The sequence below is a fragment of the Synechococcus sp. MIT S9509 genome, assembly GCF_047303035.1.
Lineage (GTDB): Bacteria > Cyanobacteriota > Cyanobacteriia > PCC-6307 > Cyanobiaceae > Synechococcus_C.
In genome coordinates this window covers 114660-170291 of sequence record NZ_CP138940.1, presented here as the reverse complement: position 1 = coordinate 170291, position 55632 = coordinate 114660, and the positions used below count along the sequence as shown (strand labels likewise).

Sequence of the window (55632 nt, the reverse complement as noted above, 5' to 3'; positions counted from 1 at the left end):
AGGACTGAGCCTGCCAGAATCGACAGGAATGAACGGACCTCCAGTGCGAGACATTCTGATCAGTTCCGCGGTCTGCGTGGCCTGCCTGATCGTGGCTCTTGTGAGTCAGATCGTGGCTCCCTCCACCGTGATCGCTGCAGCGCCGGCAGCGCAGCCGGCCATCGTCAAGACCGCCGGTCTGACCACCGCATCCAGTCCGATGGAACTGGATCCCGATGAGACCAATCCCACCCTTTTCGCCATGGCCCCAGATTCCAACCAAGCCGATGCCTCGGCTCTCGGAGGCCCCATGAGCGCCGACAAAACTCAGATTCTGGCCAGCGGACTTCGTATCACTGACCTTGAAGTCGGCTCCGGGCCTGAGGCCACCGCCGGTCAGACCGTTGTGGTGCATTACCGAGGAACACTGGAGAACGGAAAACAGTTCGATGCCAGCTATGACCGCGGCAAACCCTTCTCCTTCCCCCTGGGACGCGGCCAGGTGATCAAGGGTTGGGATGAAGGTGTCCAGGGCATGAAAGTGGGCGGCAAGCGCAAACTGGTCATCCCGCCTGAACTCGGTTACGGCACGCGCGGAGCCGGCGGCGTGATTCCGCCGAACGCCACTTTGATCTTTGAGGTCGAGTTGCTCGACATCAAGTCTTGAGTGCCAGTTAGGCTGAGAGAACGGTAGTTGACCATCCACCCACATGTTCCGCACGGCACTCTCAGCCATCTTTCGCGCACTACCAGCTGAAGCAGCACAAGCCCACTGCGACGGTCCTTGTGGGGTCTATGACCCGGCTTCAGCGCGAGTTGCAGCGGAAGCTGTTCTTTCGATGACCAAGAAGCTCAAGGCCATCGAGGCTCCAGCGGCAGGCGACGCGGCTGCCCTTGCCACCTACAATAACACGTTTTCCCGCTACGTGGCGATCAAGGAAGAGGAGGCCACCAAGGCCAAGAAAGAGCTGATGATCCTCTGGACGGATTATTTCAAGCCTGATCATCTGGCCACCTTCCCCGATCTGCATGACACATTCTGGAAAGCAGCCAAGCTCTGCAGTGCCTGCAAGGTCAACATCGATCAGGGCAAAGCGGAGGAGCTGATGGCTGCCGTTGAAAAAATCCATGGCATGTTCTGGAAGTCGAAAGGGCGTAACGACGCCTGGGTCACCGCATCCTGAGTGCCTCATCATTTGGGTGAACCCCTGTGAACACCCCACTGCCAGCGGCGGGTCTCAAGGACCTGCTGCTGTTTTTTTTGGGGAGACGAAGACTTTTCCAGGTGGAGGGGAACTCAATGCTGCCGAGTTTTCCCCCCGGACAACGCCTGCTTGTGAAGATGTTGCCGAAAAGCGGCAAATCTCCATCACCCGGAAGTGTGGTGATCTGCCGTCACCCCAATGACACCAATCTGGTGCTCACAAAACGTGTCTGGCAATCGAACGGTGACTGGCTTGAGCTCAGGGGCGATAACCCTGCAGCCAGCACTGACAGCCGACAGTTCGGAAAGGTACCGCTGAACAGTGTGATCGGAGTGGCGACCGCTGTGATTGCTTCGCCTGGGGGAAGATCAGAGCGGCAGTGACTCAGCCGGAGATCAGTGTGCGCAGACCTTGCTCAACATTCTCCTGACGCATCAGTGCTTCTCCCACCAACACCGCGGCAGCACCGGCAGTTTGCACACGATCGAGATCCGCTCGCAGGAACAGACCCGACTCACTCACGAGCAACGCGCCCTGGGCCTTCAAGTCGTTTTCAAACTGTTTGGCCAGTTGCTCTGTGGTGGAGAGGTCGGTCTCAAAACTGGTGAGATCCCTGTTGTTGACTCCAATCAATGGGAAACCACCAAGAGCGAGAACCCGCTGCAGTTCTTGCTCGTCGTGCACTTCCACCAGAACCGTGAGTCCGATCGCCGCGGCCACTTTCTGCAGATAGGTGAGATCCTGATCCGTGAGAATGCCGGCGATCAACAGTGCTGCATCAGCGCCGGCGGCACGTGCCTGATACAGCTGGTGGGGGCTGAGGATGAAGTCTTTGCAGAGCAACGGCACATCCACGGCTTCCCGCACGGCGACCAGCACATCAAAACCACCTTGGAAGAAGGTCTTGTCGGTCAACACAGACAGGCAGCTGGCACCACCGGCCACGTAGGAGCGTGCGATCGCCACGGGATCGAAATCCTCACGAATCACCCCTTTGCTGGGGCTTGCCTTTTTGACCTCAGCGATCACGGCTGGAAGAACCGGAGCCGAACGCAGAGCTCCCAAAAAATCTCTTGAGCCAGGCAGTTCAGCAACACGTGCTTTCAGCTGAGCAAGCGGCATGCGCTGACGCGCGACCTCGATTTCCCGATCCTTCTCCCAGACGATTTTCTCCAGGATGTTGCGAGGCTCACTCTCCTGATGAGGAATTGCATATTCGAGATGAGCGACCTGAACCTTGGGGTTGGGCGGACGACGACGGATCTCCATGTAAGGAATTGCGGGGTGGGATCAGGCAGCGGCAGTGAGGGAGGCGGCGGCTTGCTTGTAAGCCACTTCAACGACTTCGCTGAGGGTCGGGTGGGTATGCACTTCGGTGGCCAGCTGGCGCACACTCTGACGACGGGCCACCGCGTTGGAGACCTCCTGAATCAGATCGGCGGCATGAAGACCGTAAATATGAGCTCCGAGAACCTCACCGGTGAGCTTGTTGAAGAGCAGCTTCATCAGACCATCACTCTCCAGTTCGGCCAGAGCTTTGGAGTTGGCCTTGAAGTAGCTGCGAACCACTCCGAGCTCAAAACCCTGATCGGCTGATTGCTGCTTGGCATCAGCTTCACTGAGACCGACGGAACTGATTTCCGGGTGTGTGAACGTGGCTGCAGGAATACTGCGGTAGTCGATCTCACGGGTGTGGCCAAGGATGTTGTCCACCGCCACCGTGCCCTGAGCAGCGGCGGTGTGGGCCAGCATCAGCTTGCCGGTCACATCACCGACAGCCCACAGGTGAGACACCGGCTGGCCACCGGCAAGAACGCGCATGCCGTCGTCGATGGGGACGAATCCCCTGTTGGTTTCAACACCCAAGGCCTCGAGATTGAGCCCCTTGCTGCTGGGAACACGACCCGTGGCAACCAACACTGCATCGACCTCCAGGGTCTCAACGGGTTCACGGGTCTGCATATCCACCAACTCGATCACAGCGGGTGAGCCTGGCTTGATTGACTTGGCCAGCACGCCGGAGCGGGCATCGATGTCGCGGCTGTCAATCAGCTTGCGAGCGGCAAGCTTGGCGATGTCTGGATCGAAAGTGGGCATCACCCGGTCCAGGGCCTCGATCATGGTCACCTCGCATCCGAGCGCGGTGTACACGTCGGCGAACTCCAGACCGATGTACCCGCTGCCGATAATGGCGATCCAGCGTGGAAGCCATTCCAGGTTCACGGCCTCATCGCTGGTGAACACACTGCGTCCATCCGTTTCGATACCGGGCGGAACGAAAGGATCGGACCCGGTGGCGATAATCACATCACGAGCCGAGAGAGTCCTGTCGACACCACTGATCTCACGGACTCCGACCCTCTGTGAAGCATCCAGACGTCCCTGACCGCGGATGATGGTGACACCAGCCCTCTCAAGGGTCTTGGTGAGGTTGCTGCGGATCGCTGCCACCAGATCATTGGCGTGATCAGCGATTTTCTGACGTTCGAAACGCACGGGTGCGGCATGAATACCGAAACTGGACAGGTGCTTGGCATCGGCAAGTTCCCGCACCCGGCCTGAGGCGGCCAGCAGAGCTTTGGAGGGCACACAACCGCGATTGACGCAGGTTCCGCCCATGTCGCGTGACTCAACGATCGCCACCTTCAGGCCGTGATCAGCGGCATGCTTGGCCGCGTCGAAACCGCCATAACCGGCACCGATCACGATCACATCGAAGTCGAAACTGGCGTCGCTCACCCGGAAAGCTGCATGGAGACAGTCATTGTCGCCCGCCGGCGTTCCAAAAGGAGAGGAACTGCTGCAGAGGCCACGTTGAGGGACTCAACCTGGCTGCTGTGCGGAAGTGTGACCCCGTGGCTGCAGCAGGCCTGCAGCGATGGATGCAGCCCCGCCGCCTCATTGCCGAGCAGCAACACGGTGGGTCGGCACCAATCCAGCTGCCAATAGGGAATCACGGGCATTCCAGCCCCTGAATCAGGCACCAGCGCCGCCACCACCTGAATGCCACGATCACGGGCTGCGTTGAGCATGTCGGTCAACTGCTCAACGCCGACTGCATCGGTGGGACCCAGCCGCTTGAGCGGCAGGCGCAGCACTGCTCCGGCAGCGGATCGCACCACTTTTGGAGCAAGAGGATCAGCGCCGGCCGCAAGCCAGACCTCTTCGACATCGGCTGCCAATGCGGTGCGCAGCAATGTGCCCACATTGCCGGGGTCCTGCACGCGATCGAGCGCCAGCACAAACGAAGGGGCTTCAGCGGACACCGGCAGCCGGGCGATCGGCCACAAACAGGCAACACCGTCGGGGTTAACCGTTGACAGGGCTGCTCTGAGGGCTTCATAAGCCATCGGCTGAAGAGCGATCTGATCCGCCAGCCGATCAATCAGATGCTGATGCGAATTCAGCCAGGCGGGTGTGGCGATCACCTTGACAGGATCGGCGTTCCGTCTTGGCTGCGACAGCAGTTCCTGGACCTGATGGGTTCCTTCAAGCAGGAGATGACCGTCCTGCTGACGTCCCGAGGACGTCGCCAGAGAGCGAAGACGCCGAACAAGGGGATTTCGACGACTGGTGATCAGATCAACGCCCGATCCTTGAACCTCGTTCACCTCAGAAGCTGGTGTGCTTGCGCACTTTCAATCCATCGTGAAGGCTGAGTTCGCTGCCCTCAATATCAACACCGTTGACTGAGGCAATTTCTCCCTTGATTCCTTCGGCTGAGAGGTTCTCAACCAGTTTCTTGATGACCTGATCTTCGACTGCGGCCTGATCAACCTTGTCTGGAGTGAGAGCTTCCAGAAACTTTCCCACTTTTGATGCCACAACCTCTGATGAGTTGGAGATCTTCAGAACAATCATGGGCAACGGTTAAAGCCTTCTCTGCTCAAGATAGTCCTGCTCACTATTACTGTCTATACTCTTTCAGGGCTACAGCATATTTTCGAGGCAAATAAACATTTTACCAACATCTTGATAGCACTATAAAAACTAAAGCTTCACTTAGCTTCTGCCAATTTTTCTCTGCTTCGCAAGAAAAGCAGGAAATATCTGCTGGCAAAAGATTAACCCAAGCAGATGAAAAGCTTTATTTGTAATGAAAATGCTCTACAATCTTCCACTCACCACGCTTTCCGTCTGCATCTTCAAAAGTTTCATTCTGAATCTCTCCATTCTCAAAACCAATAATCTGGCTCGTATTATCTTCTTCCAAGCAATAGCGAGACGTGATGACGCTGTCTACATTAACCGCTGGCTTATTGACCCAATCCTCTTCTTCTCCCCACTCAATGTATTTAACCTCAAACAGCTTCTTTTCTTCACTTTCCCATTGACTGCAAGCGCTTTCCGCTTCCTGCTTTGTTCCGTAAGTCTGCAATGGGTTACTGCAACTGATTAGCCCCAGCACTAGAAGGAATACTGATAATTTCCGCATTGATTGAACGTGTTTTTTTCAATGTAGCTGTCGCATGGATTTTTACAAAAAACCGCTCAATCTGTGTGCAACAGCAATCCACGCAGCAGAGAGCCTGACGGGCAAGCCTGCACTTTCAGGACGAACCGGGCGGCAGTGTTGGATGTACACGCAAGCGGCCCATCAGTGGAATGCAGGCCAGACGTGGCTCACAACATATTTTCTGACTATCTTTGATTGAATCATCAAGTCCTAGCCATGACGATGTTTGGAGTAGAAGCAAGAATGGGGAACTACATACTTATTGGAACAGTCCTTTTCATCGGCAGTTACTTTTTAATCAGCTATATCTTCACAAGACTGGCCATTACCAATTCATTTCTGCAAATCCTGCTTTCAATAGCAATCGTGTCCGCCGCCACCAGCTTACTGGTATTCACAACCAAAAAGACATGGAAAAAGACTGATTGGGACAGATAACGATTGGCCCCAGCTCCCTTTTTCACAGACTGAATCTGATAATAAAGCCTCTGCAAGATAATTGCAATTTCAACCAAATACTAATCAACAAAGAGCACAGCCTGATCTCCTGCAGAGGCTGGGTGAACCCATAACGCAAAGGTTTCATCAAGGCAATCCTGGAAACGGCTTGACCAATAAAGATCGTATTTGGCAAAATATTAAGACGATGCTCTACGATTTCAATTCGCTTCTTATATCTTTCGAAGATTGCATTCCATTAGGAGATTCTTTGTTCTTTTGCTGATTAAAAATGACTACTGCAGCAGCAATCGCCAGGATGATGACATATCTAAGATACTGTTCTTTGTTCATTCACCCAGCCTGTTGATGATCACTCTTAGCCCTGGTCAATTGCCATCAATGTTCAACAAAACTATCTGAGGGCCTTTCCATTGGCCTTGGCCCAGCTCGAACCCCCGCGCCTTCTGCACAGCCCCAGAAATGCAGAAAGCGCTTCTAGAGAAGGATGATTACTGCTTACCAGTCAAGGCAATTAGCTGATCCGACCGGGCTGAGAGCTGGGCAGCAATAATAAATACTTACCAACAGCAGTCCTGACTTATTCTCAACAACAGATCCTTATTGAGAGCGGCCTCTCAATCTCACACGCGATCTGTTGGCTTTGAGGAACAACACAACCTGATCCCGATAGTGCAAAGGGTTGCAACCAATACATTTGATACAAGATTAGACAAGACTCGGCGAGACACCAGCCAAGGCAACGACTGATGAACTTTCAACTCTTCTCCACTGTCACAAGACTGTTCGTTAGCGTGCCTAGCTGATACGACTGGCCATCAATATTATTAAGGATAGGAAGTCTGATTAAGAGTAATAAATAGCATTGCACTTTATCTGGCAATCGCCAAAAGATACATACTGTGTACCGACAAGCTCGCCTTATTGAAGACCCCAGTTTTATCAACTGATTTGATGCGGATGGGGAGACTTGAACTCCCACGACATTGCTGCCACTAGTACCTGAAACTAGCGCGTCTACCAATTCCGCCACATCCGCTGGCGTGCGTCGCAAAGCGACCCGTGAAACATACGACATCGGCACTCGGACAACGTGAGATTCGCCAAGACAGTTTGGGGGCCGGCCGTCTAGACGGTCTCAGGCATAGTCGTCAAGATAAGCATTCGGCAAGAAATAACAGGGATGGCAGCCGCGGCGCCCGCGTCTCAAGACGTTCTCAAACCTCATCTTGAGATCCAGGGCGGAAACAAGCTGCATGGAGAATTGCGCGTCAGCGGCGCCAAGAATTCCGCCCTTGTTCTGATGACCGCGTCTCTGCTGACGGAGGACACACTCACTCTCAACAATGTCCCTCCTCTGACCGACATCGATGGCATGGAGAGCATCCTGGTCTCGATGGGCGTGAAAGTTCGGCGCAGTGGTGAGACAGTCCAGCTTCAGGCCTCCAAGCTCACCAGCGCTGAACCTCCCTACGAACTGGTCAACGGTCTCAGAGCAAGCTTTTTCGCGATCGGCTCGATCCTCGCTCGCATGGGTCATGCCAGGGTCCCCCTGCCCGGAGGATGTCGGATCGGCGCGCGTCCTGTTGTGGAACACATCCGCGGCCTAAAAGCTCTCGGCGCTGTGGTCAGCGTTGACCATGGCGTGGTGTCAGCCTCAGTCGCAGGAGGACGCAATCGCCTCACCAGTGCCTCGATCGTTCTCGACTGCCCCAGCGTCGGCGCCACTGAAACAATTCTGATGGCCGCAAGCCTGGCGGAAGGGACCAGTGTGATTGAAAACGCTGCTCAGGAGCCTGAAGTTCAGGACCTGGCCAACCTGCTGAATGCCATGGGGGCCCGCATCAGTGGTGCAGGTGGTCCATCCATCACCGTTGAAGGTGTAGAGCGGCTGCACGGTTGCGACTGGACGGTGATTCCGGACAGGATTGAAGCCGGTACCTTTTTGCTGGCTGCAGCAATCACTCGCTCGACATTACGCGTCGCCCCCCTGATTCCTGATCACCTCAGCTCCGTTCTTCAGAAACTGCGCGACTGCGGCTGCGATCTCGAGATCGATGGTGATGGCATCGTCATCACACCCGGCCTCATCAAAGGGACTGACATCACCACACAACCTTTCCCAGGATTCCCGACCGATCTTCAGGCACCGTTCATGTCCCTGCTGGCCACAGCCGAGGGCACAAGCGTGATCACCGAAAAGATTTATGAGAACCGCATGCAGCATGTTGCAGAGCTGCAGCGCATGGGTGCAGCCATCCGTGTCCAGGGCAACGCAGCTGTGGTTGAGGGTGTGCCCTGCCTCAGTGGAGCGCCTGTGAACGGCACCGATCTGCGCGCTTCTGCCGCCATGGTGCTTGCAGGCCTGGTGGCCAAGGGCAGAACGCAGGTGAGTGGGCTGAACCATCTCGACCGCGGCTACGCCGGCATTGAGGCGAAACTCACGGCCAGCGGAGCGTCACTGGAACGGCACTCTTCCTGAAACGCTTCCCGGAACTGCATCCACTAAACTCAAAATGCGGGAGCGTGGCGGAATTGGTAGACGCAGCGCACTCAAAATGCGCCGCCTTCGGGTTTGTCGGTTCAAGTCCGACCGCTCCTATTGATCTTCAAGGTCCCTAACAGGATTGAGCTCACAATGACCAAGTGGGCAGTGCCTTGAGAGACAATGACAATGTCCTTGACGCCTCCAGGGAACAGCCCTGAACAACCCATGGTGGAGCCAGCGCGCCCGTCCGAGGCGGTGATGGGGACCTACAACCGCTTCGCACTCTCCATCCAGCGCGGAAAAGGCTGTTGGGTCTGGGATGAAAAAAGCCGTCGCCATCTCGATGCCGTGGCTGGCATCGCCACCTGCACGCTGGGGCACAGCAACAGAGCCATGCGCAAGGCTCTCAGCGGACAGCTGCGTAAGCTGCAGCACGTCTCCAATCTCTACCAAATTCCTGAACAGGAAGCACTGGCGAAGTGGTTGGTCAGCAACAGCTGCGCAGACAGCGTCTTCTTCTGCAATTCAGGCGCTGAAGCCAATGAAGCAGCGATCAAGCTGGCTCGGAAACACGGCCATCTGCATCGAGGCATTGAACGCCCCGTGATCATCACGGCTGCTGCAAGCTTTCATGGACGCACCCTCGCAGCCGTTAGCGCCACTGGACAACCCAGGTACCACCAAGGATTTGAACCGATGGTGGAGGGTTTCGAATTCTTCCGGTACAACGATCTCGCTGATTTCGAGCAGCTGCTCGAGCGCCTCGAACAGCATGGTCCTCGCGTGGCAGCAGTGCTGATCGAACCCCTTCAGGGGGAAGGAGGCGTGAATCCTGGTGATCCCGAGGTCATGAAGGCCATTCGCAAGCACTGCGATCAACGCAACATCCTGCTGATCTTCGATGAAGTGCAGGTGGGAATGGGCCGAACCGGCTCGCTCTGGGGTTATGAACAGCTTGGCGTTCGCCCTGATGCACTCACCCTGGCCAAAGGACTGGGCGGAGGGCATGCCGTGGGAGCACTGTTGGTGCAACAACACGCCGATGTCTTCGAACCCGGCGACCACGCAAGCACCTTCGGCGGCAATCCTTTCGCCTGTCAGGCCGGTCTGACGGTGGCGAGCGAAATTGAAAAGCGCAATCTGCTGCGCAATGTGCGCGAACGGGGCGCCCAGCTTCATGCAGGCCTCGACAGGCTCGTGGCACATTTCCCTGATGCTTTGGAGGGCTCGCGTGGCTGGGGGCTGATTCAGGGCCTGGTCCTGAGACAGGACTGTGGAATCACCGCTCTGGACGTTGTCAAGGCAGCCCTGGAGGAACAGCTGCTTGTGGTGCCCGCAGGCGCTCAGGTGGTGCGCATGGTGCCCGCTCTGGTGATCAACGCCCGAGAGATCCAGGCGCTGCTGACGCGGCTTGAACGAGCCCTGAGCCGCATCAGCTGAGTGGCTCGGCCTGGCCATCCAGCTCACGAACTGAGTGATCTGCTGCCTCGCTTTGACGTGCGTGGCATGGATCTGTCGCTGGACAGGATGATGAATGCTCTGGAACAGCTGCAGCGACCTGCGCAATCAATTCCTGCCGTTCAGGTCGTGGGCACCAACGGCAAGGGATCCATCGCCTGCCTGATCCACCATGGGTTGATGGAGGCCGGACTGCGCTCAGGCCTGACCACATCACCCCACCTGGTGAGCTGGTGTGAACGCATCCGCATCAACGACCAGTTGATCGCCATTACAGACCTGCGACAGAGGCTCGAGCAGCTGCGACCGGTGACGGACCAATGCCGCCTGACACCGTTTGAGCAGCTGATCTGCACTGCACTGCTTCACTTTGAATCCCGGAAACCCGACTGGCTGGTTCTCGAAGCAGGGCTGGGAGGCCGGCTGGATGCCACCACTGCCCACAGCTTGCGACCCCTGATTGCGGTGGCATCGATCGGCATGGACCACCGCGAGCATCTGGGCCCCAACCTCCAGGCCATTGCTGCAGAGAAAGCCGCGGCCATCGGTGAGGGTGCTCACGTGATCAGTGCAACCCAGAAACCGGAGGTGTCTGTGGTGCTCGAACAACAGGTGCAGAAGATGAACGGCACCCTGCAGTGGGTCGATGCCCTGGATGAAAGCTGGACCCTGGGCCTGTCAGGGGCTTTTCAGAAACGCAACGGCGCTGTGGCTGAAGCCGCACTGCAGTGGATGAGCACACGCAGTGAGCCGATCTCAAACCAAGCCATCCGTTCAGGCTTCGCCGCTGCACGCTGGCCCGGTCGCCTGCAATGGATGCGCTGGCGGGGCCGCAGGCTGCGCGTGGACGGAGCACACAATCCAGCTGCCGCCATCGTGCTGGCGAGGGAACGCTGCCTCTGGTCAGCCGCAGGCAGGCGGCAGATCTGGATCCTGGCGATCCAGGCACAGAAACAGGCTCCTGAGATGCTGCAACAGCTGCTCGGATCTGAAGATGAAGCCTGGATTGTGCCGGTGCCAGGCCATCGCAGCTGGAGCCTGGAGCAACTGCGGCAAGCACTGCCAGTGAAGGCTCATCAACTGAAATCAGCGAACAGTGCTCTCCAGGCGCTCGATGACCTGCTTGACCAGGGCTGGCCCGAATCCGCCCCGGTGATCGCAGGATCGTTGTATCTGATCGGCCATCTGATGGAAAACGGCATAGTGGAGGCAGAGTGATCGTCAAGCGCCTCGCTGGAACCATGAGATCGCTGCTCAAGCTGATTGCTGTACTCGCCTTGGTGGTGTCCTGGCTGACACCGCTTGCTGCGTCAGCCCTTGATACCTCTGCGGGAGTGGGCCTCCAGGACAGGGCACTGTTTCAGGACCGGGTGGATTACACCCTCACCAATCAAAGCGACGCTGACTTTCATGACCAGCAGTTGACCAACACCTCCTTTGCCGGAGCGGTTGGGCGCGGTGCTGATTTCAGCGGCGCCAACCTGCATGGAGCGATCTTCACGCAGGGAGCTTTCGCCGAGGCTGATTTTCATGGAGCTGACCTCAGCGATTCGCTGATGGACCGGGCCGACTTCACGCGCACTGATCTGCGCGATGCTCTCCTGATCGGAGTGATCGCCGCGGGCAGCAGCTTTGCAGGAGCCGATGTGGAAGGCGCTGACTTCAGCGACGCTCTGCTGGACCGGGACGATCAGCGCCGGCTCTGCCAGGTCGCGGAAGGCGTGAATCCCAGCACGGGTGTCTCCACCCGCGACAGCCTCAACTGCTGAACCCCCCAAGTTTTCCCGGATTGAGCAGTCCCGCGGGGTCGTAACGGTGCTTGGTGGCCACCTGATCCCCATCCACCACGCCGAGACCGCCACCTTCCACGGTGAGCACATGCGGATTGAAGATCAGCGCGCCGAGATCTCGGCACTGCTGCATCAATTGCTCCAATGCTTCAGGGCCACGCCAGCGCACCAGAGGCAGTGATGCGAGCCGCTGAACTCCCTGCTGCCTGACAGCTTCAAGGTGCCAGAGCAGATCCTCTCCCCAGTTCTGCTTGAGCGTGTCCAGACAATCGATCTCCGGTTGGGGAAGGAGTATCTGCAGATAGGTCCAGTCCGGCTCGCGCTGACGCAGGTGCAGCGTCGTGTGGTTCCAGCTCAGCTCCCGCAGACCATTGCCTTGGCGATCGGCCTCGGCCCCGAGATGGGTCAGAACAGCCCCCACCCCCGTCGCCAGCCGTTGAACCGTACTGACGGCATCGGGAGCAACCAACAGCAACAGGCGATCAGAAGGGCGCGGGGGCAGATCCCACGTGGGCAGCAACTCCACCACGGCTGCTTCAAGAACGCAGCAGAGATGCAGATCGATGGCCGCTGTACTGCAGCGTTTTGCCAGTTCAACGGCCGTCGTCCAATCCGGACAGTCCACGACCACTTCCTGCCAGTCAACACGGGGTGCCGTGGCCAGCCGCAGTGCCGTGATGATGCCGTTGGTGCCGTAGGCATGATTCAACGCCTCGGCATCACTGGCCTCAAGCTGCAGAACGCGCGGCTCTGGCTCCATGGTCACCACCTCCAGCCCAAGCAGGTGCCCGGGATCGCGAAGAAACCCCCAGCGCACGGAGCCGATGCCTCCCGAACCGCCGGCAATGAACCCACCGATTGTGGCGCTGCGCCAGGTGCTCGGCATCAGACGCAACTGACGGTCAAAACCAGCCAGCTCCTGGTTGAGGTCCTTCAGCAGACATCCACACTCAGCCACGGCGACACCGCTGAGCGGATCAATGGAACGTACCGCCCGAAGCTGGGTCATCACCATCACCACACCGGACTCGAGAGGCACGGATTGGCCGTAATTGCCCGTGCCCGATCCACGCAGGGTCAGAGGAACGCGATGCCTCCGGCAGGCCGATGCCACACCAACCACCGCCTCAACGGTGTCCGGCCGGACGACCAGCTCCGCCCGGCAATGGGCCAAACGCTGCTGAAGCACAGGCGAGTAGTCATAGGCATCGCGGGAAAACCGTTCCAGTTCCTCCGGCTGCGTCAACAACCTGAGGCCGGGGAGTGCCGACAGCTCAGTTCGCAGGGCATCGGGAAGCATCAGTTGGTCTTGAAGGCGCTACGCCTCATCCTGCACCCAATCTCCACCGGCAAGAACCCGGCGTCGGCAAGCCATCGCAAGCAACTCCGGCCAGCCAGCCTCTGGCAGATGAATCAGGTCCGCCGGTGCTCCGGCGCGCAATCGTCCGTCCCAATCCAGACCCATCAGACCCGTCGCATCGGTTCCGAAGGGCTTCAGGCCATGGTCATCCCAGGGTGCGAGCTGAGCCAGCGGCAGGCTCATGGCCATCAGTGCCAGGGGATCAAGCTGCCCGCCTGGATACCAGGGATCCTGAACGTTGTCACCTCCAACAGCCACAGGAATTCCGGCGCGTTGCAGCTGACGGATCGGCGCCAGCGGCCTGCACAGCGGAGTTTCGTTGTCGCGATGACCGAGTAACCAGCCATTGGTGAGCGGCAGTGCCACCACCTGCAGGTTCTGGCGCGCCATGCGCGTTCCCAGCCGCCGTAGTGCACCCGCTGACAGCAGCGACAGGCTGCTGGCATGGCTGCAGGTGACAGGCACCGAAACAGTCATGCTTTCAAGCACTCGCAACAACTGGCGGACGCCCTCCGCAGGTTGGGAGGCTGCTTCATCAATGTGCAGATCCACCGGGCATCCGTGTCGATCCGCAAGCTCCAGCAGACGACGCAGAGCACGGCGCGTGGCCCGTCCTCTGCAGGGGGGTACCAGAACACCGCCGATCAGTCCGTCCACCTTGGCCACAGCAGCAGCCAGGTGCTCCCCCTCGGCCGTTGACCAGTGCTCAATCGGCACCAGAGCGACCAGCTGCAGCTCAATGCGTTCACGCCAGTGAGTGCGCAGATCGGAGAGCACCTCCCAGCTGCAGTGCGCGCCGGGTCCGAGGCTGTCGATGTGACTGCGCACGGCTCGTAAACCGTGTTGCCAGGCCAGTTGCAAACAGCGCTCTCCACGCTGCTCAACCTTTGCTGCCGTTCGTGTCTCGTGCTCCCTGAAGTTGGCCGCCAGTGCTCCTGAATACGTTCCCGCCGGATTGGGGTAGTCATTCCAGGAGAAGGCCTTGTCCAGATGGGCATGGGGTTCCACCAGTCGGGGCAGCACCAGACCCGTGGCCTCAGACATCACCTTCACAGACTGGATCCTGCTGCCGGACCAGGTGAGCTCAACGGGAATCAGCCCATCCTCACCAGCTGTGGCAGACGGCTCGGAACCCAGATCGAGCAGTGAGCGGGGACAGCGGGCTCTCAGTTCACCTGATGACAACGCAACCGTGCTGGGCTCATTCGAGTTTGCCGGCCTCCGAGCCGGTTTTGAGCACAACGAACTGCCCTGCAAGCCCAAGGCAGGTCACTGAGTAGCGCGGCAGCCTCAGGGCAGGCAAGAGGTTCTGACCACCGACAGTCGTGACATAAACACTGGCCAGCCCAAGATTCCAGCGACGGGTGAACTGGTCGGCCAGCAAGGCCAGCGTCTGCTCCTGGTCAGCGATCAAGCGAGGACAGTCACTGATCCAGAGCTGAAGCACCATCGGCAGGGTCTGACGCTCGCAGATCTCCTTGGTGGCCAGCTTCACCAGTGTTTCTCCGGCAAAAACCCTGTAATCCGCCCTTGTGGGATTGGTTAGGAACAATGCAGCACCACTTCCTGCCACGACCAGCACAGCTGCTGCCACTGTTGCTGAAGGCCAGCGCCATCGAGGCGAAGACATGCGGGTGTGACTGCAGGGCGAATTGATAGATTCTTACTGACGCGGCGGGCGTCGCCAAGTGGTTAAGGCAGCGGCTTGTGGCGCCGCTATTCGGGGGTTCGAATCCCCTCGCTCGCCCTTTCACCCCATTCAGCAGCCTTCCTGCTCAAGAGGTCATCAACGCCTGAAGCAGCTCTTCCGCTCCATGGCGGATGGGATCTTTGCAGGGAATTCCCAGACGTTCGCCGTACTGCTCGACGACTTCCGAAGCCTCCTGATCGTCCAGTCGTGCGGTGTTCAGTGCCAGTGCACGCACCTTGGGGCCTGCGGGGCTGCCGGCAGGCCGGGCGATGGCTGCCAGCGATTCGCAGATCGCAACAAGCTGCTCCAGAGGCGGTAAGGGGATATCCGGCAGCCGTTCAATGGTCGACTGCCGAGCGCGATGCACCATCATCAGCGCCGTTGGCTGACTTCCCCGCAACAACGGCAGGGTGGCCGTGGAACCGGGGTGGCAGAGCGAACCCTGACCTTCCACAAGCACCAGACCCTCCGGCGGCAGTGCCTGCGCAGCCGAAAGCACTGCTGTTTCCACGGCACCGGCGGCAAAATCAACCCGCACAGCATCAAGCGGGACCCCCTGACCACTAATCAGGATTCCCGCCTGACCGGTCCCCACAAAAGCGGAGGACACACCTGCGCGAACGGCAGCTTCATGCACAGCCAGACAGGCACTCATTTTGCCGACAGCCATGTCCGTTCCCACAGCCAGGATGCGCTGACAGGGGAGTCCCGCAGCGCGGGCTTTACCCACGCCGAGTCCGATCGGCTCACGACGCAGGTCCCAGATCCAGCGACCGGGGTGCAGCGCTGCCTGCAGCTCCAGGTCATCGTTCAGATAACTGTGCAGACCACTGGCGAGAGACAGACCGGCTTGGAGTGCCGCCAACACATCGTCTCTCACGACATCGGGTAATCCACCCCCTGAAGGAGCCAGACCGATCACAGCAGCCGCTGGTCCATGGGGAAGTGCTTCGGCCAGGTTGCGCACCACAGGCACTGACCTTGCAATCCCCGTCACGAGGTCAAGCCGCTGGCCTGCATGATCAGGATCGATGACGGCCACAATCGGGCCAGCTCGATGGCGCAACATCGCCAGTCCGGTTTTGCCCGTGAGAGACGACAGACCCCCGTGCTGCATCAGCACCAGCGGCAAAGTAGCGAAGCCTGCAGGGCATTGAGTGACGGATTCAAGACTCAAACGAACGGGCCCGGAGCTGAACCTGGATCTAGCAACGCCGGTCGAGCTCTAGGTGCAGCAAGGATGCAAAGACAGACGCTGAAACTTGATCAACGACAAGACGCATCGGATTTCTGCTCTGAGAAACTCCACCGCCACGCAACAAAAAACAATAACTCAATGAAAAGTCACGATCTTTTGTGTCAACAGACGGCCCAAAAGCAGGTTTTCGGGAATTAATGACACAGAACACTGTAGAAACTTGATTGTCATTCACCGCCAAAAAATACTTTTGTGTTTTCAGGAATATCGAGCAGCTGGGCAGATTAATGTTCTATTCAAAAGGCTGCGTTTCTCTGGAGGCACTGCTCATGTCCAAAGGACTGAAAGAGGCAAGTTTTCTGGGTGCGACATTCCTTTTAGGCCTTGCCACCCTGGAGGCACTACTTCATTTTGCCGGCTTCTGAACAACGTTCTGGAACCAGAAGTCCGCTGCATCGGCAGTGAGTGAAGCTGCTTACACAACAGACTTTTGGAGAGCCATGATCGACTGAGCCTGGCGCAGTCCAATCAGACCTCTTAAAGAAACCAAGAATTGCACCGATGAGCAGCTTTCTTGAGCAACGCATTTCCGAGAGGCGCTGCTCCAGCAATCTGCTCCAACCCCCTGCAGACATTGCCTGCAAACAAAATTGTTCATGAACAGCAGGACTCATGAACAACAGACTTCATGCAGCGAATGAACAACACCCACGACGATCGAGCCGTCGGAGCCAGTCGTTTTGATCAATGAATTGCAAGACAATTTCAAACTGAATTGACTGTTCGTCGCAGCAACAGAACAGTCCCGAATGCGAATTCCTGAAAACCATGCAATAATGACTTAACGCCGAAGAGCCCAAAAGGGTCCACTGCGCGAGAACCGATAAGCCGAATTCAAATGAATCGAAGAGAAACAGCTCCCCAAAGGGAGTGGAGAAAGCCTGGCAAGGCTGTCAAGACCTTTCAGATCACTGGCTACGAATCACCACAAAGACGAAGGTATTTGCGGGAACTTGCAGAGCAGGAAGTCAGTCAATCAGCCTGAACTTGTGCATCGCGGCTGATCCCCAGACCGGCAGCTGATGGCGGCGACAACTTATCTTGATCGAGTGATAGCCCCTGAAAAGGGTCGTCAACAAGATTGAGATGACTGTCGAGGTCGGGCCACCGGATGAGCGACAACAGCTGACATGCCGCCCCGTTCAGCAATGCGCTGTCTGAATAACAGCCGACCATCAGATCAAGATCCAGTCGCCTCGCCACCCTTGCCATCAGCAAGGCTTCCGTCAGTCCTCCGGTTTTGAGCAGCTTCAGGTTGACCCCATCGACATGGGGAGCCAGGCGCAGCAGGTCTTGGAGATCCCAGCAGCTTTCGTCGGCCACAAGCGGCAGAGTGCAGTGTTCTCGCAAAGCCGCAAAACCCTGAAGATCCTCCTCTGGATCAAGGCTTGCAGCAATCGGTTGCTCCAGCAGAACAACCTCAGCAGCCATGAGCGATGACTGCATCTCTGTGGCCTGCTGCACGGTCCAGCCGCCATTGGCATCGACCTGAAGCTCGTGGACCACCCCCGTGGCCTGCGTGCGGGCCTGCAGCATCGACGCCACCCTCTCCAGCAGTGCCCTGTCGTGATCAAGCCCGTCTGGGCTGCCCAGCTTGAGCTTGATGCGGGTGGCCGGCAGTTGCTTCCACCAGCGCTCCAGCCGCTGTTGAACTCCCTCCACCGAAGCCAGACCGAGGGTGACGCTCGTTGCAACAGCGCAGTTGCCATCCAGGCTGAACAACCGCCAGACCGGTTGCTGCAACAACTGACCCCACCAATCCCAGAGCGCCAGATCCACAGCACATCTTGCTGGTGGAGACAGGCTGCTCAGCAGTTCATCACAAACGCTTCTGTTGGCAGGATCAATCCTGTTGAGGTCGGGCAGCAAGCTCTGGAGTTCAGCCTCGATGGTCTCCAACCCATAGGAGCGGTGACCTGTATCCAGACCACCGGTTTCCCCCCGGGAGATGATCCCGTCATGATCAAGGCACAGTTCAAGCCGTTCCACCGCAGAGGTGGTGCCACGGCTGATGGCCAGCGGAACCGCCTTGGTGAGCGGAAACCGACGCAGAGTCCAGCCCATCCAACGTGCGCACCGAACTTCAAGGTGACACAGGACCTCTGTGAACCACACTGAAGGAAGGTTCCATCGCCGGCGGTCCATCGGACGGCCCTCCGCCTTGACCGTCACCGCCTCTGCCTCAACCACTCAACTGCCAGGCCTGGAGCGGGGCAGCTACTGGATCACCACCTTCGGTTGCCAGATGAACAAAGCTGATTCCGAAAGGATGGCAGGAATTCTTGAGTCGATGGGCTATCGGGAAGCCACCGCTGAGCTGGATGCCGACCTGGTTCTCTACAACACCTGCACGATCCGCGACAACGCTGAACAGAAGGTCTACAGCTACCTCGGGCGCCAGGCGCGCCGGAAACGCATCAATCCCCATCTCAAACTTGTGGTCGCGGGCTGCGTTGCCCAGCAGGAGGGTGCATCACTGCTGCGGCGCGTGCCCGAACTGGATCTGGTGATGGGGCCGCAACACGCCAATCGACTGGAAACACTGTTGCAGCAGGTTGACGCCGGTCAGCAGGTGGTGGCGACTGAAGAGCATCACATCCTTGAAGACATCACCACCGCTCGCCGCGACAGCAGCATCTGCGGATGGGTGAATGTGATCTATGGCTGCAACGAACGCTGCACTTACTGCGTCGTGCCTTCCGTGCGCGGCAAGGAGCAATCGCGGCTGCCTGACGCCATCAAGTTGGAGATGGAGGGACTGGCGGAGCAGGGTTACCGGGAAATCACTCTGCTGGGGCAGAACATCGACGCCTATGGCCGTGATCTGCCTGGCATCACTGCAGAAGGACGGCGCAAAAACACACTCACGGACCTGCTCCATTACGTCCATGACGTTGAAGGAATTGAACGGATCCGATTCGCCACCAGCCATCCCCGCTACTTCACCAGGCGTCTGATTGATGCCTGTGCCGATCTCCCCAAGCTCTGCGAGCACTTCCACATCCCCTTCCAGAGCGGAGACAACGACGTGCTGCAGGCGATGGCCCGCGGTTACACCATTGAGCGCTATCGCAGGATCATCGACCACATCCGTGAACGCATGCCTGAGGCCTCACTGAGCGCCGATGTGATCGTTGCGTTCCCCGGCGAAACCGATGCCCAGTTCAGACGAACCCTGAAGCTGATTGAGGAGATCTGCTTTGATCTGGTGAATACGGCCGCCTACTCACCTAGGCCCAATACCCCAGCGGCGGACTGGGACAACCAGCTTCCCGAGGAGGTGAAAGTGGCTCGTCTGCAGGAGATCAATGCCCTGGTGGAGCGCTGCGCCAAAGAACGCAACAGTCGCTACTCCGGCCGGGTCGAAGAGGTGCTGGCGGAGGGCATCAACCCCAAGGACCCGACGCAGCTGATGGGACGCACCCGCACGAATCGCCTGACGTTCTTCAGTGCGGAAGCTTCTGATGGGCGTCGCTGGGAACCTGGCGATCTGGTTCAGGTTCGCATCGATGCGGTTCGTTCCTTCTCTCTCAGTGGCACTCCTGTGCACGGCTGATACCTTTCGGCGCAGACCGTTGTAAAGCTTGCTCCCCCATGCCGACTTCCCAGATCCGCGTTGGCGTGGTGTTCGGAGGGGCATCCGGTGAACACGACGTGTCAATCCGGTCCGCCTCAACAGTGATCAAGGCTCTGGTCGATGCCAGCCAAGGCGAAAGGTTCCTGGTCACTCCTGTCTACATCGACCTCGAAGGGCGCTGGTGGCCGGAAACCATCGCCAGAAACGTGCTGGAGCGAGGCTCGGCACTCACCAATGAACAGCTGCCTCAGCCGCTTCCTGCCAGAGGGCTGCGCCAGTTGCCCCTGGACCCCGAATGTATCGATGTCTGGTATCCGGTTCTGCACGGACCAAATGGGGAGGACGGCACGGTGCAGGGTCTGTTCACATTGATGCAGCAACCGTTCGTGGGCTCCGGCGTGCTCGGATCCGCAGTCGGCATGGACAAGCTGGCCATGAAGGCAGCCTTCAGCGTTGCCGGGATTCCCCAGGTTCCCTATCTGGGAATCAACGCGGCTGATCTCAACAACCCGCAGCAGCTCGAACGCCTGCTGAACAGGTTGGAAGAGGAGCTCAGCTATCCCTGCTTCGTGAAACCCGCCAACCTCGGCTCATCCGTGGGGATCAGCAAAGTTCGTCATCGCGAGGAACTGCTGGCTGGCCTGCAGCTGGCGGCGAAACTCGATCCGCGTCTGGTGGTGGAACAGGGCGTCAAGGCCCGGGAACTTGAATGTGCCGTGCTGGGGCGAAAGGATCTGAGAGCTTCCGTGGTGGGTGAAGTGCGGTTTGATGCCGACTGGTACGACTACGAGACCAAATACACCGAAGGACGCAGTCAAACCCTGATCCCGGCGCCATTGTCCGATTCAGTCAGCCAACGCATTCAGGCCATGGCCCTCGATGCCTGCCGCGCCGTTCACGCCTATGGCCAGGCACGTGTGGATGTCTTTTATGACGAGGCCAATGACCAGATCTGGCTGAATGAGATCAACACCCTGCCGGGCTTCACATCCCAGAGCATGTATCCAACGCTGTGGGAGGCCTCCGGTGTTCCTTTGCCACAGCTGGTGGCGGAGCTGGTGAACACAGCGCAAGAATGAGCCGTCTGCCTCTGCTGCTGCCGCGATGATGCACGGTTTGCTCTGGTTTCCGCTGCTTTTGGTGTTCGTGCTGCTGGCGTCCCTGGGATGGCTGGAGCGGCGGCGCCAGAATCTGTTTCGGGTCTGGAGCGAATCATCCGAACTGGCCAAACTCGACGGCTGCGGTGCAGCACGGCTGAAGAACGGTGAGCTGAGCTGGAGCAGTTTCCATGCGGGCAGCTTCAAGGATGAGGGCCGATTTGTGATCAAGACGCTCGAGCTGGTGGAGTTGATGTCGCTCTCATCGGGCGATGCACCACTGGCCCACGAATCACAGGGTCGCTGCCGCCTGAGGCTCATCGGTGAAGGGCGGCAGATGGATGTGCCGTTCTCGGATGCGGAACGGGCCCGCCGCTGGATGGATCAGTTGATGGCGAAGGCACGTTGCGACCTGTGATGACCCGCTCGCAAGTCAACAAACAGGAGAGCAACACCAGCACTCCCCTGCCTCCGGGAGTCGAACGCCGGCGCAGGCTGCGCCAGGAGCGACGTCGGGAGCGGCTGATTCAGATCTGGCGCATCCTCCTGCTCGGCGGAGTCTCAGGCAGCTTGGTCTGGGTTCTGCTCAGCGCAGGCTGGAGCCTGCGCTCGCAGCAGCAGCTCACGGTGCGGGGCAGTGAACGACTGGGCAGCGAAGCGGTGGTCAAAGCCGCAGGCCTGCGCTTCCCACGCCCATTGATCACGCTGGAGCCAGGCCTTCTGGAGCGCCGGCTGCAGGCCGAGCTGCCGGTGCAGTCCGTGTCAGTCAAGCGACGGCTTGTCCCGCCGGGACTGGACATCGAGCTGCAGGATCGACGTCCCGTGGCGGCTGCGAGCCGAATGGGAGCCCGCGGCAAGGAACAGGGGATGGTCGACTTTGAAGGTCATTGGATGCCGCTCACCGTCGCGCGCCAGGGTGAAGCCCCCGCCAGTGCAGTGCGTGTAGATGGGTGGATTCCTAGCCGGCGCTCAATGATTGCTGCGGTGCTGGCGCAACGCGATCAGCTGGGCAGTCCTTTAAGTGAGATCCACATCGCTCCGGATGGAGACCTCAGCCTGCGCACGCAAACGCTTGGCCTCGTGCAACTGGGTTCGAATGAGCGGCTGCTGGATCAGCAGCTCCGCACGATCGCACTGCTGTCCAGCAGTCTTCCCGAAAATCTGCGGGGGAAAACCAGCAGCGGCATCGATCTTTCAGATCCCTCCAAACCCGAATTACAGCTGAAACCAAGCCCGAAACAGAAAACCAGCAAACCCTGACCGGTCGTTGCACAGTGCTGAAACCACAACGAGTGTGATTTGAATTCGGCGATTATCGCTCTCAGGGACATAATGCACACGCACTTGAGTGGTTCGACGCCGACGATGGAGATGGTGAACGGTCAGATGTCCCCTTCTCCTGACTCGGAAGGAATTCTTCCTTCCCAATCCGCCCGAATTGAAGTGATCGGCGTCGGAGGTGGTGGCAGCAACGCCGTGAACCGCATGATCCAAAGCGACCTTGAAGGGGTCGCTTACAGAGTTCTGAACACTGATGCTCAGGCACTGCTGCAATCATCGTCGGAACACCGTGTCCAGCTCGGACAGACCCTGACTCGTGGCCTTGGCGCCGGTGGTAACCCCAGCATCGGTCAGAAAGCGGCTGAAGAATCCCGTGCCGATCTGCAGCAGGCTCTTCAGGGTGCCGATCTTGTGTTCATCGCTGCCGGCATGGGTGGAGGCACCGGTACCGGTGCGGCGCCCGTTGTTGCTGAAGTCGCCAAGGAAAGCGGCGCTCTCACCGTTGGGATCGTCACCAAACCCTTCGGATTTGAAGGGCGACGCCGCATGCGCCAGGCCGATGAGGGCATCGCCCGGCTGGCTGAGCACGTTGACACGCTGATCGTGATCCCCAACGACCGTCTGCGTGACGCCATCGGCAGTGCTCCCCTTCAGGAGGCCTTCCGCAGTGCTGATGATGTTCTGCGCATGGGCGTGAAGGGCATCACTGACATCATCACCTGTCCTGGGCTGGTGAATGTCGACTTCGCTGACGTTCGATCGGTGATGACCGAAGCCGGCACTGCCCTGCTCGGCATCGGTGTCGGATCCGGTCGTTCCCGTGCCATCGAAGCCGCTCAGACCGCGATCAACAGCCCTCTGCTGGAGGCTGCGCGCATTGATGGTGCCAAAGGTTGTGTGATCAACATCAGCGGTGGCCGTGACATGACCCTTGAGGACATGACCAGCGCATCCGAAGTGATTTATGACGTGGTCGATCCCGAAGCCAACATCATTGTTGGAGCTGTGGTGGATGAACGCCTCGAAGGTGAGATTCACGTGACCGTGATCGCCACAGGGTTTGAGAATGGTCAGCCCTATCGCACCGAAAGGAGCGTTCCGCGCGCAGCGACATCAGCTTTCACTCCTGCTGAATCGCAGGATTCCGGCGCTCGCATTCCTGAATTTCTGAGACAGCGGCAGCAGCGGCCTGACGTTGAGCCAAACAGCTGATCCCGGTCAGCTCCGAGTTCAAACCTGCTCCTGAGCAGCCGGAGCGAACCAACCATTGTGGTGACCCGGAGTCCACGCCTGTTCAGAGCATCCCGTGTGGCTGCTGCCTTCCGGTTCTGACCAAGTTTGGGCGTTTGAACCGCATAGGTCCGAGTCGCTTCAAATGTTAGCAATGGAAGTCCGCTGATTTGAGAGAGCGGTTGCGCGCCTCCGACCTGATCCGGTTCAAGCAGACCGGCCAACCGATCACCATGCTCACCGCCTGGGATGCCATCAGCGCCTCCCTTGTGGAGGACGCGGGTGCGGATGTGGTGCTGGTGGGAGATTCACTCGCCATGGTCAGCCTCGGCCACAGCACAACGCTTCCCGTCACGCTTGAGCAGATGGTGTTGCACACCCAGGCGGTCTGCAGGGGTTTGAGCAAACCACTTGCCGAGCAACCGCTGGTGATCACCGATCTTCCCTTTCTCAGTTACCAGTGCGGATTGGATCGAGCGGTGGCTGCGGCAGGAACTCTGCTCAAACAGACCGATGCTGCTGGCGTGAAGCTCGAGGGTGCTGAACCGGAGGTTTTGGCCGTGATTGAACGACTGGTCCGCACGGGGATCCCCGTGATGGGACACCTGGGACTCTTGCCTCAGGCGGTTCACAGCCTTGGCTATCGCCGTCAGGCCAAAGATCCACGCAGCCAGGAACGCCTGCTGATGCAGGCTGCCGAACTGGAGTCGGCGGGATGCTTCGCCATGGTTCTCGAGCACGTACCTGCCGAACTTGCAGGGCAGGTGAGGCGGCATGTGACGATCCCGGTGATCGGCATAGGAGCAGGAGACGACTGCGATGGGCAGGTGAGCGTGACCGCCGATCTGCTCGGGCTGACCCACTCACAACCGCCCTTCAGCAGGGCCCGGATGGATGGTCGCAGTCTTGCGATCAAGGCCTTGCGCAGCTGGCTGGACGATCAGCGTCAGCCGTCACCTCCTCCCACCACTCCACCAGCTCCACCAGAACCGCATTGCTGACGGCCATCCCACCAGGATCGGTCAGCTGCCAGCGGGAGCCGCAGCGCCGCATCAGATCGGTTTGAAGAAATCTTGCCCAGCGGGCCTCCAGCTGAGGCAGCCAGCGGCTGCAACGATCCCGAGACCAGCCGCAACCGTGGGCCTGCTCCATGAGCTCGACTCCTTCCCGACGCCTGAGCCCAACAAGCAGCCGATCCTCGAGGCTCATCGGCGTAGCCAGCTCCCTCAGCAGCGAGGCATGCGGACCATCCCTTTGCTGCTGCTCCAGCCAATCGCCATAGGCCTCACGGGTTCGGGGCCTGGCGAAACGCTCACCCCAGGGAGCACTGGTGGCACCCAGACCAAACGCCCACCAGCCGGCGCCGCTCCAATACACACGGTTATGCCTGGAGGCATGTCCTGGCCTGGAGAAATTGGAGATTTCGTAGCGGCAATAGCCAGCCCTGGCGAGGCGCTCACTAGTGGCGGCGATCCGATCGGCAGCGCCGTCCTCATCAGGCAACTCCAGCTCACCGCGTTGCTCAAGCTTCGAGAACACCGTGCCCGGTTCCACGCTGAGGTCATAGATGGAGAGATGGGGAGCGCCGATCGCCACGGCACGCTCGAGCTGAACGCCCCAGGCCTCGTCGCTCTGATCAGGCAGGTTGCGAATCAGATCAAGGCTCCAGCTGCGCAGGGCGCCATGCTCCACGGCGCCATGGAGCCACTCACAGGCTTCCAGCAGATCCGATCGGCGATGACGGCGACCGAGGGACTCCAGGACCTGGTTGTCGAAACTCTGACCACCGAGGCTGACCCGATTCACACCGCAGCACAGCAAGGCCTCGAGATCCATCCGCCCAAAGCTGGCGGGGTCCATTTCCAGCGTGATTTCAGACCCGCTCTGCAATCCGAAACGCGCTCGCAGGGTGTTGAGCACACGCCCGATCTGTTCAGGGGTCAGCAGCGAAGGGGTTCCTCCACCGACATAGACGGTGGCCAACGGCGGTCCCGACGGTGAAAGTGCAATTTCCCTGAGCAGCTGCTCGAGATACGTCTCAATCGAGCGACTCCCGGGACCGCCCTGGGCATCAGCCTTATCCCCCAGGGGCACCACTGCGAAATCGCAGTAAAAGCAGCGCCGATGGCAGAAAGGAATGTGGACGTAGGCGCTGCGGGGCGCGGGTGCGGTCATCAGCCCGAGCCAGGAGAGAGAGAATGGTGCATGCTGCCTGCAACTGGACTGGGCAGTGAGAACCCAACCTCATGGTCGAAGCGCTCATCATCATCCTGTTCCTGATCTCCGGGACGGCGACCGGCTGGATGGGCGTGCATCTGCTTCCGCAGGAACTTCTGGATGACACCAACGCCCAGCAGGTGCGACTGGGCCTGAGCGCCGGGGGTGCCGTCATCGGTCTCGTGGCAGGCCTGGTCTTTCGCCGTCTGCGCCAGCGGCTGATGAATCAGGTGCGCACCATGCCCACCGATCTTCTGGTCAGCCGGGCGGTAGGCCTGATCCTCGGGCTGCTGGTGGCCAATCTGCTGCTGGCTCCGATTCTGTTGCTGCCTCTGGCCGGTGCAAGCTCTCTTGTGAAGCCGCTGGCGGCGATTCTGAGCAATGTGTTCTTCGGCGTGCTGGGTTACAACCTGGCCGAGGTGCATGGACGCACGCTGCTGAGGCTGTTCAATCCAACCTCCACGGAGGCTCTGCTGGTGGCCGATGGTGTGCTCACACCCGCTACAGCCAAGATCCTTGATACCAGCGTGATCATCGATGGGCGCATTCAGGGAATGATCGGCTGCGGTCTGCTGGAGGGGAAGGTGATCGTGGCCCAGACGGTGATCAATGAAATGCAGCAACTCGCCGATTCCAACAACCTGGAGAAACGCGGCAAGGGCCGACGAGGCCTGAAGCTGCTGAATGCCCTGCGAGAGACCTACGACAAACGTCTGGTGATCAACACGACCCGCTACGACGGGGCAGGCACGGACGATCGACTGCTGCAGCTCACGGAAGACACCGGCGGGACCCTGGTGACAGCGGACTTCAACCTTGCCCAGGTGGCCAGAGTGAAGGAGCTCAAGGTGATGAACCTCAGCGAGCTGGTGATCGCACTGCGTCCAGAAGTGCAGCCTGGCGATGAACTCAACCTAAAGATCGTCCGCGAAGGAAAGGAGGAGCATCAGGGTGTGGCCTATCTGGAGGACGGCACGATGGTGGTGATTGAAAACGCCCGGGCCGCCATCGGTGAACGGCGGGGTGTGGTGATCACCGGAGCCCTGCAAAACCCAAGCGGACGGATGGTGTTCGGTCGGCTCGACAAGGATGGTGAATCAACCGCCACCGGCAAGAGCAGTCCTGGAGCAAAACCGCCACGCAAGAACCGGCGCAATGAGCGTCCCACCCCGGGGTCCCGCTAGGCTCCACCGACCATGGCGGCCCGACGCGGATGACCACATCAGCCCCTTATTACGGCGATTCGTCGGTGATGCGGACTCCGCCCCCGGATCTGCCTTCACTGCTTCTCAAGGAGCGAATTGTTTATCTGGGACTGCCCCTTTTTTCTGACGACGACACCAAGCGTCAGGTTGGACTTGACGTCACAGAACTGATCATTGCCCAGCTTCTTTTCCTCGAGTTCGATAATCCCGACAAGCCGATTTACTTCTATATCAACTCCACTGGAACCAGCTGGTATACAGGCGACGCCATTGGATTCGAGACGGAAGCTTTCGCCATCTGCGACACCCTCCGCTACGTCAAGCCGCCGGTGCACACCATCTGCATCGGTCAGGCGATGGGAACAGCTGCCGTGATCCTGTCCGCTGGCACCAAAGGACATCGAGCTGCCCTGCCCCACGCCTCGATCGTGTTGCATCAGCCCCGCAGCGGCGCACAGGGCCAGGCGACAGACATCCAGATCCGTGCCAAGGAGGTGCTGCACAACAAGCGAGCCATGCTCGAAATTCTTTCGACCAACACCGGGCGCAGCGTGGAGGAACTCTCCAGGGATTCCGATCGCATGAGTTATCTGACTCCAGATCAGGCCAAGGATTACGGACTGATCGACCGAGTACTCGCCAGTCGCAAGGAACTGCCCGCTCCAGTTCCGGCTGGTTAATCCAGCCCAAGCCCCCTCGTTTCAACTTTTTTTCTTCAACCCACCAGGACCTATGCCGATCGGTACCCCCAGCGTCCCCTACCGCCTGCCCGGCAGCCAGATGGAGCGCTGGGTGGACATCTACACACGACTTGGAGTTGAGCGAATCCTCTTCCTTGGCTCCGAGGTGAACGATGCGGTGGCCAACAGTCTGGTCGCTCAGATGCTTTACCTCGACTCGGAAGACAGCAGCAAACCGATCTATCTGTACATCAATTCTCCTGGTGGATCGGTCACGGCTGGACTGGCGATTTACGACACCATGCAATACGTCAAGAGTGACGTGGTCACCATCTGCGTGGGCCTTGCCGCATCGATGGGAGCCTTCCTGCTGGCAGCGGGTACCAAGGGCAAGCGCCTGGCCCTGCCCCACAGCCGGATCATGATTCACCAGCCCCTGGGCGGAACCGCTCAACGACAAGCCAGCGACATCGAAATCGAAGCGCGCGAGATTCTGCGCATGAAGGAGATGCTGAACCGCTCCATGGCTGAGATGAGCGGGCAGAGCTTCGAGAAAATTGAGAAAGACACCGATCGTGATTACTTCCTCAGCAGCGAAGAAGCCAAGGACTACGGGCTGATTGACCGGGTGATCGCACACCCCAACGAGGCATGATCGTCCCCACACTTGCGTAAGCTCGGTCGTTACCAAGCTCCACGTTCGTCGTCCGGATGGCTCAGCTTTTTTACGACTCCGATGCAGATCTTTCGCTGCTCAGCGGCAAAACGGTCGCCATCATCGGCTATGGCTCCCAGGGCCATGCCCACGCGCTGAACCTCAAGGACAGCGGCGTGAACGTGGTGGTGGGCCTTTATGAGGGAAGCCGTTCCGCTGACAAGGCCAGAGCCGACGGCCTTGAAGTGCTGAGCGTTTCCGACGCTGCGGCCAAAGCGGACTGGATCATGGTGCTGCTTCCCGATGAGTTCCAGAAAGAGGTCTACGACAAGGAAATCGCTCAACATCTGAGCGCTGGCAAGGTTCTCAGCTTTGCCCATGGTTTCAACATCCGTTTCGGCCTGATCCAACCGCCGGCCGATGTGGATGTGGTGATGATCGCCCCCAAGGGCCCTGGTCACACCGTGCGCTGGGAATATCAGAACGGCCAGGGTGTGCCAGCGCTCTTCGCCATTGAGAAAGATGCCTCCGGCAATGCCCGCGGCCTGGCCATGGCCTATGCCAAGGGAATCGGCGGCACCCGCGCCGGCATTCTTGAAACCAACTTCAAGGAAGAGACCGAAACCGACCTCTTCGGCGAACAGGCCGTGCTCTGTGGCGGCCTCTCCGAGCTGGTCAAAGCAGGCTTCGAGACCCTCGTCGAAGCAGGCTATCAGCCCGAACTGGCCTATTTCGAGTGCCTGCACGAAGTGAAGCTGATCGTGGATCTGATGGTGAAAGGCGGTCTTTCAGCCATGCGCGATTCGATCTCCAACACAGCAGAGTACGGCGATTATGTGAGTGGTCCCCGCCTGATCACCGACGACACCAAAGCGGAGATGAAGCGAATCCTCGCGGACATCCAGGACGGCACCTTCGCCAAGAACTTCGTGGCTGAGTGCGAAGCCGGCAAGCCTGAGATGAACAAAATCCGCAAGCGCGACGGTGATCACAAGATCGAAGAAGTGGGCAAGGGCCTGCGCTCGATGTTCAGCTGGCTGAAGGCCTCCTGAACAGGGCCTCATTCAGCCCTTTCTCCTGGTGATCGCCGCAGCCGGTCTCGACCGGCTGATCGGCGATCCACTCTGGTCACCCCACCCAGTGGTGTGGATGGGCCGTAGCATCAGCACACTGCAGCGCAGCACTGAAAGCTGGTGCGGGAATGATCCCGCCAGGTTGCGTCTGGGTGGACTGACCATCACGCTGATTCTCACCCTTGGCAGCGCTGGCTGCGGATGGCTGATCGAACGGATCGCCCTGCACACGCAGGGCGCACTCCAGAGCATCGCGGTGCTTGCTCTGGTCGCAGGCCTTGCCAGTGCACTGGCAGCCAGAAGTCTTGAACAAAGTGTGCTGAACGTGATTGCAGCCCTTCCCTGCAAAGGCGGCGACGATCTCTCGGCAGCACGAGAAAAGCTCAGCTGGATCGTGGGCCGTGACACGACCTCACTCACCGGTGACGAGATCCTGCGCGCCAGCGCTGAAACCGCCAGTGAGAATGCGGTGGACGGGCTGTTCGCACCACTGTTCTGGATGTTGGTGGGGTCAACTCTCTGGAGCCTTGGATGGACCGCCGCTCCAGGCCCACTGGCCCTGGCCTGGGGATTCAAGGCCGCCAGCACTCTGGATTCCATGCTCGGTTACCGCAGAGGCAAGCTGCGTTGGCTTGGCACCGCAGGAGCTCGACTGGATGACCTGCTGACCTGGCTGCCCTGCCGTCTGGTGATGCTGAGCCTGCCGCTGGTGAGCAGACCCTGGCGCCAGTTGCCAGAGCTGGTCAGGTCGGCTGAATCCGAGGGCCAGCACGATGCATCCCCTAACGCAGGACGATCAGAAGCGATTTATGCGCACTGTGCAGGCGTACAACTCGGTGGCCGCAACCGCTATGGCGATCGCTGGGTGGATAAGCCATTGCTGGGAACCGGCCAGCCCAATGTGGACCCGAAGGCTGTCAACAAAATCCTTGAACTGACCAAACGCCTGGAGCTGCTCTGGATCCTGATTGCAGCCTTGCTGGGCTGGGGCCTGCAGGGACAGGTTCAGTAAGCACCTCGATCCATCGGCAACAGCAACACGCCGAAGGTGCGGAGGATGATGGCCAGATCGAGCAGGAAGGACCGACCTCGGGCATAGGCCAGATCAAGTCTGACCCGCTTGGGGTAGCTGAGATTGTTCCTGCCACTCACCTGCCAGAGGCCTGTGAGACCGGGCCTCACGGCAAGGACTTCATCCATGTAGTCGGAGTAACGAGCAATCTCCTTGTTAACGATCGGCCTTGGACCGACAACACTCATCTCGCCTCGTAGAACATTGAGGAACTGCGGCAGCTCATCAAGGCTCGAACGACGCAGGAATCTGCCGATGGGCGTTATTCGAGGGTCGTTGCGTAACTTGAAATCGCGTTCAAACTCAGCGCGCATCTCAGGAGAGCGCTCCAGCACCTGGGCCAGAACGACATCGGCATCAGGCCTCATCGTGCGGAACTTGATGCATCCGAAAGGTCGGTAGCCACGACCAACCCTTTTCTGGACGTAGAAGACAGGACCTGGCGAACTGAGCTTGACCAGGACAGCCAGAAGCAGAAACAGCGGCGAGCCAAGCCCAAGCACTGCGGCTGAGAACACGACATCACCACTGCGCTTAAGCGAACGCCCCAGACGACTTTGATGCCGAACAAGCGTGAGCGCGGACAGGCTCGAAGGCGGAGCCGCAATCAGCTCGAGGTGACGGCGTGATGCGCGACGACGGAGCTTGGAGGGCGACGCTGAAAGAACAGGACGGCGGGGAGTACTGACCAAGCGTTGTCCCTCTCGTCTCAACCCAATCAACCTCAGGGGCATGCATTCGTCAGCAGCCAAGGGCCAGTAGCCGCAACGGCACAGAACGAGATCACCCTGCTTGCGAAACGTCCAAGCGTGTCTCAGCACGCGACAGATTGATCAAGAAGTCTCTCAGGCGATTGCCGTCCCCGGCGCCTGTCCCGAAGCTTGGGGCATGGCATCCACCAGCACTGCTCTCAACGGTCTCCTCGAAGAGGCCCTCCGGGAGGCTTCCATCGGAGAAACCTCACACTTCCACTGGCATGCCACAGCCGTGGGAATCGCCGCCCTTTGGCAGGGGGATGCAGCACCCAGCACCCCACCCTTTGACCTGGCCGTCACCGAAGGACTGGAGGTCGGACTGGATCTGAGCAGAGAGGAGCGGGAATTTCATCAGGTCAGTGAAGGGCTCGTGCTGCTGTTTCACTCGTAAATGCAATCTGATGCGGAAAGTCTTCAGGGGCTGACTGTTCGCCAGCCGCTCAACTGAGGAATGTCAATGAGATTGAGATTCACCATTAGGCGCAGGCAAACCAACTCTTTACTAAACAGAAAAATCAATCCAATCCAACTAGATAAAAGAAGTTTTTCGAAATAGCATCAATATTTCTGGCCTGAACAATCAGCAGAGATTTGTCAGGTGAAAGAGTGCGAAATAAGACAAGCATTGTTCACACAAAGAGAACCATCCCCCATCAGGGAAGCTGATGAAACGGAGAGGGTGGGATTCGAACCCACGAGGGTGTTACCCCTACACGATTTCGAGTCGTGCGCATTCAACCGGACTCTGCCACCTCTCCAAGCGCTCATGGCGCGATGACAGCTTAGTAGGCGGCCATCAAGGCACTCGAGCACTCAACCGGATTGGGGGCGTAAATCTCTGCGACGCAGTCGCTGAGCTTGGCCGCCATAACGGATGTGCAACAGGCGACCGTGGTGATGAGAAACGCCAATGCTCAGTCCATCACTCTGCAGACGCTGACCAGGTGACAAGGGCAAGCGTCCTGTCTGTTCGGCCTGAAGCGTAGGCGTGAGTGCGTTCCAACAGGCTTGATGATCCGTACCCACCGGATCCAGGACCACAATCCAATCCAGCCGCTGATGGCCGAGCCCGCGGCTCAGTCGTGTCCCGATTCCACAACTCAAATCATCGCCATGACTACTCACCAAGGCCGCCCGTCCCTTGTGGCGCAGCAACAACCACTGGCGACCCCACTGCTCCACACGAATCAAGTCATCCCGAAGCTGACCGCGAACCTGCAGGCACACCACCAACAACAGCATCAACACCGACCAGCCACGCCAGCGCAGGGGAATCGGCAACAGCCAGGGGAGCAGACTCAGGGAAAACAACAGGGCAAGCAGAGGATGAACCGGGCCCGTGAGCAGCTGAGCCCATGGCCACTGGCTTATCCAGTGCACCAAAGCGATCATCCATGAACTCAGCTGTTGAACAGGCCAGATCAGCCAGGGCAGCAGAACCGATGTCAGCGCTGAAGGCAGGATCAGAACCATCACAGCCAGAGCCATGGAGGCCAGCGTGAGGGGCGCAAGCAATGGCGCTGCCAGCACGTTGCTGAGCACGGAGTACAGCGGTGCTGCTCCGAAATGAAGCAACTGCAGCGGCAGTGTCCAGAACAGGGCCACAAGGGGAATCGAGAGCACTGGAGCCAGTCGGTGCAGTGACTGGGGCCAGTGCTGCAGGAACCACTGTTCAAGGGGGCCCACCGAAATCACCAGGCCAGCCGTTGCTGCAGCGCTGAACTGAAAGCCAATGGAACGCCCCCAGGTTGGATGCACCAGCAGCATCAGCACCAGAGTGACAAGCAGCACTCCCAGCCTGCGACTGCAGGATCCACTTTCACGAATCAACAGTGCTGCTGCACCCATCAGCACCGCACGCACCACCGAAGCCTGTGCTCCGGCCAGAGCAAGAAACAGCGCCATGGCGATGCACCCTGCCGCGACTCTCACAGGCGCAGGCAATGCTCGGGTGCAGGCCAGTGCACAACCCAAGAGCACTGACAGGTGAAAGCCTGAAGCTGCAAGGGCATGTGAGAGACCTGCCACCCGGAATTCCTCGGACAGGGTTTGCGGCAGTGTCACTTGAGCGCCACCCAGCACCAGGGCCGCCAGCAAACCACCTTCCTGCGGGCCTGCCGTGTCGATGAAACGCGCAGCAATGGTTCGACGCGCAGCAGCTAGGGGAGCCCAGTCCTGCCGCAATACATGGATGGAATCCGTGCGCAGGCGACTCCAACTCCCCTTCAGAGCCAGTCGTTGATCAACAGCAGGAAGCAGTGGATGGGGTGAAGGCTGGGGCCGACGCAAGGTTCCCTCTGCTTCGATCCAGGCTCCTGTGAGCAAAGGCGACCCGCAGGGCTCGAGCGTCAGCTCCGTTCGTCCTCGACTGATCCGGCCGTTGAGACTGCTGATCTGCAGAAACGTTCGGCAACGATCGTTCCGCACGGCACCATCCGCATGGATCCTGCCCACCACGCGCACGGCAAGAGAGTTGGCATCTCCTGGAATGAACAGGCTTGGATCCCCTGGCTGAGGCCTGGGCATGGCACCGGCTCCGCAACGAGCACTGACAAGACAGAGCATCAAAGCGAGACCCACAATGACCTTTGTGGGTCTGCCACTGACTCGTCCCCAGACAGCCAGTGCACAGAACAAACAGGCTGCCAGAGTCACCCAGTGCAGCAAAGACTGGACAAAGACCGCCCCGATACTGGCCAGCAGCAGCAACAATCCCGCACTGATGACCGGTTGCATTCAGCACGATCGAAGCTGTTTGGAGGGTTCCCCCGTGATCAGAAAGCGACGGCTGCTGAAGACGAGGCGACGGCGGGTTGCTTGAGCAAAGGGAATCCCAGCGCTTCACGCTCGGCGAGCCAGGCTTCTGCAACTTTGCGGGCCAGGTTGCGAATTCGACCGATGGTGGCCGTGCGCTCGGTCACCGAGATCACCCCCCGGGCTTCCAACAGATTGAAGGTATGGCTGCACTTGAGCACAAAATCGAGAGCGGGTGCAGGCAACTTTTTCTCAATGAGATCCGCTGCTTCCGCCTCGTAAATGGCAAACAACTGCTTGAGCCTCTCTGGATTGGAAGACTCGAAATTGAAATGACACTGTCCCTTTTCAAAGGGAAGCCAGATATCGCCGTAACTCCGCTCTTGGTTCCAGCTCAGCTCCCAGATGCTTTCGACGTCCTGGAGATACATCGCCAGACGCTCGAGTCCATAGGTGATTTCGATCGAAACAGGCTTGCAGTCAATCCCGCCACATTGCTGAAAATAAGTGAACTGGGTCACTTCCATGCCGTCGAGCCAGACCTCCCAACCCACGCCCCAGGCCCCGAGAGTCGGAGACTCCCAGTTGTCTTCCACGAATCGGATGTCGTGATCGGCAGCACGAATACCCAGTGCTTCCAATGAGGAGAGATAAGTCTCCTGAATGCCATCGGGTGAAGGCTTAATCAGCACCTGGTATTGGAAATAATGCTGAGCCCGATTGGGATTGTCTCCATAACGGCCATCGGTGGGACGACGACAGGGTTCGGGATAGGCAACCGACCAGGGCTCCGGCCCGATCGCCCGCAGCACCGTATGCGGGCTCATGGTTCCAGCACCCTTTTCAGTGTCGTAGGGCTGGAGCAGGAGGCAGCCCTGATCGGCCCAGAAACGATTGAGAGTGCTGATGATGTCCTGAAAATTCATATCACGTCGCAAGCGATAGACCCTTGTCAGGGAACGGGTTTGTGCAGGGGAGCCGATTTTGGAAAAGCTGTTGAACAGCGTTCAACCAACCCAAAAACCGGCTTCAAATCCTAGTGCAGCACTGGGTTGTGAAGAACACCAACCCAATTCAATTGAGAAGCCCAGGAGTTGCAGATCATTTCAAAACCAGCTTCAAGGCAAAGCTGCAACAAGCAATTGACAACGAAAACCTGCTTGCTTTCAAGGGCAAAAACAGGTGCGAACGAAGACTCATAGGAGGCAAACCATTAACTAATTGCACAAAAATACTTGCAAATCAAAAACGAATATCAACAGCAGAGCGCATCCGTACAGGCAAGCTGGTGAACAGGCCGATAAGAGCTTTCATGAGCAAATCGCGCAGCGCAGGCATCATTCCTTTCACTGAATGAGCTGCATGGATCAGGAGTGAACTTGTCAATCACCCGGACCACAAAATAAAGCTCATTGAAACAAAACCAATACATGCAATAACCATTGTGCTGCAGCGCAAAAGCTTGCCATTTGCATCTTTGCAGGGGATGCAATGCTCTGCAATTGCTGTTGTTACCTATAAGCCATCAAGGCATAGCCGCTGTGATCAGACGCCCTGACCCAATCGTCATCAGAAAGGTCATCATGATCACCACGTCCCACGCTTTTGACTTGATGAAGTAAGGCACAGAGATACTCATTGCCGCCAAATGAACGATCACTCCAGTCACAACATCAAGATGGAGGGTAATGAAATATGCGGCAATGACTAATCCACTGCCGATCACTCTCATTCGTTGAAGCAAGTCCATACACCTTTTCCTTCACTGGTCATCATGAAAATTCTGAGCATTAGACGTGGCAGGGATTCGTTAGGGATTACCGGCCACGACAAGGAAAGAAGGAACAAAAAATCCCCCGGTGTTGAACGCCACTTGGCAGCCAAAATGATCGACGCATGAGGGATGTTGCGCTCGTACAAGACCCAGGCAAGAGCCATCCATCCAACAGTTCAGATCGCATTGGAAAACGTCGTTGCAACCATCGCTTGGAACTACAGGTACAGGCAGCTTCAGAGCAGGGGCATCGCACTCACAAAAAAGCATCGCCACAGCAAGTCCTGCGATTCAACAGCGAAGGCTATTCAGATTCATCGCTTCGCAATATTAACTGGCTAGTTAAAAAACTCAGCACTCATGACGCACTGCGCCTACTGGAGATTCAACAGGAATTGACTAGCCTCCTGATCACTCATGGCCAGGGCAATATCTTCGCTTAGAAGCATAATCATTGCGTGCCTGACATGAGGCGCCTTGCCAACAAGATCACATCCGAGCTTCTCCCCCAAATCCTCAGCACTTAGTTTTGCCCACTCATGAAGCAGAACTTGCCTGATCAATTCCTGCTTCCTTCTCAAGAATCTGGATTCCTGTGTTGATGAACTGGGATTACTTTTCGTCATCACACCAACTCCTTATCCATCAACCCTAACTCCCAACCTTGAGAATTACAATTAAAGTTTGAAGCCATATTTACGCCAAAAAATAAAAAATCAGTCTCAAGAGCCACCCAAGCTCAAAACGCATCAACAGTGGCGAGCAAAAGCCTCAAAAGCTCAACCATTGATTAATAAGCAAATAGCGCCATTCGCACTGGCCTAACAATCAGACATTTCCAAGCAATTGCATTTGAATAATCATTGAGATAAAAGAACCATCCGGCTCAGCAATTCTGAAGAGTTACAGGCAAGCTAATTCAAGCGCATTCACCAATGAACAAAACGATATCAATCCACCCCTACGCAGGACCATGCGTCAATCACACGCCATAGTGCTCTTGAAGATGTACCAAGCGCTTGTGACAATGGTAGTAGTCATTGAGCAAACGGGGAACAGGCCCTTGCTCTCTCATCTGCGCCATCAAAAACTTGAGGCGTTTGCGAAGCCGGTGTGCCTCATGATCAATGTTTGAGATCTCAATGGACTGGTTCATTGAATATCACCAGTGATTCACTTGAAGTCAGTAGATCACGGCTGATACAAGGGAACATCACCCATTCGGGGGATTATCAACAACGGAAGGGGCGCGAGTCAGAATTACTTCTTTCTGTGAAATCAATCTCCATTTTTATGATGAGCCGATAAAAGATTTTCTGTCCTTTCCTGAATTGACTGCTCGATCAACTGTGTTTTTGCGTGGGTCACAGCACCAAGCTCCACCGCCAAGGTGAGGGTGTAAACGAAGAGGGACTTAACCAACATGGCTTCAGGGAGTGGTTGTATGGGGGTGATACTCCTCCCCTTCGATTCCTTCAAGATCACAACACTGCTGGTGAACCTCACTGCACAGCTTGGGTACAAATCCCGAGACGATCTGGTGAGCTTTCGGTGAATGGCCGAGTACTCACTCCTCTTCTGTGATCAACCAACACTGATGCCATTCACAACAATGCAACAAATCGAGGCCAACCCGCCCTGATCCCAAAGCAGGCAGCGAAATAACATCAATTGCAGGGCTGCTGAAGACAACCCAGTCCCTTAAAGGTCAGCGGCCTTAATGGCTTGCAGACTGAGCATCAGATGGGTTCTGAACGCTCCCAGAGCCATGACCTGATCAACAGTCTTCGCCTCTGCGGCGATGGAGGCAGACTTCTCAACCTCTTCAAGGAGTGAGCTGACGCGCTCAGCCCAGTCAAAGCTCATTGCTTCGTCATCTGCTCCGTCTTTGGAAGACGATGAGCCAAGAGATGCTGCATTCAGATGGATGGACAGTTCCTTGAAACTGACGGCACTGGGAACCTCTTGCATGACTCTTCTCTCCAAGACATCAGAAAAGTAGTTCGCTCCGGCCCGCAGCGATAGTTCGGTCTGGGTGTAGATGACCGCCCGAGAGGACTTGCCAGCCAGAACGAGGCGTCAGCAGTGTCAACGCTGAACTCAGCAGCAAGCTCGACCAATGGATGGAAAGCGTCTGCCAGAACAGTGACTGAGCACAATGAGACTTTGTTTTGGCAAATCTGCTTGCGCCCAGAGGAACAAGAGGCACCTACGCATAAGTGATTATCTACAGCCAGAATTGCTGTGCTTGTTTAAAATAAAATCAGTATGTGATTTTGAATAAAATGTCAACATTCACTTACAGCCTTTTGGCTGGCTTTTCACTGTTTGCGGTATCAGCTGCATTATTTGCATTGCCCTATATGGGTCATTGGCCTCAAAGCTAGTCAACGGTCGGCAAGCATTCAAGAGTTATCTCAAGGACAGATTCAGACTCAGTCATAACCATGCCTGTTGCCACTCGGGAAAAGGAATTCTGAATGAGGCAGGTGATCCTGCGAAATGAAGCATCAGTGTGAATTTGGCAAGATTGATGACATGAAAATAGAGACACCACACTTTTGATCAAAAATTCTGAACTTTAAGCTGGCGAGATCCAAGACTTACCGAGACAAGCCATAAGTATTTCTACCATTGCAAGCGATATTCCGGTTAGTTAGAAATGCAACATGGTCGAAGGCTCTCCGGGAGAGGCCTCAACGACCTAAAGAGGGACCAACGAGCCCCTCTTTTTAATGAAATTGAATGGGAGCAATATCCAGTTTCACCATTCGAATTCTTGAGATTCAGACTGATTCATCGTGCAATCAAGCTATGTCAATAGAAGTGGCTGATGCTGCATCAAATAATGAGAACGCTGTATTGCCTGAATCATCAACGACTTGAGCCATGGCCAATAAAAGACCCAGTGCTTGGCCTGCACTGGGCCATGGTCTCGCCTCGTAGCAAGTTGGAGTCCTGTGAGGAGAACCAACTGCAACAGTTTTAGCAAACGCATGTACTACCAACAGGCATAGTTACAAGCAGTCGCAAAAATATCCGCACCGCGCGAGCAGCTGCTTGAAAGGGCAAGGAAGCAGTATGCCTATCTCTTGCGATGACAAACGGATAAACCCTGCTCTTGTCACGGAGTTGCGCTCACTCATGACGTCTCAACCGGTCCAGCAAAAGCCAGAAGTGTTGATACGCAGGCTTGCCAATCCTTCGGGGAGCAATCAGCCAAAGAGCCCGTCCAGCGAGTGAAGGACATGAATCAACTCGTTGTTATGGACCCACCTGATCGAGCCACCATCCACATCTGCAACCTGAAAGAGCGCATTGGCCTTCTGGTCCTTGGCACCGGCGTCGTGCCAGACGACCTGCCCCATCCACCAATCATCCGCCTTCCCAAAGCCAGCACTCTGCGGTGCTTGAACAATCACGAAATGTCCTGCCCTGACGTCGAGGAGCCGAGGCCTGTTCTGAACTTGACCTGAAGCGCTGTTGAAGCGGCCTACCGTCATAAACTCGCTGCCAATACAAGTGTTCTACCCTTGCTTGAGGGGAGTGACAAGTGGACCTTCCAGCGGACAACAGATTGAATTGCTCGCCAGCTTGACTGACAGTCAAACAAGCGGACAGAGAGTCACTGACCCGATGATTCACCCTTTTGGGTGAGGTGATTCCAAATCGCATCAGTGATAGTGACTACATCAGAAGCAAGACGTCCATCACAAGACAAAACAATGTTTACCAGAATCGCAATATGCCTGGCTTTAATGACTGTTTTCCCAGCGAGCATCAGTGCCAATTCTCGCGTGATTGGATTAAGGAATAATTTCAATTCAAGTCTTGATCAGTACAGATCTAGCGAACCGGCCTACAAGTGTTCAGCATTTGACAACGCCAGGACTTACGCCGACCTTGTCATGCGCGAGGGTGCCGAAGCATCTCTCGCCAGGCAGTGGAATTCAATGCTGCCATCAACCGGTTGTGGGCTAACGCCTTTAATCATTGATCAAACGGCAACCAATGAATCATCAAACCCTGAACCAAATCAAGAATCAAAACCAAAGGATGATGGATCGACATCGCAAGAAAAGCCCTTAGCCACTGGTTCATGCCTGCCATTTCAGGACATGATATCTATCAACATGACCCGAGAGGTTTATGCATCATGTCCAGGTGGTGGTTCAATTTTTATCAAAGCCCACTAAAGGCAACTGTCTGCTTGCTCCGGGCAAAAGTTCGACGGATCAGGCATATCGGATGGCTATCCGCATAGCCCAGGAGATCCGTTGAACAGACATCTTTTGATTGAGTGTAAGCGACCATTTATTGAATGGTTAATGCATGATTGCACGGAAGCTGGTGGAATACGGATAATCATACTTTTGCTCTAACTCTCTCACCATTTCTTCAGCATTGTATAAATCATGACAAAAATTGCACTGACCCTCGGGGTCGCAAACCAGATAGCCCTCAGCATATTTATGCAAAACAGTGCCTCTAGCAGTTCTTGCAAGAAGAGTCTGAGAATTCATTGAGCCGATGCGATTACACCTCTGTCATGGCATTGGCAATTCAAATCTTGCCGTAACGACAATTACAGTTCCAGCAAACAATAAACTGCCTGTTATTGCGGAACATCAACATACAGCCAGAGCTCAGCTCACCCGTGAATTGGATGTTGCTCTACCTTAATGATAGTCGCTCAATTCCTCGATACAGATTGGTGACTGCAAATGAATAAAAAACTGAACGCTTCTCTGCACATCGATAGCATCTCCCACAATTGGGCGGAATTGTTGAGCTGCGGCCAAAACTTCACAGGCTTCTGCACGGGATCAACACAATCGACAAATAGGCTCTGAACGATTCACCAGCAGCTCACCAGAATTTCGCAGGGTGTGCACCATAGCTGCGCAGTGGAGTTCACCAATACAGGTGTGACATTGAAGGAGTCGAGGTGAGCAGCACCCCGCAAAAAACAAACTCCTTCACAAGTGATTGACAATGAACATTTTTGCTTCTCTTGCTGTCATTGTCATGATGGCTTTTCCTGTTGAATCGAAGTTGCAGCCGATGGTCGGAAATATCATGGCTGAAAAGCTGTATTACGCAGAAGGCCGTCAACACCCAAATCACCCTCTCCACGGCTCTTATGAAGGGCTTTGGGCAGGAGAATAGCGTTGGATTTCTTACTCAATATTGAACACATGATTCAGCGAGTGCAGCCACACCCGAGAATCAGGATTCAAGAACCATACCTGCTGAAATCATCAAAGCTCCGAAAGCCGGAATGACCAAACCTGAAGCAACTTGAGTGATTCAGCAATGCTCTCTGACCAACGACGATGCGATCACGAGTTGGTGAAGGGCTATCGAATCCCGACGAGAGAACAGCAACCATCGTTGAACGCACTCATCAAGCATCCCACGGAAAAACACCCACCAATTGCGTTCCGTCAAGGCCAGCATTGTTATTGCTCTGGAGCCCTCGGCAGGATGTGGGTCACCAGATCGGCATTCACCCAGCGGATCACACCGGAATCAACATCAGCGATCTGGAAAAGGTTGTGCATTGACGGATTACGGGCAGCTCCGCCGCAGTGGATGACCTGGCCCATCCACCAATCCTTGCCTGGCATCTCCCCGGTCAGAGAGTCATGGCGCACGACCACCGTCATCCCGGGAGCAACATCCAGGAAGATCGGCCTTTCCGAGTGGGGCGAGCTGGGAACCCCGCGATCAGCTGACATACCCGCAAAACCAGGACACCTGTACTAGCTCAAAATCGGGAGGATCGCTCTGCTCTGCCATGAACCACACGGGAGTCGACTTAATTCATTGCATTGAGCTCCCTCTGGAAGCTGGAGCTGAATTCTCCAAACAGACATCAATGCCTGACGCTGTCTCCTGAATTGTTTTTGACAGATGGTTGAGAGCTGTGGCGTTTTTGAAAATTTCCATATAACTGATACCAGCGAATTCCTTCATTTCACAGTCTGGGTGCTTCAACCACATACGGGGTGCTCGATTCATCCAGGCACTGTCGCCTTGATCTCCTGTTGTCTGGATCAATTCAGGATTTTTTTGTGAGTAAAGTCCCTGACATTGAGGATCTTTACAGCTTGAGACCGGAACCTTCTCTCTTGCAAAATCAAAGCCAGCTGTTGTGAGCAGACCAGTGCCGAAAACAACACGGGTTGGCACAGGCAGTGGTTGATGATCACGTGCACCCTTCTGGAACCAAGTCTGCTTTTCGAGTGCATAGCGATTGGTCGCTTCCGCGATCGCCAAAGCACCTGCTTCGCGTAACAAAGTCTGCGCATCTCGTGCTCGATAAGAGGTCTGTCCCCAGCGATACAAAATTGCTTCTCCAAAAATGCTGCTTTGCAGCCCGAGAGCGAGTTCTCCCACCCATGTCATATCCGAAGGAGACGCGACCTTGTCATGGCTGTCCCAGCTCCATTCCTGCTGAAAGGCCCAGCGCAAACAATCACTGCAACCGGAAAATTGACCAGCCAATGAGTAAAAGAGGCCAATATGTCGTGCGACCCAGACCGGATCCTGAGTGCGCAGAAATTGATAGGCCAGGAGACATCCCTGGCTGTGGCAAGCAATAGTGACCTTCCTGCCCTGGCTGAGTGCGAACTGGCTGATGATCAGCTTCTTCAGATCTTCTGCAAAGTCTGTTTCCCCAGGTGGATATCGATAGTCGAACGGAATGCAGGCAAGATTGTGATTCGCAACCCAGCCCTTGGCGATGAGCATCTGCATCATTTCCGCGTAACGAGGATATTCATGCAAGAAGTCCTTCCCGATTGATACCGGCTTGACACGAATCCCGCGTTAGTTTTGTGCTGACTCATCAGCTCTGATATCGAGTTTGAGCCACTCCCTCACGACAACCACATCGGAATCATCCAGACCGCTTCGACGGGCGTAATCCAGGGCATTGGCAACAGGAGGATTGAACTCAGTGAAAACTTCTGGTGGATTCATCGCCGGAAGCAGAAAATTGATTTTCGCGGGTGAGCGCTGCTCACGTTTGGCCTCAACCCGAAGGGCACTCATCCCGTAGCCAGGCACAAAAAGAATCGGTGGCTGTTCACTCTTGTCGGAAGTTCTCAAGCCGCGAGCAGACAAGCCGAACAACAGCAGGGCAACTGAGCCAATCGCAGCGGATTGAAGTGTCATCACTCCTGCCCTTCGTCTGAGCCTGGGCACGCCGCTTTCACTATTGGAGGTTTTGCCAGTGAAGGCAATGCGCGATTTGACGGATGGCAAAACAGCCACAGCGGGTGGAGAGTAAGACCACGAAATCGGAGGAGCCCATGACGGCCGACACTCCACCAGCGCAGATCAAAGAAGCAGACTGACTTCTGGCCCCTGCTCCAACAGTCTCAACAATGACCTGGGTTGGTCCTTTGGTTAGGTACACATCAGATACGTCACGCCAATCGCCGCTCCGTTTGCACCGCCCTAGGTGCCCCAGGAGACAACAACCCGACACCTAGAGCCAATGGCCCCAGGGCGCCTCTAGCCAGAAGCTTCGACCCCTTCCTTTCCCTACAAGTGATGGGTTGAATAATGCACAAACGAGCGAGCTAGGCCGTCTTTCCACCGGGAAGGGCGGCCTTCCTCTTGAAGATCGATATAAATCACACGTCCGTTAAGAACGGCCAAAGACCTAATGAAAGAAAAGAGTTCAGATCAAGTCAAGAACTCAGAACTTAATCAACGACTCCTTTGAGAGCGAGAGCGCAGGTATGGGGGTTTTTGGCGCTCTTGTAGGTACGCAATAGAGCTACAGAAATTCATAATGGGATTTATGCGATCACAGACTTATCGACATCAATTCACTGCTTGGTGTTTTTTTGGCTGAGGAAAGTAAACACTGATCTCGTCGCGGAATACGGCTGGCTGCACCTGCCCCGCCAAGTGCGGGGTTTTTTATTGCAGCGGGGAATGCTTAAACAGTTGTACTCAATTGATGCCCATCAATACGTTGTCCACAATGACGCTGCTTACAGAACAGCTGCTAGCGCTCAAAGCACACAACGCTGACGGCTTAAAGCATCTGCTGAAACTGGGCCTGCAGAACTGGGCCTGGACATTGTGACGAGTGAACGCGGGACTTCCTGGTGCCACTCTCAGCGAAGTAACAGCTGACCGCATGGCTTCTTAGCGCTGGGTTCTCAGCCTTTGACCTTGACGGGACAGTTAAGCGGCTAAGAGTCCAATTGATCGGATGATGTGGATTCTGATTAGTTGAGCGATAATGGGCAAACCAGAGGAATCATCAAAATAATTTCATTAGAGGAAAAGAGATAGACCCTCTATACAAGGAAAATTCATGCTTGAAAATCACGCAGGATAAAAAACACATGCCAACACTTCTAACTCATTGTTTCCATCCAGACGTGAATCACAAACTGGCATCTAAGCTTTTATAAGAATACTAAATGCACGATGCAAATCCCCTTTTACCCTTCCGGCATAAGGCTCAATCTTGCATATGCATTGCTTGGAATTTCCGCAACAGAATCAATTCTGGTATTCGCACTTTGCTTACCACTCATCCGAAATGAGATACCAATGGGGACAGGATTTTTATCATTTACAGTGGCCTCATCAAGCTTGGCCCATTGTTCAACGGTAGTACCATTTGGCAATTTAGCGGACAAAGTTGGCAGAAGAAAAATATTTATAGTTGGTCTTATTTTTGGCATACTGGGAGGCTTAATTGGCGTGTTCGCCTCAGATCCTTTGCAGTTACTTGCATCAAGATTAATCGTAGGCGTCGGAGAAGGAATGCTGATGGGTGTAGGACTAGCGATCCTCACCACACTGCAACATCCCTCCAAGCTGCCAATAGCAGTTAGCAGATGGACTGTGTTTATTACACTGTCAAACATATTTGCCTTGTATGTGACTAGCAGCTTGCTATCAATAAGTTGGCGGATTTCAATGTTGTACACGCCAGTGCTATGGGCATTAATCTTGGCAGTCTCTCCAATATTACTTAGGGAGTCAAAAGTAAAATCCAAAGAAGATAATTTACTGGCCAACCTGCTCTTAGGCGGATCTTTTATATCAACCCTATACAGCCTGACGAGACTCGAAGCTGATGGATTTAATTTCGCTTTCTTGAGTTTCTTGCTTATTGGATTATTTTTACTGCTTGCCTGGCATCGACTTCAGAAGTCATCAAAAAACCCCAATTTTCCAGTTGAAATACTTACAAACAAGACTTATTTGGGCGGAGTAATTGCCTCGTTTTCTTTTAGTTTCATGTACAAATCCATGAATGTGCAATTACCTAGTTTTCTTGAGGCTCAAGAGCACCTTAAAGGTGCAATAGTAGGCATAATACAAATGCCTTCTTACATAGCAGGCATGATCAGCTGCATTGTGATCGGATACTTAATTAGTCGAAAATATTTGACAAGGCGCATGACTGTGACTATAGGATTTATTGTGATGTCTTTGGGATTTTTACTACTAGGCCAGCTGGCAAAAACATTTAATCCTGTTGCAGTGGTTGTTTCGACGGTCGTACTGACTATCGGAGTTTATTTTACTGCGCTTCCTTCATTTGATATCATTGCTGAAACGGCTCCCAAATCTTTTTTAGGAAGTGTTACCGGCTCACACGCTGTGTTTGCTCAATTAGGTGGATCGCTTGGATTAATTATTAGCAGCAGTTCAATTGTTTTGGCCAATTCACAAAACCCTGAAGGGCGATGGCTTATGAATGCACCAAACTATATGAATATTGCTGTAAATCATTTAATTATAGCTGTAAGACAATTTGCCGGCCAGAAGCATATTCCGAACAAGAATATCTATTACTTTACCGCTGAAGCGTTTCATTCTTATTCGATATTATTTGCGACTATTTCATTATTTTTTATGATCACTTTTCTTTTTATATACAAACCACTTCTCAAGGAATGATCAAACTCATTTCTTGTGGCGAATACTTGAAGCAGCCAGTTTCAGCGGCCACACATCAACATGACCTATAGGTATTCAGACATGATAACTAACGTAAAAGCATGTATTTTGCGATATAAGAAAATGATGCAAATAGTTTCAAGTTTTTGATAAACCTCGGCAAGCTTTTCACGGGCTTGAAAAAGTTGAGTGAGCTGAATCTAAATTTCCTGGTGCCACTGCTAAGCGAAATGGAAGTTGACCAGTTGTTGTCTTGGGAGGTGAAACCAGGCGGCCCAGTGCCTGGAGAACAGAACGTGGCATGTCTTGATGCGATGAGCGCATGGTTTCACCATCACCTTGGACTGAATTGATGATCAAAGTCCTATTCAGCTCATATCTCATACATCTGGGCTTTGTCTCCCACTCCGAGGATGACACCCTGAATTTCCTACAAAGTGGTCTGTATAAAGGCTTGGAGGACCCTTCAGGGATTCAGCGGAGCGGATACCTCTAACTCTTGAAATGAATGCTGGAGACTTGAGTAGTCCCTTTTGATCTTCCATTAACAATTCTTGCTTATCAATGCCCCGCCAAGTGCGGGGTTTTTTATTGCTCCAGTCTTTGACTGGATGTGCATCACCAGATCAGCGTTGATCCACCTGATAAACCCAGACTCAACATCAGTGATCTGAAAGACGACTCGCAACACATATATCTTTGATATGAGCAGCCGTCCTAAACCATACCCAAAGCTCGAAAACAAATGCATTAATAAGAGCGCTGTTATCAATCAATTGATTTGTGGCTTCATCACTTAAACCAAGGAATCCAATAACCAATGAGCCAACAACAACCAAGGGGACAAAGACGAAAAGAAAACCTCTCAACGTCATCACCCAAGTGATCGAGATGAATTTATCTGAGAATTTAACGCCAGACTCACCTCCATTATCCAAATAACACTTACGCAACATCACGACAATGACGACAAGAGAGGCAGCCCAGAAAACGAAATCCCAATCAGTAGGCTCATGAGCCATTGGGAAAATCAAAAAGTGCAGCAAGAGTGATGACGCAAGCCAATAGCCAAATACTTCTGACTGTTTAAGCGAACCCTCAGACAACTGGGTTTTCAGTGCCTGGATCCCTAAGAATTTCAAGGTTGTTCTGCAATACCTCTAATCTAAGAAGTCGAATCCATAGAGGCAACAATCCCGCAGATTAATCATTCACCAGAAATTTGAAATCACTGGAGTGCAGATATAAAGCACTGTTGACAGTTCAGAAAAAATACAGTCAACCAAACTGTTAGAGACGTACCAGTGGAACGACCTTATTGGCTTCCATACCAGTCAGGACAAGTCTTGTTGCTAGCTCTGAATTAACTGATCGAACTTCACCAGAATCAACATCGGCAACCTCGTACAAGGTCTGCCCACTGTTGACATCAGCTCCAACCGTACGGCGAACAATCCAGCCCATCCACCAGTCAGTGCTGGTTTGGATTGAATCAGCTGATGGTTGCACCAACACAAGATCTCCGGTTTTCAAGCCGAAGAACGGTGGTCGATTTCCCGTCAAAGACATAGCTCTCCAGAAAAACTGACAAGAGCCTCACACTTGGTTCTGCGCCAAAGGCGACTCAGGCTTTCTAAGGCTTTCTCATGGGCAAGGCCATGCGCAAAACAACTTATTGGCAGCAACTGTTCCAGTTGAATTCTTGTCTGGAAGTCGTCGGGATGGAATCCTCTTGAGGTGCCACACAGAGCACCTACCATGACCGACAACATACAATCGCCACGATTATTCTGACCTTTGCCTGACATGGATTCACTCAGATCTGAGGGGTAACCCTTTAGGACTTGTCCTTTGCTGGCAAGTCATTCTTGTGATGATCAGCATGTGGGTTGTCGCAACACATGGGTTTTCCTGTTTGACGGCCATCAGCATCAGATCGATGTCTGATCTGGTCATCCCCCATCCGAGTGAAAGAGAAGGCAATGTGCTTTGACAGGAAAGACACAGCCCGACTCATGCTCAGTTGCTTGAACTGAAATCAGATTCATGACAAGGATCTGGCACTGATCAGCAGATGAACACTGCATCTCCAGGACGTCGACACATGGAACAAATCGCAGAAATCTGAATCGCGGAGAGATCAGCCAAGGTGGTGTTCAGATCTAGATTGCAGGCATGATTCGCTTCTCATTCACTGCACTGAGCTGCTTTCTCGCAGTCTCATCACTGCATGGGTTTCAGACCTCAGCCCAAACCAATGAGCGTCTCCTGGAGGAACGCCTGATTAGTCCTGCTGTTTATGAGCTTCTGAAGAGTCGTAACGCCAACACCCGATACGAGCGACTGGAGGCGGTGCAACAAGCCTGCACAGCAGGACAATTGCCACCCAGTGATTGTGCAAACACCAAAAGACGCAGGGAGTACTAAGCAGGATGATCAGTGAAGGCAATGTATGAATTCTGCTCGGCCTGAATCGGACCAAAACAATTCAGCAAACAGGTGCAGGTGCAAGTCGACATCAACCTTGTGATCAATCGAGGGAGCATCACTGTCAACAACCTGCCTGCAAGAGCGAGGCTGCTTCAGCAGCAATTGCCTGGACTGAAAACAACTCCTCCAGTGGAAGCCATTGCACAGAGGTAGGCTCAGACCCAGGAGCAGCTTGCACATCACTCTGCTGCTCTGACATCAGGCCAGGAGAAGAAGGATTCTGATCCTGCCGAAATCTCTCGATCTAATGCTGCCCCATGAATGCATCTCTCAAGTAGGGATCATCGCTTCGGGATCGAGGCAGACTGATGCCTTGAGGCGTGAAAATGAATGCTGCCCACTGCTGAGGATGCCAGGCAGGCGTTGTTGAAACTGCTGTCGACATTGGCTGGCCCAGCAAATACCAACGCTGATGAAACCCAGCCAGTTTCAGCACAGATCGCACACTGCATTGAACGCACCAAAACAGAGGCTTCAGAAGGTGCTGCTCTTGTTGATGCTTGCGTGCCACATGGCAGAGCGATGCTGACGCAAGCACAGAAACGCCTCGAAACTCTGGAAGCTCTGAAAGTGCTGGAGTCAGTTGTCAGCGAAAGATTGAACGTGCATTAGCCAAACACAAACCCCGCTCCTGATGAAACGGGGCTTTGCTTGATTGTTGATCACCCTTCAGAAGCGCAGCTGCACTCCAAATCCTGCAGGCGCTCCATAGACGTTCCCATACCTCACTCCATAGGCAGGAATCACGCGTGGATAGCGATTGACCTCTCGGTGATACGCACGTCGGGCACGCCGGTAGTCACGCGTGTCGCGGCGAATCTCACGGCGCAGCTGCCTCAGCTCATGCCGCCTTTGCTGCTCATAATTCCGCGCTTCAGCGGCAGGAGTTAACGCACACGTTGTGGCTCCGACCAATCCAGCGCAAAGCACTGCTGTGCTGACTTTTTGAGTCACTGTGTTGACCCTGTTGAACGTCGTCATGGCTTTAAGGAGTGAAGTTGTTTTTTTTGGGGTTGCTGCCCCCTCCGACTCCTTCAAGATCACAGCCCTTCTGGTGAAACCAACTACACAACTCCGATGCAGAACCCACGAAGTTCCGGTTAGCCTCCGGTGAATGGCTAAAACCCCGCACTGGGCGGGGCCGTGGGGACCGGGATGGTCAATCAATCGCCAGGTGGTGCTCCTGGCTGAATCAACCGATCGTTGCTCAGCCTTCAAGCTTGGCCGGCTCGGCCTCGCCTTCCCTCAGTTCAGCGTCGATGATCATCACAGCAGCAGGGTTTTCTGCGGCGAACTTGACGCGACCCAGCAGGTAAGCGGCCTCGTGCTCAGAGAGACGCTGGCCGTCAACGATGGGGTCCAGGAAGACGGTTGTGCGGCGATCAATGTCTTTTTCCGCAGTGTTGTAGAGCTGCAGCACCGAGGCGGTCACATCAGCTTCCATGCGGAAGACGTTGGCAATCACCTGCTCCACGCCAGTCCACTGCTGGCGGGGTGGCTCGATGGTGTCGAGCACAGGCCGCTGACCTCTGCTGATCAGATAGTCAGCAAATTTGGCAGCATGCTGCTCCTCTTGCTTGGCTTCATCACGGAGATGCTCGGCAAAGCCGGTCAGCTCACGCTCAGCAAACCAGACAGCAGCAGCGAAGTAATCAGCAGCTGACTGACGCTCGAGGTTGAGATGGGCTTCCATCAGGTCGAGCATTTCGGTCGACATGGGCTCGGCCATGGCACGGCCTGCGGGACCAGTGGGGACAGTGATGGGGGCTTGGATTTGTGAAGCTTTCATGTCTCTTCCTCTGGGAGGGATGAATCAGTTCTACATCACAAAAGAGCGAAAGATAGGCGTAAAAACCGAACATTAAGGGATCAAAATATGCTTTTGAGAATCACATTCAAGAACAGCAAATATGTTGTTGAGAATCACAATCAGCAACCTAAATCTGCTGCTGAGAATCAGTTTCGTTTGCGCTGCTCTTGGGCGCTGCCTCGCATCGCAATCCACAACCCCTCAAGGCGTCAGCAACGCCCGCCTTGTCAACAGGAAGTGACCTCTGCGACTCATCCGCTTGACCCCACGCTGCCCAGCGACGATCAGAACCAGGAAGACTCGACACGCACTGGTCGAGCCAATCCACTCAGCTCAACACGGCGCACCCCTTACGGGGCCTGCACGGCCACTGCTGGACGAATGCCCTTGACCAGCAGGAATTTGCGACCTGGAAGCCTCGCATTCAGCAACGTTCCAGGCACGGCCTGCAACAACAGATTGATGCAGACGGGCGAAAGATCAGATGATTCATGGCATGACAGCCAACGGCTTACAGGCAACACCGAAGAACAGAATCAGGAATACAATGATTCAACATTTATATACCTGCTGTTTAAAAATGAGCACTCAACTTATCGGCGATGATCTTTACCCGCTCACCACTCCCTACCAGACCGGTTATTTAAAGACGAATGGTCATCAGATTTATTATGAAATAAGCGGCAATCCCGAAGGCCCAGCTGCCCTGTTCCTTCATGGCGGCCCAGGAGGAGGGACCTCTGCTCGTGATCGCTGTTTTTTCAATCCCGAGCATTACAGAGTTGTCTTGATGGACCAACGCGGGTCTGGGCAAAGCATCCCCAACGCGAGCAAAGACTACGGCGGCGCTCTTTTCAATAATTCAACGCAATATCTGATCGATGACATAGAACTCCTGAGAAAGGAGATTTCGGTGGATCAATGGCAATTGATTCTTGGTGGCAGCTGGGGTTCAACACTTGCGATTGCCTATGCCGAACAACACCCCAATCAATGCAAGCAACTGCTGCTCAGAGGCGTCTTCACCGCACTGCCTGACGAGATTGATGCCCTCTTTCAGAATGGAACGACAGCCAATCACTACCCCGAAGAATGGGATCAATACACTTCATACATCCAGAAAACCAGTCAAAACTGGAATCTGGAGAAACAGAATCTTCTTGCTGCCTACCAGCGAAGGTTGTTCGATCCCTCAGAAAGACTGGAGGCCGCCAAAGCCTTTGCCGGATATGAGCTGTCTATTTCGTGCCTGTATGGCATCAATGACCGCGTGCGAAGCATCATGTCCAACCCGGAAAAACTAGTCCCATTTGCATCACTTGAGGTCCACTACATGCTCCAGGGGTGTTTTTTAAAAAGAGGGCAGTTGATTGAGAACGTCGATGCAATAAAAGACCATCGCATACATATTGTGCACGGCAGGAATGATTCCGTCTGCCTGCCACGAGCTGCCTGGAGACTCCTGAACGCTCTGAAAACGCAAGGCGCAGGAAACAATGTGACACTCAATTTTGTACAAGCAGCAGGCCACTCCGACAGCGACGAGAACATTGCCCGATCTCTCCGACAAGCAACTGATCAGTTAATCCACGATGCTTAGTGCTCTTCAAGCCTTGGAACATTCATGGCTTAGAAGATGAGCTCCGCGGGTAGAAAACAACACATTCGGGCATCGCTTGAAAACGTCATCCCTGACTGCCAACAAATACATCCCGGAGAAGAGCGAGTCGCATTCAGTGGCTCTTTGATCCTGCGTCACACTCGGGGGGACGCCACGTTGAACACAGACACTCTGTTCGGCATGGCTGCTCTTGTGATGACACTCGGATTTCTGCTCGCCGTCTCCAGCGCATTGCTGATCACCTGCGACCGCGACTGAACCAGGCTTGCCTAGGGCACAGCGTCTTCCCCCCATACCGGCGCCGTCTGCCGCCAACCGCTGCTCTCAAGACTCCTCCACAAGGCTTGGGCCTCTGACAAAGGCAAGTGCTGCCTTCGTTTCAGCAATGCGGGCGAGCCGTCAGCCATGGCCCGACCCAGATCAACAAAGACCAGAGGATCACGCACCCAGCTTCTGCAGTCCCGGTGAAAATGCATCGACCAGTAGCGCTCATGGTCAGTGAGCCAACCTTCAGGCACCTTCAATCACGACTAGTACTTCAGTACTAGCCTGCAAAGTGGCTGCCCGTCAACAGTCACTCCGAATCGGGAGACGGGATCAACAGGCTTGTCACTGCATGGCTCCGAAGTTGTGCCGATCAGGCAAACAACCAGGCCTTCAGATTCAGCCGATCAACTCAAAGAGAGACAGCGGCGCAGATGGGCAATTGCGTGGTGCCGATGGGGATGGCTGCGGCTCGGGCCCATGGTGCCCAGCCAGAAACTGCCATCTCCCTGGAAGACGAGAACGGGCTTACTGGCTCCTTTGCCATGGGTCTCCAGGAGCGACATACACAGCTTTTCAGCGACCTCCGCCCCCCTGGGACGAGAACGCAGACGACGCAGAACAGGATCGACCTGGGAGAACGACACGAAGCTGGCCTTCTGCGAGTCGGTGACCAGGATCATCCCGTCCAGCCACTGAACCTCATCCAGCAGATCCTCAATGGAGGACAGCAAAGACGGCAACGGAAAGGCCATGCGTTTCTCCCCCGCTTCTTAATCATTCCTTCATAGTTCATCGGTCTCACCTGTCGCAAGCAGGGCGCATCGGGGGATTAAACTCTCATGCTCGAACCATGAGAAGGCCCATCAGCCCCCCCGCAACAGGGCGATGAAAGACCTCGCGGAAACCGGCATCAAGAGCCAGCTGCTGTTGTGCAGGTCCATCGGGAAAACGTTCAAGGCTCTGCTCGAGATAGGCGTAGTGATCAGCAAGACCGATCCGGGACGCAACAGGAACCACAACCCGGCGCAGGTAGGTCCGCTGGAACAATGCCGCAGCAGTTCCCGAAGGCAGTCGGTTGAAATCAAGCAATCCGGCGCGGCCTCCATCACGCAGCACACGCCGAAGCTCCCTGAGGCCAGCAGCTGGATCAGCCAGATTTCGCAGACCGTAGGCCATCAAAGCCCCGTCGACAAAGGCATCCGGCATCTCCAGGTTCAAAGCATCGCCCTGCTGCCAGCGCACCGGCAGCCAAGGTTCACGGGCCGATCGCCGGGCTGCGATCTCCAGTGGCGCAGCGGCCACATCCACACCGAGCACCGCGCCACCCGGGCGCAGTCGCCGGGCCAGAGAAAGGGCGAGATCACCTGTTCCGCAACAGAGATCAAGCCATTGCTCTCCAGGCCGCGGTGAGAGCTGGAGCACCAATTCCCGCTTCCACTGGCGATGAAGCCCGAAACTCAGCCAGTCATTCAGCCTGTCGTAACTGGGCGCTGCATCATTGAACAGCTGTTCAACGGCTTCTGCATCGCCGGGCTTCAAAGCGGCAGGCCACTAAGAGTCATCACCATCACAGTGGCGAGCCCAACGGCAGCTGAACAGACCATGCAGCCAGCCAGCATGAGCGAGAACTCTCCCTGGTCCATGGCGGCCTGCATCAACTGCAGGGCCCAGCCCACCAGGGCAACCACCACAAACACCAGCGAAATACCGAGGGGCAACACCCAGGTCGTGGGAATCAACGGCTGACCGGAAGAAACCGTCAGTGGCTCAATCGCGGAGAACAGGAGCTGCACTAAAGGATTGCGGCGGCGCAGAACAGTTCTTCACACATTAGGGAGAAGTCAAGTCTCTAGAGGCCGGATCATCAGTCCGCGACTGAGCAAATCCGCCTTGATTCCCTCAACGGTGAGGATTCCGTCATGAAGGAGGGATGCCAGCAGCGCCGCGGATGCCTGCCCGCCCTGGGGGCCAGCGTCGAGAGCCGCAGCGATGTGATCAAGACAACCGGCGCCTCCGGAAGCAATCACAGGCACGGGTACAGCCTGAGCAACCGCTCGCGTGAGCTCCAGGTCATACCCCGCCTGGGTGCCATCGCCATCCATGGATGTGAGCAGGATTTCGCCAGCTCCGAGTTCAGCAACCCGACGTGCCCAGGCGATCACATCCAGACCGGTGTTGTCACGACCGCCTCTCACAAAGACATCCCAGCCGCCTGTCTCACGGCGGCGGGCATCAATGGCCACAACAATGCACTGGCAACCGAAGCGATTCGCACCCTCCTTCACGAGCTCCGGTCTCCGCACTGCTGAGGAGTTGAGGCTGACCTTGTCAGCGCCGGCCCGCAACAGCTCGGTGATGCCCTCGACAGAGGCGATACCCCCTCCAACCGTGAAGGGAATGGTGACCTGCTCCGACGTTCTCCGGACCATCTCCACCAGGGTGCCGCGGCCCTCATGGGTGGCCGCGATATCCAGAAACACAAGCTCATCAGCTCCTGCCTGGCTGTAACGGCAGGCCAGCTCGACGGGATCCCCGGCATCGCGAAGTCCAACGAAATTCACGCCCTTCACAACGCGCCCTTTGGCGACATCAAGACAGGGGATCAGACGCAGGGCGACCATGGCATTCGATACACGGCTGTTAAGGTGCAACGTCTTTCCAAGCCTTGCAGGTCATGCTGGGAAAAGTTCTCAATCTGATCAAACGATTAACCGGCTCAGAACCTCTACCAACGCCGAAACTCGAATCAATTGAGGTCGGTAGCAAGGTGCGGGTGACCAGGGTTCGTGATCGCATTCCTCAGGACATGGTGAACCTGCTTAAAAGCGATGCCTTCGGCACTGTCACAGAGTTCCGCACTGTTGACGGCAAAGGCATCGGAGTGGTGGTTGAGCTGAGTGATGGTTCCAGCTCCTGGTTCTTTGAAGACGAGATTGTCGCGGCCTGAGGCCTTATTCCATGAGTGACGCCCGACAGCTGCTCGGCATGAAGGGTGCCAGCGGCACCACCAGTATCTGGAAGCTGCGTCTGCAGCTGATGAAACCGGTGACCTGGATTCCGTTGATCTGGGGTGTTGTCTGCGGTGCTGCAGCTAGCGGTAATTACGAATGGAAACCTGATCATGTGCTTGCAGCTTTGGTCTGCATGGTGATGAGCGGTCCCCTGCTGGCGGGATACACCCAGACCATCAACGACTACTACGACCGCGACATCGACGCGATCAACGAGCCTTACAGACCGATTCCCTCAGGCGCAATCTCACTCGGGCAGGTCAGATTGCAGATCTGGGTGTTGTTGCTCAGCGGACTGGCCGTGGCCTGGGGGCTCGATCAGTGGGCCGACCATGACATCCCAGTGCTCTTCCTGCTGGCGGTTGGTGGATCGCTCGTCAGCTACATCTATTCAGCACCTCCTCTGAAGCTCAAACAGAACGGCTGGCTGGGGAACTATGCACTTGGCGCGAGTTACATCGCACTTCCCTGGTGGGCAGGTCAGGCACTCTTCGGTCAGCTCACCTGGGCGACCGCACTGCTGACCCTGGCCTACAGCCTTGCAGGACTCGGGATTGCCGTGGTCAATGACTTCAAGAGTGTTGAGGGTGACCGCGCCCTGGGGCTTCAGTCACTTCCAGTTGCATTCGGAATCGGCCCCGCAAGCTGGATCAGCGCTGGGATGATCGATCTTTTCCAGCTGCTGATGGTTGCGGTGCTGATCGCAATCGGGCAGCATTTCGCTGCTGTTCTTCTCGTGCTGTTGATCGTGCCCCAGATCACCTTTCAGGACATCTGGCTGCTGCGTGATCCCGTGGCCTTCGACGTGAAGTATCAGGCGAGTGCTCAACCCTTCCTCGTGCTGGGAATGTTGGTCACCGCTCTGGCGATTGGTCACAGCCCTCTGACGCAAGGCATGTGATTCGAACCCGCCGTCATTGGATCCTGATTGGCAGTTCAGCCGTCCTGATCGGCAGTGGAGTCGCTCTGGCTCAA

General features: G+C 55.8%; 64 protein-coding genes, 4 tRNA genes and 1 other RNA gene (2 of these 69 running past the window's edge). 34 read left to right on the top strand and 35 right to left on the bottom strand.

Annotated features, from left to right (window positions below):
- The 4 genes in view from SIB73_RS00940 to sodX are tightly spaced (at most 43 nt apart) and all read left to right on the top strand, a layout consistent with a single transcriptional unit that may run on beyond the window.
- On the top strand, nt 1-8 hold the 3' end of the coding sequence (locus SIB73_RS00940) for a phasin family protein (RefSeq protein ID WP_413403641.1). It extends 322 nt beyond the left edge of the window; only the last 8 of its 330 coding nucleotides appear in the window; the start codon falls outside the window, past its left edge; the stop codon is at nt 6-8.
- A 35-nt stretch (nt 9-43) separates the two neighbouring features.
- Complete coding sequence (locus SIB73_RS00935; protein WP_413406540.1) at nt 44-646, top strand: FKBP-type peptidyl-prolyl cis-trans isomerase; 603 nt, start codon at nt 44-46, stop codon at nt 644-646.
- 43 nt (nt 647-689) lie between these two features.
- Nucleotides 690-1163 carry a superoxide dismutase, Ni gene (sodN, locus tag SIB73_RS00930; RefSeq protein ID WP_413403642.1) on the top strand — a complete coding sequence of 158 codons (474 nt, stop codon included), beginning with the start codon at nt 690-692 and terminating at the stop codon, nt 1161-1163.
- Nucleotides 1164-1189: 26 nt separating this feature from the next.
- A complete protein-coding gene (gene sodX / locus SIB73_RS00925) occupies nt 1190-1567 on the top strand; it encodes a nickel-type superoxide dismutase maturation protease (protein ID WP_413403643.1) in 378 nt (125 codons plus the stop codon).
- Between the two features lies 1 nt (nt 1568).
- On the opposite strand, the gene trpC is transcribed toward sodX, so the two are convergent.
- The 6 genes from trpC to SIB73_RS00895 all read right to left on the bottom strand — a co-directional run bounded on the left by trpC (nt 1569) and on the right by SIB73_RS00895 (nt 7138).
- Nucleotides 1569-2453 carry an indole-3-glycerol phosphate synthase TrpC gene (trpC, locus tag SIB73_RS00920; RefSeq protein ID WP_413403644.1) on the bottom strand — a complete coding sequence of 295 codons (885 nt, stop codon included), beginning with the start codon at nt 2451-2453 and terminating at the stop codon, nt 1569-1571.
- A 21-nt stretch (nt 2454-2474) separates the two neighbouring features.
- Nucleotides 2475-3923, bottom strand: a complete 1449-nt coding sequence (gene lpdA, locus SIB73_RS00915) for a dihydrolipoyl dehydrogenase (protein ID WP_413403645.1) — start codon at nt 3921-3923, stop codon at nt 2475-2477.
- The gene (locus tag SIB73_RS00910; RefSeq protein ID WP_413403646.1) at nt 3920-4795 is read right to left on the bottom strand and encodes a TrmH family RNA methyltransferase; all 876 of its coding nucleotides are present in this window, start codon (nt 4793-4795) and stop codon (nt 3920-3922) included. Before SIB73_RS00910 ends, lpdA begins: the two co-directional genes overlap by 4 nt.
- 1 nt (nt 4796) lies before the next feature.
- Entirely contained in the window at nt 4797-5045 is a 249-nt protein-coding gene (locus SIB73_RS00905; protein WP_413403647.1) for a hypothetical protein, read from the bottom strand.
- A 226-nt stretch (nt 5046-5271) separates the two neighbouring features.
- Nucleotides 5272-5562: a hypothetical protein gene (locus tag SIB73_RS00900; protein ID WP_413403648.1), complete on the bottom strand. Its 291-nt coding sequence runs from the start codon at nt 5560-5562 to the stop codon at nt 5272-5274.
- Nucleotides 5563-7054: 1492 nt separating this feature from the next.
- Nucleotides 7055-7138: transfer RNA gene (locus SIB73_RS00895), tRNA-Leu, on the bottom strand.
- 144 nt (nt 7139-7282) lie between these two features.
- Between SIB73_RS00895 and murA the strand changes: the two genes are divergently transcribed.
- The 5 genes from murA to SIB73_RS00870 all read left to right on the top strand — a co-directional run bounded on the left by murA (nt 7283) and on the right by SIB73_RS00870 (nt 11814).
- The gene (murA, locus tag SIB73_RS00890) at nt 7283-8581 is read left to right on the top strand and encodes a UDP-N-acetylglucosamine 1-carboxyvinyltransferase (RefSeq protein WP_413403649.1); all 1299 of its coding nucleotides are present in this window, start codon (nt 7283-7285) and stop codon (nt 8579-8581) included.
- 38 nt (nt 8582-8619) lie between these two features.
- Nucleotides 8620-8701, top strand: a tRNA-Leu gene (locus SIB73_RS00885).
- 111 nt (nt 8702-8812) lie between these two features.
- Nucleotides 8813-10027 carry an aspartate aminotransferase family protein gene (locus SIB73_RS00880; protein ID WP_413403650.1) on the top strand — a complete coding sequence of 405 codons (1215 nt, stop codon included), beginning with the start codon at nt 8813-8815 and terminating at the stop codon, nt 10025-10027.
- A 66-nt stretch (nt 10028-10093) separates the two neighbouring features.
- Entirely contained in the window at nt 10094-11263 is a 1170-nt protein-coding gene (locus SIB73_RS00875; protein ID WP_413406542.1) for a bifunctional folylpolyglutamate synthase/dihydrofolate synthase, read from the top strand.
- A 23-nt stretch (nt 11264-11286) separates the two neighbouring features.
- Entirely contained in the window at nt 11287-11814 is a 528-nt protein-coding gene (locus SIB73_RS00870) for a pentapeptide repeat-containing protein (protein ID WP_413403651.1), read from the top strand.
- On the opposite strand, the gene SIB73_RS00865 is transcribed toward SIB73_RS00870, so the two are convergent.
- From SIB73_RS00865 to SIB73_RS00855, 3 genes are read right to left on the bottom strand one after another with little or no spacing between them, the layout of a single operon-like run.
- A complete protein-coding gene (locus SIB73_RS00865; RefSeq protein ID WP_413403652.1) occupies nt 11804-13135 on the bottom strand; it encodes an FAD-binding oxidoreductase in 1332 nt (443 codons plus the stop codon). The genes SIB73_RS00870 and SIB73_RS00865 overlap by 11 nt on opposite strands.
- 18 nt (nt 13136-13153) lie before the next feature.
- Nucleotides 13154-14380, bottom strand: a complete 1227-nt coding sequence (locus tag SIB73_RS00860; RefSeq protein ID WP_413403653.1) for an amidohydrolase family protein — start codon at nt 14378-14380, stop codon at nt 13154-13156.
- Between the two features lie 16 nt (nt 14381-14396).
- On the bottom strand, nt 14397-14825 hold the full coding sequence (locus SIB73_RS00855; protein ID WP_413403654.1) for a DUF4359 domain-containing protein: 429 nt from the start codon (nt 14823-14825) through the stop codon (nt 14397-14399).
- Between the two features lie 44 nt (nt 14826-14869).
- Between SIB73_RS00855 and SIB73_RS00850 the strand changes: the two genes are divergently transcribed.
- Nucleotides 14870-14942 (top strand) — tRNA-His (locus SIB73_RS00850).
- 28 nt (nt 14943-14970) lie between these two features.
- Here SIB73_RS00850 and SIB73_RS00845 read toward each other — a convergent pair.
- Nucleotides 14971-16002 (bottom strand): DUF1611 domain-containing protein, encoded by a 1032-nt coding sequence (locus SIB73_RS00845; RefSeq protein ID WP_413406544.1) that lies wholly within the window; start codon nt 16000-16002, stop codon nt 14971-14973.
- Between the two features lie 305 nt (nt 16003-16307).
- On the opposite strand from SIB73_RS00845, the gene SIB73_RS00840 reads away from it, so the two are divergent.
- On the top strand, nt 16308-16508 hold the full coding sequence (locus SIB73_RS00840; protein ID WP_413403655.1) for a hypothetical protein: 201 nt from the start codon (nt 16308-16310) through the stop codon (nt 16506-16508).
- 607 nt (nt 16509-17115) lie between these two features.
- Here SIB73_RS00840 and SIB73_RS00835 read toward each other — a convergent pair.
- Entirely contained in the window at nt 17116-18207 is a 1092-nt protein-coding gene (locus tag SIB73_RS00835) for a dipeptide epimerase (RefSeq protein WP_413406546.1), read from the bottom strand.
- A 97-nt stretch (nt 18208-18304) separates the two neighbouring features.
- On the opposite strand from SIB73_RS00835, the gene miaB reads away from it, so the two are divergent.
- The 5 genes from miaB (at nt 18305) to ftsZ (ending at nt 23310) form a co-directional block, all read left to right on the top strand.
- The gene (gene miaB, locus SIB73_RS00830; RefSeq protein WP_413403656.1) at nt 18305-19699 is read left to right on the top strand and encodes a tRNA (N6-isopentenyl adenosine(37)-C2)-methylthiotransferase MiaB; all 1395 of its coding nucleotides are present in this window, start codon (nt 18305-18307) and stop codon (nt 19697-19699) included.
- 38 nt (nt 19700-19737) lie between these two features.
- On the top strand, nt 19738-20799 hold the full coding sequence (locus SIB73_RS00825; RefSeq protein WP_413403657.1) for a D-alanine--D-alanine ligase family protein: 1062 nt from the start codon (nt 19738-19740) through the stop codon (nt 20797-20799).
- A 25-nt stretch (nt 20800-20824) separates the two neighbouring features.
- Nucleotides 20825-21235 (top strand): hypothetical protein, encoded by a 411-nt coding sequence (locus SIB73_RS00820; RefSeq protein WP_413403658.1) that lies wholly within the window; start codon nt 20825-20827, stop codon nt 21233-21235.
- Nucleotides 21235-22077: a cell division protein FtsQ/DivIB gene (locus tag SIB73_RS00815; protein WP_413403659.1), complete on the top strand. Its 843-nt coding sequence runs from the start codon at nt 21235-21237 to the stop codon at nt 22075-22077. The genes SIB73_RS00820 and SIB73_RS00815 overlap by 1 nt, the downstream gene beginning before the upstream one ends.
- A 72-nt stretch (nt 22078-22149) precedes the next feature.
- A complete protein-coding gene (ftsZ, locus tag SIB73_RS00810; RefSeq protein WP_413403660.1) occupies nt 22150-23310 on the top strand; it encodes a cell division protein FtsZ in 1161 nt (386 codons plus the stop codon).
- 59 nt (nt 23311-23369) lie between these two features.
- Here ftsZ and ffs read toward each other — a convergent pair.
- Nucleotides 23370-23466: signal recognition particle sRNA small type (gene ffs / locus SIB73_RS00805), an RNA gene on the bottom strand.
- Between the two features lie 44 nt (nt 23467-23510).
- Here ffs and panB point away from each other — a divergent pair.
- The gene (gene panB / locus SIB73_RS00800; protein ID WP_413403661.1) at nt 23511-24329 is read left to right on the top strand and encodes a 3-methyl-2-oxobutanoate hydroxymethyltransferase; all 819 of its coding nucleotides are present in this window, start codon (nt 23511-23513) and stop codon (nt 24327-24329) included.
- Here panB and hemW read toward each other — a convergent pair.
- Entirely contained in the window at nt 24241-25503 is a 1263-nt protein-coding gene (hemW, locus tag SIB73_RS00795) for a radical SAM family heme chaperone HemW (protein WP_413403662.1), read from the bottom strand. The genes panB and hemW overlap by 89 nt on opposite strands.
- 71 nt (nt 25504-25574) lie before the next feature.
- Here hemW and SIB73_RS00790 point away from each other — a divergent pair, with 71 nt between their 5' ends.
- Genes SIB73_RS00790 through cbiB form a run of 5 tightly spaced genes read left to right on the top strand, consistent with a single transcriptional unit; the run spans nt 25575 to nt 30170 of the window.
- On the top strand, nt 25575-26729 hold the full coding sequence (locus tag SIB73_RS00790) for a PIN/TRAM domain-containing protein (RefSeq protein ID WP_413403663.1): 1155 nt from the start codon (nt 25575-25577) through the stop codon (nt 26727-26729).
- A gap of 29 nt (nt 26730-26758) precedes the next feature.
- The gene (locus tag SIB73_RS00785; RefSeq protein ID WP_066906825.1) at nt 26759-27430 is read left to right on the top strand and encodes an ATP-dependent Clp protease proteolytic subunit; all 672 of its coding nucleotides are present in this window, start codon (nt 26759-26761) and stop codon (nt 27428-27430) included.
- Between the two features lie 52 nt (nt 27431-27482).
- Nucleotides 27483-28085, top strand: a complete 603-nt coding sequence (locus SIB73_RS00780) for an ATP-dependent Clp protease proteolytic subunit (protein WP_066906823.1) — start codon at nt 27483-27485, stop codon at nt 28083-28085.
- A gap of 56 nt (nt 28086-28141) precedes the next feature.
- Nucleotides 28142-29137, top strand: a complete 996-nt coding sequence (gene ilvC / locus SIB73_RS00775; RefSeq protein WP_413403664.1) for a ketol-acid reductoisomerase — start codon at nt 28142-28144, stop codon at nt 29135-29137.
- A gap of 28 nt (nt 29138-29165) precedes the next feature.
- Entirely contained in the window at nt 29166-30170 is a 1005-nt protein-coding gene (gene cbiB, locus SIB73_RS00770) for an adenosylcobinamide-phosphate synthase CbiB (protein ID WP_413403665.1), read from the top strand.
- On the opposite strand, the gene SIB73_RS00765 is transcribed toward cbiB, so the two are convergent.
- Complete coding sequence (locus SIB73_RS00765) at nt 30164-30964, bottom strand: sugar transferase (RefSeq protein ID WP_413406548.1); 801 nt, start codon at nt 30962-30964, stop codon at nt 30164-30166. The genes cbiB and SIB73_RS00765 overlap by 7 nt on opposite strands.
- Nucleotides 30965-31118: 154 nt before the next feature.
- Between SIB73_RS00765 and SIB73_RS00760 the strand changes: the two genes are divergently transcribed.
- Nucleotides 31119-31376 carry a hypothetical protein gene (locus tag SIB73_RS00760; protein ID WP_413403666.1) on the top strand — a complete coding sequence of 86 codons (258 nt, stop codon included), beginning with the start codon at nt 31119-31121 and terminating at the stop codon, nt 31374-31376.
- 280 nt (nt 31377-31656) lie between these two features.
- On the opposite strand, the gene SIB73_RS00755 is transcribed toward SIB73_RS00760, so the two are convergent.
- The 3 genes from SIB73_RS00755 to glyQ form a co-directional block, all read right to left on the bottom strand.
- A tRNA-Ser gene (locus tag SIB73_RS00755) sits at nt 31657-31743 on the bottom strand.
- Between the two features lie 55 nt (nt 31744-31798).
- A complete protein-coding gene (locus SIB73_RS00750) occupies nt 31799-33721 on the bottom strand; it encodes a ComEC/Rec2 family competence protein (protein ID WP_413403667.1) in 1923 nt (640 codons plus the stop codon).
- Nucleotides 33722-33759: 38 nt separating this feature from the next.
- Nucleotides 33760-34665: a glycine--tRNA ligase subunit alpha gene (gene glyQ, locus SIB73_RS00745; protein ID WP_413403668.1), complete on the bottom strand. Its 906-nt coding sequence runs from the start codon at nt 34663-34665 to the stop codon at nt 33760-33762.
- A 128-nt stretch (nt 34666-34793) separates the two neighbouring features.
- Here glyQ and SIB73_RS00740 point away from each other — a divergent pair, with 128 nt between their 5' ends.
- Complete coding sequence (locus tag SIB73_RS00740) at nt 34794-35096, top strand: hypothetical protein (RefSeq protein WP_413403669.1); 303 nt, start codon at nt 34794-34796, stop codon at nt 35094-35096.
- Nucleotides 35097-35264: 168 nt separating this feature from the next.
- Here SIB73_RS00740 and SIB73_RS00735 read toward each other — a convergent pair whose 3' ends face one another.
- From SIB73_RS00735 to SIB73_RS00715, 5 genes are all read right to left on the bottom strand, one after another.
- Nucleotides 35265-35471 carry a hypothetical protein gene (locus SIB73_RS00735; RefSeq protein ID WP_413403670.1) on the bottom strand — a complete coding sequence of 69 codons (207 nt, stop codon included), beginning with the start codon at nt 35469-35471 and terminating at the stop codon, nt 35265-35267.
- Nucleotides 35468-35677 carry a hypothetical protein gene (locus SIB73_RS00730; RefSeq protein WP_413439671.1) on the bottom strand — a complete coding sequence of 70 codons (210 nt, stop codon included), beginning with the start codon at nt 35675-35677 and terminating at the stop codon, nt 35468-35470. Before SIB73_RS00730 ends, SIB73_RS00735 begins: the two co-directional genes overlap by 4 nt.
- Nucleotides 35678-36791: 1114 nt before the next feature.
- A complete protein-coding gene (locus SIB73_RS00725; RefSeq protein WP_413403673.1) occupies nt 36792-36938 on the bottom strand; it encodes a hypothetical protein in 147 nt (48 codons plus the stop codon).
- 276 nt (nt 36939-37214) lie between these two features.
- Entirely contained in the window at nt 37215-37484 is a 270-nt protein-coding gene (locus SIB73_RS00720; RefSeq protein WP_413403674.1) for a hypothetical protein, read from the bottom strand.
- A 1244-nt stretch (nt 37485-38728) separates the two neighbouring features.
- A complete protein-coding gene (locus SIB73_RS00715; protein WP_413403675.1) occupies nt 38729-39016 on the bottom strand; it encodes a DUF3104 domain-containing protein in 288 nt (95 codons plus the stop codon).
- 255 nt (nt 39017-39271) lie between these two features.
- Between SIB73_RS00715 and SIB73_RS00710 the strand changes: the two genes are divergently transcribed.
- Together SIB73_RS00710 and SIB73_RS00705 are read left to right on the top strand one after the other, a co-directional pair.
- A complete protein-coding gene (locus SIB73_RS00710; protein ID WP_413439670.1) occupies nt 39272-39709 on the top strand; it encodes a hypothetical protein in 438 nt (145 codons plus the stop codon).
- Between the two features lie 799 nt (nt 39710-40508).
- The gene (locus SIB73_RS00705) at nt 40509-40682 is read left to right on the top strand and encodes a hypothetical protein (RefSeq protein WP_413403677.1); all 174 of its coding nucleotides are present in this window, start codon (nt 40509-40511) and stop codon (nt 40680-40682) included.
- A 293-nt stretch (nt 40683-40975) separates the two neighbouring features.
- On the opposite strand, the gene SIB73_RS00700 is transcribed toward SIB73_RS00705, so the two are convergent.
- The 3 genes from SIB73_RS00700 to SIB73_RS00690 all read right to left on the bottom strand — a co-directional run bounded on the left by SIB73_RS00700 (nt 40976) and on the right by SIB73_RS00690 (nt 42695).
- Nucleotides 40976-41254 (bottom strand): DUF3104 domain-containing protein, encoded by a 279-nt coding sequence (locus SIB73_RS00700; protein WP_413403678.1) that lies wholly within the window; start codon nt 41252-41254, stop codon nt 40976-40978.
- An 85-nt stretch (nt 41255-41339) separates the two neighbouring features.
- Nucleotides 41340-42305, bottom strand: coding sequence for a lipase/acyltransferase domain-containing protein (locus SIB73_RS00695; RefSeq protein ID WP_413403679.1), 966 nt, complete (start codon nt 42303-42305; stop codon nt 41340-41342).
- Between the two features lie 42 nt (nt 42306-42347).
- On the bottom strand, nt 42348-42695 hold the full coding sequence (locus SIB73_RS00690) for a hypothetical protein (protein WP_413439669.1): 348 nt from the start codon (nt 42693-42695) through the stop codon (nt 42348-42350).
- A 1275-nt stretch (nt 42696-43970) separates the two neighbouring features.
- Here SIB73_RS00690 and SIB73_RS00685 point away from each other — a divergent pair.
- A complete protein-coding gene (locus SIB73_RS00685) occupies nt 43971-45458 on the top strand; it encodes an MFS transporter (RefSeq protein ID WP_413403681.1) in 1488 nt (495 codons plus the stop codon).
- 662 nt (nt 45459-46120) lie between these two features.
- Here the strand turns inward: SIB73_RS00685 and SIB73_RS00680 are convergent.
- The gene (locus SIB73_RS00680; RefSeq protein WP_413403682.1) at nt 46121-46600 is read right to left on the bottom strand and encodes a hypothetical protein; all 480 of its coding nucleotides are present in this window, start codon (nt 46598-46600) and stop codon (nt 46121-46123) included.
- Nucleotides 46601-46748: 148 nt separating this feature from the next.
- Nucleotides 46749-47027 (bottom strand): DUF3104 domain-containing protein, encoded by a 279-nt coding sequence (locus tag SIB73_RS00675; RefSeq protein ID WP_413439668.1) that lies wholly within the window; start codon nt 47025-47027, stop codon nt 46749-46751.
- 606 nt (nt 47028-47633) lie between these two features.
- Here SIB73_RS00675 and SIB73_RS00670 point away from each other — a divergent pair.
- Together SIB73_RS00670 and SIB73_RS00665 are read left to right on the top strand one after the other, a co-directional pair.
- The gene (locus SIB73_RS00670) at nt 47634-47885 is read left to right on the top strand and encodes a hypothetical protein (protein ID WP_413403684.1); all 252 of its coding nucleotides are present in this window, start codon (nt 47634-47636) and stop codon (nt 47883-47885) included.
- Between the two features lie 426 nt (nt 47886-48311).
- The gene (locus SIB73_RS00665) at nt 48312-48560 is read left to right on the top strand and encodes a hypothetical protein (RefSeq protein WP_413403685.1); all 249 of its coding nucleotides are present in this window, start codon (nt 48312-48314) and stop codon (nt 48558-48560) included.
- A gap of 57 nt (nt 48561-48617) precedes the next feature.
- Here SIB73_RS00665 and SIB73_RS00660 read toward each other — a convergent pair whose 3' ends face one another.
- The 3 genes from SIB73_RS00660 to SIB73_RS00650 form a co-directional block, all read right to left on the bottom strand.
- The gene (locus SIB73_RS00660) at nt 48618-48929 is read right to left on the bottom strand and encodes a hypothetical protein (RefSeq protein WP_413403686.1); all 312 of its coding nucleotides are present in this window, start codon (nt 48927-48929) and stop codon (nt 48618-48620) included.
- A 226-nt stretch (nt 48930-49155) separates the two neighbouring features.
- Nucleotides 49156-49737: a ferritin gene (locus SIB73_RS00655; RefSeq protein ID WP_413403687.1), complete on the bottom strand. Its 582-nt coding sequence runs from the start codon at nt 49735-49737 to the stop codon at nt 49156-49158.
- Nucleotides 49738-50108: 371 nt separating this feature from the next.
- Nucleotides 50109-50282: a hypothetical protein gene (locus SIB73_RS00650; RefSeq protein ID WP_413439667.1), complete on the bottom strand. Its 174-nt coding sequence runs from the start codon at nt 50280-50282 to the stop codon at nt 50109-50111.
- A gap of 56 nt (nt 50283-50338) precedes the next feature.
- Here SIB73_RS00650 and pip point away from each other — a divergent pair, with 56 nt between their 5' ends.
- Together pip and SIB73_RS00640 are read left to right on the top strand one after the other, a co-directional pair.
- Nucleotides 50339-51358, top strand: coding sequence for a prolyl aminopeptidase (gene pip / locus SIB73_RS00645; protein ID WP_413439666.1), 1020 nt, complete (start codon nt 50339-50341; stop codon nt 51356-51358).
- Nucleotides 51359-51394: 36 nt separating this feature from the next.
- Nucleotides 51395-51637: a hypothetical protein gene (locus SIB73_RS00640; RefSeq protein ID WP_413439665.1), complete on the top strand. Its 243-nt coding sequence runs from the start codon at nt 51395-51397 to the stop codon at nt 51635-51637.
- An 11-nt stretch (nt 51638-51648) separates the two neighbouring features.
- Here the strand turns inward: SIB73_RS00640 and SIB73_RS00635 are convergent, their stop codons facing one another.
- The 5 genes from SIB73_RS00635 to hisF all read right to left on the bottom strand — a co-directional run bounded on the left by SIB73_RS00635 (nt 51649) and on the right by hisF (nt 54267).
- Nucleotides 51649-51897: a DUF1651 domain-containing protein gene (locus tag SIB73_RS00635; protein WP_413403689.1), complete on the bottom strand. Its 249-nt coding sequence runs from the start codon at nt 51895-51897 to the stop codon at nt 51649-51651.
- A gap of 153 nt (nt 51898-52050) precedes the next feature.
- On the bottom strand, nt 52051-52398 hold the full coding sequence (locus SIB73_RS00630; RefSeq protein WP_413403690.1) for a hypothetical protein: 348 nt from the start codon (nt 52396-52398) through the stop codon (nt 52051-52053).
- An 85-nt stretch (nt 52399-52483) separates the two neighbouring features.
- Nucleotides 52484-53185, bottom strand: a complete 702-nt coding sequence (gene ubiE / locus SIB73_RS00625; protein WP_413403691.1) for a bifunctional demethylmenaquinone methyltransferase/2-methoxy-6-polyprenyl-1,4-benzoquinol methylase UbiE — start codon at nt 53183-53185, stop codon at nt 52484-52486.
- Nucleotides 53182-53439, bottom strand: coding sequence for a hypothetical protein (locus SIB73_RS00620; protein WP_413403692.1), 258 nt, complete (start codon nt 53437-53439; stop codon nt 53182-53184). The genes ubiE and SIB73_RS00620 overlap by 4 nt, the downstream gene beginning before the upstream one ends.
- A gap of 48 nt (nt 53440-53487) precedes the next feature.
- The gene (gene hisF / locus SIB73_RS00615; protein WP_413403693.1) at nt 53488-54267 is read right to left on the bottom strand and encodes an imidazole glycerol phosphate synthase subunit HisF; all 780 of its coding nucleotides are present in this window, start codon (nt 54265-54267) and stop codon (nt 53488-53490) included.
- Nucleotides 54268-54344: 77 nt separating this feature from the next.
- On the opposite strand from hisF, the gene SIB73_RS00610 reads away from it, so the two are divergent.
- The 3 genes in view from SIB73_RS00610 to SIB73_RS00600 are tightly spaced (at most 11 nt apart) and all read left to right on the top strand, a layout consistent with a single transcriptional unit that may run on beyond the window.
- On the top strand, nt 54345-54593 hold the full coding sequence (locus SIB73_RS00610; protein ID WP_413406550.1) for a DUF2862 domain-containing protein: 249 nt from the start codon (nt 54345-54347) through the stop codon (nt 54591-54593).
- A gap of 11 nt (nt 54594-54604) precedes the next feature.
- Nucleotides 54605-55558: a chlorophyll synthase ChlG gene (chlG, locus tag SIB73_RS00605; protein WP_413403694.1), complete on the top strand. Its 954-nt coding sequence runs from the start codon at nt 54605-54607 to the stop codon at nt 55556-55558.
- On the top strand, nt 55555-55632 hold the 5' portion of the coding sequence (locus SIB73_RS00600) for a transglycosylase domain-containing protein (RefSeq protein ID WP_413403695.1). Its footprint extends 1947 nt past the window's final position; only the first 78 of its 2025 coding nucleotides appear in the window; the start codon lies at nt 55555-55557; the stop codon falls past the right edge of the window. Before chlG ends, SIB73_RS00600 begins: the two co-directional genes overlap by 4 nt.

Coding starts and splice junctions, on each gene's coding strand:
- SIB73_RS00710 (WP_413439670.1), top strand. CDS start 39,272: ATGACTGTTTTCCCAGCGAGCATCAGTGCCAATTCTCGCGTGATTGGA.
- SIB73_RS00825 (WP_413403657.1), top strand. CDS start 19,738: ATGCCGACTTCCCAGATCCGCGTTGGCGTGGTGTTCGGAGGGGCATCC.
- murA (WP_413403649.1), top strand. CDS start 7,283: ATGGCAGCCGCGGCGCCCGCGTCTCAAGACGTTCTCAAACCTCATCTT.
- SIB73_RS00655 (WP_413403687.1), bottom strand. CDS start 49,737: ATGAAAGCTTCACAAATCCAAGCCCCCATCACTGTCCCCACTGGTCCC.
- SIB73_RS00730 (WP_413439671.1), bottom strand. CDS start 35,677: ATGGCTCTTGCCTGGGTCTTGTACGAGCGCAACATCCCTCATGCGTCG.
- SIB73_RS00750 (WP_413403667.1), bottom strand. CDS start 33,721: ATGCAACCGGTCATCAGTGCGGGATTGTTGCTGCTGCTGGCCAGTATC.
- SIB73_RS00690 (WP_413439669.1), bottom strand. CDS start 42,695: ATGACACTTCAATCCGCTGCGATTGGCTCAGTTGCCCTGCTGTTGTTC.
- SIB73_RS00700 (WP_413403678.1), bottom strand. CDS start 41,254: ATGTCAGCTGATCGCGGGGTTCCCAGCTCGCCCCACTCGGAAAGGCCG.
- pip (WP_413439666.1), top strand. CDS start 50,339: ATGAGCACTCAACTTATCGGCGATGATCTTTACCCGCTCACCACTCCC.
- ilvC (WP_413403664.1), top strand. CDS start 28,142: ATGGCTCAGCTTTTTTACGACTCCGATGCAGATCTTTCGCTGCTCAGC.
- SIB73_RS00705 (WP_413403677.1), top strand. CDS start 40,509: ATGAACATTTTTGCTTCTCTTGCTGTCATTGTCATGATGGCTTTTCCT.
- SIB73_RS00905 (WP_413403647.1), bottom strand. CDS start 5,045: ATGATTGTTCTGAAGATCTCCAACTCATCAGAGGTTGTGGCATCAAAA.
- SIB73_RS00720 (WP_413403674.1), bottom strand. CDS start 37,484: ATGCAAGAGGTTCCCAGTGCCGTCAGTTTCAAGGAACTGTCCATCCAT.
- SIB73_RS00725 (WP_413403673.1), bottom strand. CDS start 36,938: ATGTTGGTTAAGTCCCTCTTCGTTTACACCCTCACCTTGGCGGTGGAG.
- SIB73_RS00855 (WP_413403654.1), bottom strand. CDS start 14,825: ATGTCTTCGCCTCGATGGCGCTGGCCTTCAGCAACAGTGGCAGCAGCT.
- SIB73_RS00815 (WP_413403659.1), top strand. CDS start 21,235: ATGACCCGCTCGCAAGTCAACAAACAGGAGAGCAACACCAGCACTCCC.
- SIB73_RS00880 (WP_413403650.1), top strand. CDS start 8,813: ATGGTGGAGCCAGCGCGCCCGTCCGAGGCGGTGATGGGGACCTACAAC.
- SIB73_RS00865 (WP_413403652.1), bottom strand. CDS start 13,135: ATGCTTCCCGATGCCCTGCGAACTGAGCTGTCGGCACTCCCCGGCCTC.
- SIB73_RS00660 (WP_413403686.1), bottom strand. CDS start 48,929: ATGACGACGTTCAACAGGGTCAACACAGTGACTCAAAAAGTCAGCACA.
- ftsZ (WP_413403660.1), top strand. CDS start 22,150: ATGCACACGCACTTGAGTGGTTCGACGCCGACGATGGAGATGGTGAAC.
- SIB73_RS00785 (WP_066906825.1), top strand. CDS start 26,759: ATGACCACATCAGCCCCTTATTACGGCGATTCGTCGGTGATGCGGACT.
- SIB73_RS00675 (WP_413439668.1), bottom strand. CDS start 47,027: ATGTCTTTGACGGGAAATCGACCACCGTTCTTCGGCTTGAAAACCGGA.
- SIB73_RS00630 (WP_413403690.1), bottom strand. CDS start 52,398: ATGGCCTTTCCGTTGCCGTCTTTGCTGTCCTCCATTGAGGATCTGCTG.
- SIB73_RS00790 (WP_413403663.1), top strand. CDS start 25,575: ATGGTCGAAGCGCTCATCATCATCCTGTTCCTGATCTCCGGGACGGCG.
- SIB73_RS00875 (WP_413406542.1), top strand. CDS start 10,094: ATGGATCTGTCGCTGGACAGGATGATGAATGCTCTGGAACAGCTGCAG.
- SIB73_RS00760 (WP_413403666.1), top strand. CDS start 31,119: ATGGCATCCACCAGCACTGCTCTCAACGGTCTCCTCGAAGAGGCCCTC.
- SIB73_RS00870 (WP_413403651.1), top strand. CDS start 11,287: ATGAGATCGCTGCTCAAGCTGATTGCTGTACTCGCCTTGGTGGTGTCC.
- SIB73_RS00640 (WP_413439665.1), top strand. CDS start 51,395: ATGAGCTCCGCGGGTAGAAAACAACACATTCGGGCATCGCTTGAAAAC.
- SIB73_RS00715 (WP_413403675.1), bottom strand. CDS start 39,016: ATGACGGTAGGCCGCTTCAACAGCGCTTCAGGTCAAGTTCAGAACAGG.
- SIB73_RS00835 (WP_413406546.1), bottom strand. CDS start 18,207: ATGGGCTGGACTCTGCGTCGGTTTCCGCTCACCAAGGCGGTTCCGCTG.
- SIB73_RS00780 (WP_066906823.1), top strand. CDS start 27,483: ATGCCGATCGGTACCCCCAGCGTCCCCTACCGCCTGCCCGGCAGCCAG.
- glyQ (WP_413403668.1), bottom strand. CDS start 34,665: ATGAATTTTCAGGACATCATCAGCACTCTCAATCGTTTCTGGGCCGAT.
- sodN (WP_413403642.1), top strand. CDS start 690: ATGTTCCGCACGGCACTCTCAGCCATCTTTCGCGCACTACCAGCTGAA.
- hemW (WP_413403662.1), bottom strand. CDS start 25,503: ATGACCGCACCCGCGCCCCGCAGCGCCTACGTCCACATTCCTTTCTGC.
- SIB73_RS00765 (WP_413406548.1), bottom strand. CDS start 30,964: ATGCCCCTGAGGTTGATTGGGTTGAGACGAGAGGGACAACGCTTGGTC.
- SIB73_RS00845 (WP_413406544.1), bottom strand. CDS start 16,002: ATGCAGCACGGGGGTCTGTCGTCTCTCACGGGCAAAACCGGACTGGCG.
- SIB73_RS00670 (WP_413403684.1), top strand. CDS start 47,634: ATGATTCGCTTCTCATTCACTGCACTGAGCTGCTTTCTCGCAGTCTCA.
- SIB73_RS00735 (WP_413403670.1), bottom strand. CDS start 35,471: ATGAGAGTGATCGGCAGTGGATTAGTCATTGCCGCATATTTCATTACC.
- hisF (WP_413403693.1), bottom strand. CDS start 54,267: ATGGTCGCCCTGCGTCTGATCCCCTGTCTTGATGTCGCCAAAGGGCGC.
- trpC (WP_413403644.1), bottom strand. CDS start 2,453: ATGGAGATCCGTCGTCGTCCGCCCAACCCCAAGGTTCAGGTCGCTCAT.
- SIB73_RS00820 (WP_413403658.1), top strand. CDS start 20,825: ATGATGCACGGTTTGCTCTGGTTTCCGCTGCTTTTGGTGTTCGTGCTG.
- chlG (WP_413403694.1), top strand. CDS start 54,605: ATGAGTGACGCCCGACAGCTGCTCGGCATGAAGGGTGCCAGCGGCACC.
- SIB73_RS00685 (WP_413403681.1), top strand. CDS start 43,971: ATGCAAATCCCCTTTTACCCTTCCGGCATAAGGCTCAATCTTGCATAT.